We start from the raw sequence: 55,672 nt of genomic DNA, 5'->3' as shown, positions 1-55,672 counted from the left end.
AGAACGTGGCCTGGGCGGAGCAGCTGCGGGCCCGCACCGAGCAGCAGGCCCGTCGGCTGCTCGACGAGTCCCGCGCGGAGGCCGAGCAGGCCCTGGCCGCCGCCCGCGCGGAGGCCGAGCGACTGACGGCCGAGGCCCGGCAGCGGCTGCAGGGCGATGCCGAGGCGGCCCGCGCGGAGGCCGAGCAGATCCTGCGCCGCGCCCGCGCGGACGCCGAGCGGCTGCTGAACGCCGCTTCGACGCAGGCCCAGGAGGCCACCGAGCACGCCGAGCGGCTGCGGACGTCCACGGCCAGCGAGTCGGAGTCCGCGCGCCGCCAGGCCCAGGAGCTCAGCCGGGCCGCCGAGGAGCGGATGTCCCAGGCCGAGTCCGCGCTGCGCGAGGCCCGTGCCGAGGCGGAGAAGGTGCTCGCCGAGGCGAAGGAGTCCGCCGCGAAGGCGCTCGCCTCCGCCGAGTCCGCCAACGAGACCCGTACGCGGACCGCCAAGGAGCAGGTGGCGCGGCTGGTCAGCGAGGCCACCAAGGAGGCGGAGGCCACCAAGGCGGACGCCGAGCAGCTGGTCGCGGACGCCCGCGCGGAGGCCGAGAAGATCGTCACCGAGGCCGCCGAGAAGGCTCGCGCGGTCACCGCGGAGGAGTCCGCGACGCAGCTGTCCAAGGCGGCCAAAACCGCCGAGGACGTGCTCAACAAGGCGTCGGAGGAGGCCAAACGGACCACCAGGGCGGCGGCCGAGGAGGCCGAGCGGATCCGCGGGGAGGCCGAGGCCGAGGCGGACCGGCTGCGCGCCGAGGCGCACGACATCGCCGAGCAGCTCAAGGGCGCGGCGAAGGACGACACCAAGGAGTACCGCGCCAAGACGGTCGAGCTGCAGGAGGAGGCCCGCCGGCTGCGCGGCGAGGCCGAGCAGCTGCGCGCCGACGCGGCCGCCGAGGGCGAGAAGATCCGCGCGGAGGCCCGCAAGGAGGCCGTGGCGCAGATCGAGGAGGCGGCGAAGTCCGCCGAGGAGCTGCTCGCCAAGGCGAAGGCGGACGCCGACGAGCTGCGCTCCACCGCGCAGGCGGACAGCGAGAAGGTCCGCACCGAGGCCATCGAGCGCACCACGGTGCTGCGCCGGCAGGCCGAGGAGACGCTGGAGCGCACCCGCCAGGAGGCCGAACGGCACCGCGCGGAGGTCGTCGAGCAGGCCGACGCGCTCAAGGAGGAGGCCGAGCGGGCCGCGCGCGAGCTGCGCGAGGAGACCGAGCGGGCCGTCGAGACCCGCCGCGCGGAGGCCGCCGAGGAGCTGACGCGGCTGCACGCGGAGGCCGCCGAGCGGCTCGCCGCGGCCGAGCAGGCACTGAGCGACGCCCGGGAGGAGGCCGCCCGGATCCGCCGGGAGGCGTCCGAGGAGACCGAGCGGCTGCGCACGGAGGCCGCCGAGCGGATCCGTACGCTGCGACAGCAGGCGGAGACGGAGGCCGAGCGGCTGCGGGACGAGGCCGCCGCGGACGCGTCGGCGTCCCGCGCGGAGGGCGAGGCCGTCGCCGTACGGCTGCGGTCGGAGGCCGCGGCCGAGGCGGAGCGGCTGAAGTCGGAGGCGCAGGACAGCGCCGACCGGATGCGCGCGGAGGCGCAGGCCGCCGCCGAGCGGATCGGCACGGAGGCGTCCGAGACGCTGGCCGCCGCGCAGGAGGAGGCCACCCGGCGGCGTCGCGAGGCCGAGCAACTCCTCGGCGCGGCCCGGCAGGAGGCCGACCAGGAGCGCGAACGGGCCCGCGAGCAGAGCGAGGAGCTGCTGGCGTCGGCGCGCACCCGCGTGGAGGAGGCGCAGGCCGAGGCCGTACGGCTGGTCGAGGAGGCGGACCGGCGCGCCACGGAGATGGTGTCCGCGGCCGAGCAGCACGCGCAGCAGGTGCGGGACTCCGTCGCAGGACTGCACGAGCAGGCGCAGGAGGAGATCGCCGGGCTGCGCAGCGCCGCCGAGCACGTGGCGGAGCGCACCCGCCGCGAGGCCGAGGAGGAGGCGGGCCGGGTCCGCGCCGACGCCTACGCGGAGCGGGAGCGGGCGAGTGAGGACGCGGGCCGGCTGCGGCGCGAGGCGCAGGAGGAGACGGAGGCCGCGAAGGCGCTGGCCGAGCGGACGGTGTCCGACGCCATCACGGAGGCCGAGCGGATCCGGGCGGACGTGTCCGAGCACGCCCAGCGGGTGCGCACGGAGGCGTCGGACGCGATCGCCGAGGCGGAGCAGGCCGCGGCGCGCACCCGGGCGGACGCCCGCGAGGACGCCAACCGGATCCGTTCGGACGCGGCGACGCAGGCGGACACCCTCATCACCGAGGCCCGCAGCGAGGCGGAGCGGCTCACCGAAGAGACGATCGCGGAGACCGACCGGCTGCGCACGGAGACGGTCGCCGAAGCCGAACGGGTACGCACGGAGGCGGTGTCCAAGGCGGAGAAGCTGATCGCGGACGCCACCGGGGACGCGGAGCGGCTGCGGGCCGAGGCCGCGGAGGCGGTCGGGTCGGCGCAGGCGCGGGCGGAGCGGATCCGCCGGGAGTCCGAGCAGGTCAGGGCCGACGCGGAGTCGGCGGCCGAGCGGATGGTGTCCACCGCGCGCGGGGAGGCGGAGCGGACGCTGGACGAGGCCCGCAGGGACGCCAACAAGCGGCGCTCCGAGGCGGCCGAGCAGGTGGACAAGCTCATCACGGAGACCACCGCCGAGGCGGACAAGCTGCTCGCCGAGGCGCAGCAGCAGGCGCTGAAGACGACGGCGGACGCCGAGTCGCAGGCGGACACGATGGTCGGCGCGGCCCGGCAGGAGGCCGAGCGGATCGTCTCCGAGGCGACCGTCCAGGGCAACTCCCGGGTGGAGAAGGCCCGGGCGGACGCGGACGAGCTGCTGGTCGGCGCGCGCCGGGACGCCACGCAGATCAGGGAGCGCGCCGAGGAGCTGCGCGACCGCATCACGAGTGAGATCGAGGAGCTGCACGAGCGGGCCCGCCGTGAGGCGGCGGAGACGATGAAGTCGACGGGCGACCGCTGCGACGCCCTCGTCAAGGCCGCCGAGGAGCAGCTCGCCAAGGCGGAGGCGAAGGCGAAGGAGATCGTCTCCGAGGCCAACTCCGAGGCCGGCAAGGTGCGCATCGCCGCCGTGAAGAAGGCCGAGGGCCTGCTGAAGGAGGCCGAGCAGAAGAAGGCCCGCCTGGTGAAGGAGGCCGAGGAGCTGAAGGCCGAGGCGGTCCGGGAGGCGCGGCGCACGGTCGAGGAGGGCAAGCGCGAGCTGGAGGTGCTGGTGCGGCGCCGTGAGGACATCAACGCCGAGATCTCCCGTGTGCAGGACGTGCTGGAGGCGCTGGAGTCCTTCGAGGCGCCCGGGGGCGCCAAGGACAACGGAGTCAAGGCGGGGGCCGCGGCGGGTACTACCCGTGCGGGTGGCAAATCGACGGAATAGCTGGCGAAGTGGGTGAAATCCCTAGTACGGTGAGGGCTTTGATCATGGCTTTGGCAAGTCTTCCGGCGGCACGCCACTCAAAAGGGGTGTCATTCTCCGTATCAAACGTGCATCCGCTCGATGACACAGCGCTTCGACCCCTAGGATTCCACCTATCACCTCACCGGTCTCATTCGACAGGAACCCCATGAGCGACACTTCCCCCTACGGCTTCGAGCTTGTGCGGCGTGGGTACGACCGCGCTCAGGTGGACGAACGTATCTCCAAGCTCGTCTCCGACCGTGACAGCGCTCTCGCCCGCATCACCGCTCTGGAAAAGCGCATCGAGGAGCTCCATCTCGAGACGCAGAACGCCCAGGCCCAGGTCAACGACGCCGAGCCGTCGTACGCGGGTCTCGGCGCACGCGTGGAGAAGATCCTCCGCCTCGCCGAGGAGGAGGCGAAGGACCTGCGCGAGGAGGCCCGGCGCGCGGCGGAGCAGCACCGCGAGCTCGCCGAGTCGGCCGCCCAGCAGGTGCGCAACGACGCCGAGTCGTACGCCGCCGAGCGCAAGTCGAAGGCCGAGGACGAGGGCGCGCGGATCGTCGAGAAGGCCCAGGGCGACGCCGCCCAGCTGCGTTCCGAGGCGCAGAAGGACGCGCAGTCCAAGCGGGAGGAGGCGGACGCCCTCTTCGAGGAGACCCGCGCCAAGGCCGCGCAGGCCGCCGCCGACTTCGAGACGAACCTCGCCAAGCGCCGTGAGCAGTCCGAGCGCGACCTGGCCTCGCGTCAGCAGAAGGCCGAGAAGCGCCTCGCGGAGATCGAGCACCGCGCGGAGCAGCTGCGGCTGGAGGCCGAGAAGCTGCGCACCGACGCCGAGCGCCGGGCCCGCCAGACGGTGGAGACGGCCCAGCGTCAGGCGGAGGACATCGTGGCCGATGCCAACGCCAAGGCCGACCGGATCCGTTCGGAATCCGAGCGCGAGCTGGCGGCGCTGACCAACCGCCGCGACTCGATCAACGCCCAGCTGACGAACGTCCGCGAGATGCTCGCCACGCTCACGGGTGCCGCGGTGGCCGCGACCGGCGCGCCCTCCACCGAGGACGAGCCGATCTCCCGCGGGGTCCCGGCCCAGCAGTCCCGGTAACACCGGCCGAAGGATCGGCGAAGCCCTCTGCCACTGAGGTGGCAGAGGGCTTCGCCCCGTTCTAGCGTGGCCGCATGATCGAGCTCGAGGGGCTGACCAAGCGGTACGGCGAGAAGGTGGCGGTCGACGGCCTGACCTTCACCGTCCGGCCGGGCATCGTCACGGGCTTCCTCGGCCCGAACGGCGCCGGAAAGTCGACCACCATGCGGATGATCCTGGGACTGGACCATCCGACCGCCGGAAACGTGCGGATCGACGGCACGCGCTACGACCGGCTCGAGGACCCGCTGACGCGCATCGGCGCCCTGCTGGAGGCCAAGGGCGTGCACCCGGGCCGCAGCGCCTACCACCACCTGCTGTGCCTCGCGCAGAGCAACGGCATCCCGCGGCAGCGGGTGCACGAGGCGCTGGACACGGTCGGGCTGACGGCGGTGGCGCGGAAGAAGGCCAAGGGGTTCTCGCTCGGCATGGGCCAGCGGCTCGGCATCGCGGCGGCGCTGCTCGGCGATCCGCGGATCCTGATGTTCGACGAACCGGTCAACGGCCTCGACCCCGAGGGCATCCACTGGATCCGCACGCTGATGAAATCGCTCGCCGCCCAGGGCCGTACGGTCTTCGTCTCCTCCCACCTGATGAGCGAGATGGCGCTGACCGCCGACCACCTCGTCGTCATCGGTCAGGGCCGGCTGCTCGCCGACACCTCCATGGCCGAGTTCATCGAGCGCAACTCCCGCTCGTACGTCCGCGTCCGCAGCCCGCAGCGCGAGCGGCTGCTCGACGTGCTGCACCAGGCCGGGACCACCGCCGTGGAGCGCGGCGACGGGGCGCTGGAGGTGGACGGCTCCAGGGCCGAGTACATCGGGGAGCTGGCGGCCCGCCACCGGCTGGTGCTGCACGAGCTGAGCCCGCAGCAGGCCTCCCTGGAGGAGGCGTTCATGCGGCTGACCGCGGGAGCGGTGGAGTACCACGCGCACACCGGCGGCTCCGCGCCCCCGCAGCGGTGGGGCGACGACCGGAGGAGGGGCTGAGCATGGCGGCGACGCAGGTCGTCCGGTCGGAGTGGACCAAGATCCGGTCGGTGGCGTCCACCGTGTGGACGCTCTCCCTGGCGGTGGTCGTCACCCTCGCGCTCGGCATGCTGATCTCGGCGCTGTCGAAGAACGAGTACGAGACCATGGGCGCGCGGGACCGGCTCTCCTTCGACCCGACGTTCACCAGCTTCGCCGGGATGAGCCTCGGCCAGCTCGCGATGATCGTGTTCGGGGTGCTGGTGGTGTCGAACGAGTACAGCACCGGCATGATCCGCGCCTCACTGGCGGCCGTCCCCCGGCGCGGCACGTTCCTGCTGAGCAAGCTGGCGGTGGCCACCGCCCTCGCCTTCGTCGTCTCCATGGCCACCGGCTTCGCCGCCTTCTTCCTGGGCCAGGCGATGCTCGGCGAGCACAAGGCGTCGATCGGGGACGACGGGGTGCTGCGGGCGGTCACCGGCGGGGGCCTCTACATGACGCTGATCGCGCTGTTCTCGATGGGCGTCGCCGCGATGCTGCGCTCCCCCATGCTGTCGCTGGGCATCCTGATGCCGTTCTTCTTCCTCATCTCCACCATCCTCGGCAACGTCGACGCCACGGAGAAGGTCGGCCGGTTCCTGCCGGACCAGGCGGGCAGCAGGATCATGCAGGTGGTGACGCCCCCCGGCGACGACACCCCGTACGGACCCTGGGGCGGTCTGGGGATCATGGCGCTCTGGGTGCTCGCGGCGGTCGTCGGCGGCTACGTCCTGCTGAAGCGGCGCGACGCACAGTGAACGACCGTGCGGGACCGGTTTTCACCTCGGTTTGAGCGGAACCGTCAGCACCTCGATAAGCTCCTAACCCTTACGGGGGGCGTGTGCCCCGCTGTCCTGAACCTTCCGATGGGTGCGGAGCATGATCGAGGCAGTCGGCCTGACCAAGCGGTACGGCGACAAGACCGCTGTGTACAACCTCTCCTTCCAGGTGCGCCCCGGTGCCGTCACCGGGTTCCTGGGCCCCAACGGCTCGGGCAAGTCGACGACGATGCGGATGATCCTCGGCCTGGACAACCCCACCGCGGGACAGGTCACGATCGGCGGCTACCCGTACCGCAGGCTGCCCAACGCCCCCCGTCAGGTCGGCGCGCTGCTGGACGCCAAGGCGGTGCACGGCGGCCGGTCCGCCCGCAGCCACCTGCTGAGCCTCGCCCAGCTGTCGGGCATCCCGGCCCGGCGCGTGGACGAGGTGCTGGGCGTGGTGGGCCTGCACGACGTGGCGCGCAGGCGGTCCAGGGGCTTCTCGCTGGGCATGGGCCAGCGGCTCGGCATCGCCGCCGCGCTGCTCGGCGACCCCCAGGTGCTGCTGTTCGACGAGCCGGTCAACGGCCTCGACCCCGAGGGCATCCTCTGGGTGCGCAACCTGATGAAGGCGCTGGCCGCCGAGGGCCGTACGGTCTTCGTCTCCTCGCACCTGATGAGCGAGATGGCGCTGACCGCCGACCACCTCATCGTCATCGGGCGCGGACAGCTGCTCGCCGACATGAGCGTGACGGACTTCATCTCCGCCAACTCCGCCGACTTCGCGCGCGTGCGCACGCCCGACACCGAGCCGCAGCAGCGCGAGAAGCTCTCCGCCGCGATCACCGAGGCCGGCGGCCACGTGCTGCCCGAGCAGGACGGTGCGCTGCGGGTGACGGGGCTGGCGCTGCCGCGCATCAGCGACATCGCCCACGACTCCGGCGTACGGCTGTGGGAGCTGTCGCCGCACCAGGCCTCGCTGGAGGAGGCGTACATGCGGATGACGCAGGGCGCCGTCGACTACCGCTCGACCACCGACCGGAAGGCCGGGCTCCAGCAGCCGCTGCCGCCCGGCGCGCAGCCGCCGGTGCCGGTTCCGGGTCAGGGCCAGCCCGGCTGGTACGCCCCGCCACCGCCCCAGCAGGGCGGCGGGCAGCCCTTCGCCGCGTCGCAGGGCGGGCCCGCACAGGTCCCCGCAGGCCCCTACGGCGCTCCGGACGTCCCTGGAACGGCCCCGGGTGCCCCCACGCCCAACCCGTACGCGCAGCCCGACCCGCCGGCCCTCCGGACGTCGTCCGGCCCGGCGGTGCCCGCCGCACCCGCCGTGCCCCCGACCGCTCCCGCTCCCGCAGCCGATCCGACCAAGCCCGAGGACGCCCGATGAGCACGCCCCCGCCCCCGATGCCGCAGACCGCCGCACCCGACTGGCAGGCGGCGCCCGGCTCCCCGTACCCCCACTACACCTCGCCGATCCCCGTGGTCCGTACGCACCTCGGGCACGCGCTCGCCTCCGAGTGGACGAAGATCAGGTCCGTGCGCTCGACCATGTGGACGCTGGGCGTGTTCGTGCTGCTCGTGGTCGGCATCGGCCTGCTGACCGGCCTGGTGGTGTCGAGCGCCGACCCCGACATGGGCGGCGAGAGCCCGCTGTCCCTCGGCTTCTTCGGACTGCTGCTCGGCGGCATGTGCGTCATCACGCTGGGCGTGCTGACCACGGCGTCGGAGTACGGCACCGGCATGATCCGCACCACGATGGTCGCCTGCCCCTCGCGCGGACGGGTGCTGCTGGCGAAGGCCCTGGTGTTCTTCCTCATCGCCTTCGTGGTGACCCTGGTGTGCGCGACGCTGGTCGGCTTCCTGCACGTGGCGCTGCTGGAGGGCCACAACGCGAAGGAGCCCACCGGCGCGGAGTGGCTGAAGGGCACGGTCGGCGTCTCGCTGTACGTGGCGCTGCTCGGCACGCTGTCGCTGGCGATCGGCTCGATCGTCCGGCACTCGGCGGGCGCCATCACCATCATGATCGGCGCCGTGCTCGCCCCGCTGGTGATCGCGCTGTTCATGTTCTCGTCCTCGCTGGCGGACGTGCGGGAGGTGCTGTTCGAGTACTCCATCCCGAACCAGATGAGCATCTTCTACGCCAACTCGCTCAGCGAGTCCGGCCCGTCGGGCTGGGACCCGCTGTGGATCATGCTGGCCGTCACGGCCGCCGCGCTCGGCGGCGCCTTCGCCCTGCTGCAGAAGCGGGACGTGTGACGGGGTTCAGAACCTCGGCGCGTTACGGGACCGCTGCACCCGCGTGGTGCGGCGGTCCTTCGCGCTCCAGCAGGCCCTGTGCCAGTGCCGGCGGTCGTCGACGCCCGCGTGCTCGGGCCAGGCCACCACGTGCGGCACCCCGTCCGGGATCAACTGGTCGCAGCCGGGGCACCGGTAGGCCTTGCCCTGGGCGCTGGCGCCCGCCACGTGCCGTACGCTCCACTCCTCGCCCCGCCAGCTCTCCGTGGACTGCCAGCCGCCGTAGCGGCCGGAGCGGCCCTCCTCGGCGCTCCGGCCGGACGAACCGGCTCCCTTGGGTCGGTTGCGACGCGGGGACACGGGACACCTCACGGGGCTCTACGGGATGCTGGGGGCCGCGTCCAGCCTACGCGGCGTGCGCAGGGGTACGCGTAGGGCGCCGATCGTCACAAGTCCCCTCCGTGACGATGCGACGCCCCTCCTGAACGGCCGATTCTGCAGACAATCCGCAAAGTCCCCCGCCCGGCCGTGTCCTCGGCACGTGTCCGGCGGTTGTGCCCTGCGGGGGAGCTCCGCGTCGGAGCCAAGGAAGCAGGAAAGCAATGCGCGTTGGAAGTTTCGTGCTGGCCGCCCGGTTCCCCGGGCAGGGCGACGGGGAGGCGCTGCACCGCGCGGTCCGCTCGGCCGAGGTCGCCGAGGAGGCGGGGCTCGACACGGTCTGGCTGGCCGAGCACCACTTCGTGCCCTACGGCACCTGCCCGTCGGCCGTCACCCTGGCCGCGTTGCTGCTCGGCCGCACCCGCCGGCTGCGGGTCGGCACGGCGGTCAGCGTGCTGCCCACCGTCCATCCGGTCGCCCTCGGCGAACAGGCCGCGCTGCTGCACATCACGAGCGGCGGCCGGTTCTCGCTGGGCCTCGGGCGCGGCGGGCCGTGGGTCGACCTGGAGGTGTTCGGGGCCGGGCTGGAGGCGTACGAGAAGGGGTTCCCGGAATCACTCGATCTGCTGGTGCGCTGGCTGCGCGAACCGTCCGTCGGAGCCGACGGCGAGCGGTACCGCTTCCGTGAGGTGCCCGTCGTCCCCCGCCCGTCGGAGGCCCTGGACGAGGCGGAGGGTCCCGAGGTCGTGGTCGCCTGCACCTCCCCGGCGAGCGTACGGCTGGCCGCCGAGCGCGGACTGCCGATGCTGCTCGGCATGCACATCGGGGACGAGGAGAAGGCCGAGATGGTCGCCCTGTGGCGGCAGCACGCGCGTGCCTGCGGGCGGCCGGCCCGGGAGGTCCACCGCGCGGCCCATGTCTCGGCCGGCGTCTGCCAGATCGCGGACCGGCGCGCGGACGCGGCGGAGACCCTGATGAAGGCGATGCCCGGCTGGCTGCGGCAGGGTCTTGAGGCCCATGTCACGGTGGACGGACGCCGACGGCGGATGCGTGACCCGCTGGCGTACGCCGAACTCCTCTGCGGGCTGCATCCGGTGGGCCCGCCGCGGCTGTGCGCCGACCGGCTCGCCGCGACCAGCGAGCGGACCGGCATCTCCCGCTTCGCCCTGCTCGTCGAGGGCTCCGGCGACCTGGCGGCGACCGAGGAGAACGTGCGGCGGCTCGGCGCCGAGGTGCTCCCCCGGCTCGGCTGAACGAGCGGGGTTCACGCAGGCTTGCCGCCCCGGTACGACTGCATCCCCCCGCGTACGGAGCGGCAAGCGAACGCTGGAGCGCGTCAGCAGTCGCGCAGTTCCGGCGACTGGTTCAGTATCTGACCGCGCACCGAGGTGAAGCGGGCCAGTTTCTCGTCGACCGAGGAGTCAAGCGGGAACACGGCCACCCGGTGGCAGTTCTGGAAGGCCAGCCGTACGCCGAAGTGGCGTTGCAGCGCCCCGCGTATCGCGTCACTCGCGAGCGCACGCAGCAGCTGACCGCGTGCCTGCTCGTCCGGCGGGGGCGTCTGGTTGTCGGCGAAGGCTCCGCCGTCCACCTTCAGCTGGGCCACCAGGGAGCTGATCATCTCCCACGCGAAGGGCAGGGAGGTCCGGACGCAGTCGACGAATTCAGCTTCGTCGACCTCGCCTCGCTCGGCCTGTTCGAGTAGGGCCGGTGAGACGTCGAGCGACATGGGTTCTCCTCTCGCACCCCCAACGATCAGGGGTTGCCTGACAGATAAGGGAGTGCGCGATATCAGACACGCTGCGTACACAGTTCGCGACCTCCCGTTCAACACCGTAAGCAACGGACCGTGACGGCACCAGGCGAACGCCCGGATGCGGAACTTCCTGTGGGCCGGTAATCGGCCACCGCCGAAACACGCGTTTTCCTGGAGATTCAGGACGCGTCGCGTGGGCTCCGAGGGACGTGTGGGACGACGAATCGCGTCGGGGCGGGCCGGTCGAGTAGCGTGGCCGACCATGCGTCTCGTCATTGCCCGCTGCTCCGTGGACTACGCCGGGCGGCTCACCGCGCACCTGCCGTCGGCACCCCGTCTCATCCTGGTCAAGGCGGACGGCAGCGTCTCGATCCACGCCGACGACCGGGCCTACAAGCCCCTGAACTGGATGTCGCCCCCCTGCACGCTGAAGGAGGGGTCCGGCGACGAAGAGGGCGTCTGGACCGTCGTCAACAAGGCGGGTGAGAAGCTCATCATCACGATGCAGGAGATCCTCCACGACTCCTCGCACGAACTGGGCGTCGATCCCGGCCTGATCAAGGACGGCGTGGAAGCGCACCTCCAGGAACTGCTCGCCGACCGCATCGAGACCCTCGGCGAGGGCTACACCCTCATCCGCCGCGAGTACATGACGGCGATCGGCCCGGTCGACATCCTGTGCCGGGACGCCGAGGGGCGGACGGTCGCGGTGGAGATCAAGCGGCGCGGCGAGATCGACGGCGTGGAACAGCTCACGCGCTATCTGGAACTGCTGAACCGCGATCCCCGTCTCGCCCCGGTGCGGGGCGTCTTCGCCGCGCAGGAGATCAAGCCGCAGGCCCGGGTCCTCGCGACCGACCGGGGCATCGGCTGCCAGGTCCTCGACTACGACGCGCTGCGCGGCATCGAGGACGACAAGCTGCGGCTGTTCTGACCGCTCCGTCACAGAGCAGAGGGCCGGGTCCCGTCGGGAACCCGGCCCTCACCCGTGTCCAGGGGTGTCCGCGGGTCAGATCACCTGTTCCGGGCCGCCGGGCGTGCCAGCGCCGCCGCTCTGCGGGGCGCTCGCGCTCGTCTCCACGGGGGTCGACGGCGGGGTGTCGCCCGCCGTGGTCTCCGGTCCTCCCGGAGGCGTCTGCGGCTCTGTCGGCGTCTGCGGCTCCGTCGGCGTCTGCGGCTCCGTCGGCGTCTGCGGCTCCGTCGGCGTCTGCGGCTCCGTCGGCACCTGCGACCCGGACGGCGACTCGGACGGCGACTCGGACGGCGACTTCGTCGGATCGTCCGGTTCCCCCGTGCCGCTCGGCTCGTCCGACGGCTCCTCCGACGCACTGGCCGTGGGCGTCGGGTCGTCGGAGGTGCCCGGGGTGCCGTCCGGGCCCGGGTCGGTCGGTCGGCTGACGGCCTCGCCGGCGTCGCCCTCGTCCCCGGCCACCGGATCGGCGCCGAGGCTGCCGTCGTCGACGCCCTGGCTGGCGGAGGGGTTGACACCGACGTTCTCGGACGGGGTGCCGGCGTCGTTCTCCGACGTGGCGCCCAGGGTGACCACCGTGCCCAGCACGGCGACGAGCAGCGCGCCCGCGCCGGCCGCCACCAGGTTGCGCTTGGCCAGCCCCTTGAGACCGCCGCCCGACCCGGCCGGCGGCGCGGACGGCGGCGGCACCGCGCGGTGGACGACCAGGCCGGTGTCGGTGGGCGGCTGGAGCTCCGGGAAGGCCGTCGGCACCCTGCGCGGCGGTGCGGCCGACTCCTCGTAGCGGGCCTCGGGCACCTCCTCCCCCACGGTCGGCACGATCGGCAGCGGGGTTCCGGAACGGTCGGCGACCAGGGCCAGCGCCCTGCGTCCGGCGACGGTGCCGCGCTTGTCGGCCAGGGCGCCGCGCAGCCCGATGGAGGCCTCCAGTTCGGCGCGGGCCCGGTCGAGCTGTCCGGCGCACAGCGCGTGGATGCCGAGCTCGTGGTGGAAGTAGGCCTGTTCCGCCACGTCCCCCGCGAGCCGGGCGGCCTCCACACCGGCCCGCAGCGTCTTCTCCCAGGCGCTCCAGTGCAGGCCCGAGGCGAACGCGGGCGCGGCGGTACGGGCCAGCCGCACGGCCTCGCTCTGCTCGCCCTCGGTGGTGTCCGCGGCGAGCGGGGACAGCACCGCGAGCGCGGCGAGCACCGCGTCGGCCTCGGCGCAGACCCGCTCCGGGGCGACCGAGGGGTGTCCGGCCCACCAGGCGTAGTGCCGGGCGGCGTCACGGACCCGCTCCTCGGCCTCGTCGGCGTATCCGGCGGCCTCCAGCTGGGCCGGCACCCCGGCGGCGAGCCGGTAGCGGGAGCCGACCGGGGAGACCAGTCCGCAGGCGGCCAGCTCGCCGAGGGCGGCGTCGGCGTGGGTGTCGCCCACCAGGGCGGGCAGGTGCGCCTGGTGGGGCACCTCGCCGCCGAGCGCGACGGCGAACCGCAGGGTGGCGCGGGCGGAGGCGCTGAGCCGGGAGGCGAGCAACGGGGCGGGGGCGGCGGCCTCGCCGAGCGAGGGCAGCGGCACCTCGTCGCCGTCCGCGGGGTCGTAGGCGGCCTCGTCGGGCCGTACGTCCTCGAAGACGCCGAACTCGTCGACGGCGTCGGCGCCGGCCCGCAGCCGGTCACGCTGCCGCAGCAGGGCGGCGGCCTGGACGAAGCGCAGCGGCAGGCCCTCGGACTCGAACCAGAGGTCGCCGGCCCAGTTCGACTCGTCCTCGGTGAGGCTCCGGCCGACGGCGTGCTCGAGGAGGTCGAGGCCGGCCGCGCGGTCGAGACCGGGGAGGACGACCTCCTCGACGCCGGCCCCGGCGGACGGCTCGGGCACGTCCGGGGTGGCGCCGAAGAGGAAGGCGCACTCGGGGGTGGCGTCCAGCAGCTCGTCGAGGGCGGCGCCGCCGAACTCCAGGTCGTCGAGGACGACGACGGCGCCGATCTCACGGACATGGCCGGCGAGTTCGTCCCGGTCCGGGCGGTGCAGCGGGGCGTCGTGGACGGCGTGGAAGAGGTCGTGCAGCAGGTCGTCGGCGGAGCGGCGGTGGCCGTTCAGGCGGACGACGCCGTCGGGGGCGAGGTCCGCGCAGTCCTCGGCGACGGTGTCGAGGAGCCGGGTGCGGCCGGAGCCGGCGGGACCGGTGAGGCGTACGGAACGGCCGCGGGCCAGCAGCCGGACCAGCTTCTCGCGCTCGTCCTCACGGGCCAGCAGCGGCAGCGGGAGCTGCGCGGGCCCCGGCGGGACGGGCGGCCCGGAGGCCCGTCCCGCCTCGTCGCGCTCGGCCTCGGTGAGCTTCGCGGGGCGGGCCGGCCGTTCGACGGGCGGACAGGGCTCGATCTCGCTGCCGTCGACGGGGTTGACGGTCAGCAGGAAGTCGCCGGAGACGAGTTGCGCCGTGCGGGCGGGCCCGGACGCGTGCTGCCCGAAGTCGGAAGAGAGGGACTCCCGGGGCGTACGCTGGCGCGGCGCGGGGCCTCCCCCGGTCTCGAACTCACTCGCCCGGGAGGTACCCCCACCTTCCCGGCCGTACTCCTCGGGTCCCGGGTTGTTCGGGTCCATAGGTCCTAGCCCCCAAAGCGTCGTGTGGTGGAAGCCCCTCCCGACCTCGCCGCACACCGCGCTGTCGCTCCTGGTCCGGGCCCGCCAGAGGGTTGCGAGGCAGCGGGCAGCCGAACCCTAAACCTTCGCTCAGTATCTACGACAGTCCGGGGTACCGGACGGTCCGGGACATCACAGTCTCGTGAGGATTGTGCGCGCGTCGCACGGTTCGCCGAGGCCGGTCCGGGTCGTCGGGGGGGGCGCCCCGTCCCGCACCCGTACGCCCTCATACGCGGGGCAGCGTGTCCACCCCGATGCCTCCCTCGATCGCCAGGATCCGGTGCAGCCGGGTGGCCACCAGCAGGCGCTGCATCTGCGGCGGTACGTCCCGCAGCACCAGCCGCCGGCCGCAGCGGCCGGCCCGTCGGTGGGCCCCCATGATCACACCGAGTCCGGTGGCGTCCCAGGAGTCCAGGTCGGACAGGTCCAGCACCAGGTCGCCGGCTCCGTCGTCGACGGCCGAGTGCAGGACCGTACGGGCGTCCGCCGCGCTGCGGACGTCGAGGCGGCCCCCGACGACCAGCTCGGCGTGGTCGCCCCTGATGTACATATGCGCTCCCCGTGTTACGTCTCGTGCTCCGCGTTTTCCTGCCGGCCGGTGACGCAGCCCCTGCCCGCGTGGCGGTGCCCGAGGTTGCCGGCCGTGAACGAACCGACACCGAATTCGCCCCGGCGTGCGGTACCCGCCGGGGCGAGCGCTCGGTGTCAGTGCGTGTAGAAGCCCTGCCCGCTCTTGCGGCCGATGTCACCGGCGTCAACCATCCGGCGCATCAGCTCGGGAGCGGCGAACTTCTCGTCCTGGGACTCGGTGTAGATGTTGGACGTGGCGTGCAGCAGGATGTCCACGCCGGTCAGGTCGGCGGTGGCCAGCGGTCCCATGGCGTGGCCGAAGCCCAGCCTGCAGGCCAGGTCGATGTCCTCGGCGCTCGCCACGCCCGACTCGTACAGCTTGGCGGCCTCGACGACGAGGGCGCAGATGAGGCGGGTGGTGACGAAGCCGGCGACGTCGCGGTTGACGACGATGCAGGTCTTGCCGACCGACTCGGCGAACTCCCGCGCCTTGGCCAGGGTCTCGTCGCCGGTCTTGTGGCCGCGGACCAGTTCGCACAGCTGCATCATCGGGACCGGCGAGAAGAAGTGGGTGCCGACGACCCGCTCCGGGCGCTCCGTCACGGCCGCGATCTTGGTGATCGGGATGGCGGAGGTGTTGGAGGCGAGGACGGCGTCCGGGTTCACGATCCTGTCGAGCGTGCGGAAGATCTCGTGCTTGACCTCGAGCTTCTCGAACACGGCCTCGACCACGACGTCCGCGTCCGCGCAGGCGTCCAGGTCGGTGGTCGGGGTGATCCGGGCGAGGGCCGCGTCGGCGTCGTGCGCCTCCATCCGGCCCTTGCCCACGAACTTGTCGTACGACGCCTTGATCCCGTCGGTGCCGCGCGTGAGCGCCTCGTCGGTGACGTCCCGCAGGACGACGTCCCAGCCCGCCTGGGCGGAGACCTGGGCGATGCCGGACCCCATGAGACCGGCCCCGATGACGGCGAGCTTGCGTGCCACTGTGCGACTCCCCTGATACGCGCTGTCTTGTTCTCCAGGAGCGGACACTAGCGGGCGCGAGGGGCCGTGCGAGCGACTTAGTAACGCGTTTCACGTCTCACCCTGTGAGACCCCCGTCACGTCTCCCCCCGGCGGCCCCGGCGGCCGGGCGGAGAGGCGGCCACCGCGCGTGCGGGGCCTCTTCCGCCTCCCGGGCACGGTCCCCGCGGCGCGGCCCGGTTCAGCCGCGCACCGCGTAACCGAGCACCCTGTCGCTCAGCAGCTCCTCGATGTCGTCGACCAGTCCGAGGACCTCGCGCGACACCTCGGCCGGTGCGCGGCCCTTCGTCATCTCCCGGCCGATCGCGGCGAACACCGTGCTGTGGACCCAGCAGATCTGACCGGCCACCAGACCCGGCAGCGGGTCGTCGGGGGCCGCGCCCGTCTCCTCGCGGAGCGCCGCCTCGAGGTTGTCCTGGACCTCCTGCTGCAGGCTCCACAGGCGGGAGCGCAGCGGCGGGGAGTCGTGGATGACGCGCATGAAGCGGTCGTACCCCTCCATCAGGCCCACCCGGGGTGACACGCCCTCGATGTCGGCACGCAGTTCGCGCAGTACGGCACGGGCGGCCGACTCCCCCGCGTTCCGGCCCCGGACCCAGCGGGAGAGCTGGTCGACGACGTCCTTGGAGCGGTCGAAGAAGAGGTCCTCCTTGGCGGGGAAGTAGTTGTAGACCGTGTTCACGGAGACGTCGGCGGCCTCCGCCACCTCCGCCATCGTCACGGTCACGAAGCCGTGCTCCAGGAAGAGTCCGGTGGCGATGTCCGAGATCCGCTGCCTGGTCTCGCGCTTCTTCCGCTCCCTGAGCCCCTCTGCCATGCCTCCCATCGTAGGTCGGCCCGACACTCACTGGGTCTTCTTAAAATTTGGTGTCGTTGCAAAAATTCAATGACTCTGTTTCTCTGGGGTCATGGCAATCATCAGTGCGGCCGGACTGGCCCGTACCTTCCCGACCAAGCGCGGTCCGGTGGAAGCCGTGCGCGGTATCGACCTCACCGTCCACGAGGGCGAGATCCTCGGCTTCCTCGGACCCAACGGCGCCGGCAAGACCACCACCCTCCGGATGCTCACCACCCTGCTCGCCCCCACCGGCGGCGCGGCCACCGTCGCCGGCCACGACCTGGCGACCGACCCGGCCGGCGTGCGGCGGGCCTGCGGCCACGTGGCGCAGTCCGGCGGAGTCGATCCGCAGATCACGGTGCGGGAGGAGCTGGTCACCCAGGGCCGCCTGTACCGGCTCGGCAGGGCGCGGGCCGCCGAGCGCGCCGAGGAACTGGCCCGCGACCTGGACCTCACCGAACTGCTCGACCGCAAGTGCGCCGCGCTCTCCGGCGGCCAGCGGCGCCGCCTGGACATCGCGATGGCGCTCACCCACCGCCCGGAGGTGCTGTTCCTGGACGAGCCGACGACCGGTCTCGACCCCGGCAGCCGCGCCGGCCTCTGGGACCTGGTGCGACGGCTGCGCGACGAGCACGGCACCACCGTGTTCCTGACCACCCACTACCTCGACGAGGCGGACGCGCTCGCGGACCGGCTGGTCGTCGTCGACCGGGGCGTGGTCGTCGCCGAGGGCACACCGAGCGCCCTGAAGCTGGAGCACGGCGGCTCGATCGACGCCTCGCTCCAGGACACGCTCCTCGCCGTCACCGGCCGCAGCGCCACGCCGGCCGGCACCGCCCCCGTAGCCGTACAGGACCTCCACGATGCTGCTCCACGACACCGCGCTCATCTACGGGCGCTATCTGCGCCAGTCCCTGCGCTCGCGCTTCGCGCTGCTCTTCGGCGTGCTGATGCCGCTGCTGTACCTGCTGTTCTTCGGCCCCCTGCTGACCGGCCTGCCGCTCGGCGGACCGGGCAGCTCCTGGCAGTTGCTCGTACCGGGGCTGTTACTGCAACTCGGCCTGTTCGGAGCCTCGTTCGCCGGTTTCTCGGTCATCATCGAGAAGGGCCAGGGGGTGGTCGAGCGGATGCGGGTCACGCCGGTCAGCCGTCTCGCCCTGCTGCTGGGCCGGGTCCTGCGGGACGCCACCGTGTTCGTCTTCCAGGCGGTGCTGCTGGTGCTGGCGGCGCTGGTGATGGGGCTGCGGGCGCCCCTGGCCGGCGTGCTGATCGGCTTCGCCTTCGTCGCCCTGCTGACCGTGTCCCTCGCCGCGCTGTCCTACGCGCTCGCCATGAGGATGGAGACCCCGCAGACGTTCGGGCCTGCGGTCAACGCCCTGACCATGCCGTCGATGCTGCTGTCGGGCCTCATGCTCCCGATGACCCTGGGCCCCACTTGGCTGGACGTCCTGTCCCACCTGATGCCGTTCCGCTATCTGGTCGACGCGGTACGGGACGCCTACGTCGGCTCCTACGCGACGGCCCACATGCTGTACGGGGTCGTCGTCGCCGTCGGCTTCGCGGTACTCGCCGTGACGGTGGGCACACGCGTGTTCCGGACGGCCGGAGCGTAACTAGGCTGGCCCCATGGTCAACCTGACGCGTATCTACACGAGGACCGGCGACAAGGGCACCACCGCTCTCGGTGACATGAGCCGGGTCGCCAAGACCGATCTGCGGATCTCCGCCTACGCCGACGCCAACGAGGCGAACGCGGTGATCGGCACGGCGATCGCGCTGGGCGGGCTGGAGGAGGAGGTCGTCGAGGTCCTCACCCGCGTCCAGAACGACCTGTTCGACGTCGGCGCCGACCTGTCGACGCCGGTGACGGAGAACCCCGAGTACCCGCCGCTGCGGGTCGAGCAGTTCTACGTCGACCGGCTGGAGGCGGACTGCGACCGCTTCAACGAGCGGCTGGAGAAGCTGCGCTCCTTCATCCTGCCCGGCGGCACGCCCGGCGCGGCCCTGCTCCATCAGGCCTGCACGGTCGTGCGCCGCGCCGAGCGCTCCACCTGGGCGGCGCTGGAGGTCCACGGCGAGACCATGAACCCCCTCACCGCCACCTACCTCAACCGCCTCTCCGACCTCCTGTTCATCCTGGCCCGCATCGCCAACAAGGAGACCGGGGACGTCCTGTGGGTGCCCGGTGGGGAGCGCTGAGCCCTACCGGGGCTCCGCCGGGCCGCGCGCGGCCCGGTACAGACCCAGCAGGACCTCCGCGCCGCCGACGCACATCATGACCACGCCCGCCTTGACGGGGTCGACCACCGGCAGGTCCGCGCCCCCGGCGAACAGCCACAGCCCCAGGCCGGCCACCAGCGTCGCGGCCCCCGCGAGGAGGTTCCCAGAAGCCCGCTTCATCGGCCGGCACGCTCCTTGCCGAGGTCCGGCTCGGCCGGGGCCCCGCCCGCCGGGGCCTTCTTCGGCCAGACCCAGTAGCTCAGGGCCACCAGGCCGTGGAGGCCGGCCGCCTGCCAGGCCGTGAAGCGCCACCCCTCCAGGGAGGTGGTGCGGCTCGGGTCGTCGACGTACCAGATGGCGAGCTGGAGCAGCGTGGTCGCCACGGCGGCGCCGATCAGCGTGCCCAGCCAGACCTTGGTCTCGTGCCGGGCGCGGGCCAGGCCGTGACGCGGCGGGCCGAGCGGCTTGGGCGCTCCGCCCAGCCGGTGGGCGGCGTGGCCGTCGAGCCACTTCACCGTGCGGTGGCCGTGGCCCACGGTGTAGCCGATGTAGAGCGCGGCCAGGCCGTGGGGCCAGTTCGGCTCGGCGCCGTTCCTCAGGTCCAGCACGGTGGCGACCAGCAGGACGACCTCCAGCAGTGGCTCGCACAGCAGCAGCGCGAGGCCGGCGCGGGGCATCCTCAGCAGGTACCGGCAGGCCAGTCCGGCGGCCAGCAGCACCCAGAAGCCGACCTCGCAGACGGCGATCAAGGCGACGATCATGGTTCGCTCCCTTCGGTCACCTCCTCAGGCTCCCGTGCGGACCGGCCCGTTTCCTCGTCGCCGACGACGAACCCGCGGTACATCGAAGGATGCAGTCCAGGACCGTCCGCGGGGATCAGGCACCGGGTGCGCGCACCGTGTTGGATGGTGCCATGGCCCTGCGACCACCTCGCCCGCCCCGCTTCGACCCGTGGGTCGCGCTCGCCGGACTCGCCGGCGGTCTGCTGCTGTGGGGGTTCGGGCTGAGCATGCGGAGGGCAAACGATCCGCAGGTCCTCCTCGATGGCGGCGGACCGCTCCTCGTGCCGCTCGTGGTGATCGCCGGCTGCGAGCTGCTGCGCCGCACCGCCCCGCGCACCGCGCTGCTGATCGGCACGCTGGCGCTGGCCGCGGACACGGTGACCCAGGGCAGCATCGCCACGATCGTGATGTACACCGACCTGATGTACGCCGCCGTCCTGTACGGAACGCCCGCCACGGCCCGCCGCCTGCCGCGGATCACCGGGATCCTCGCGATCGCCGCGACGCTGGTGCCGTACGCCGTGTGGAGGGTGCCGGAGGCGCTGCTGATCGGTCTCGTCGTCGGCGCCGTGATGTTCACGCCCGCCTCGACCGGTCTCATCGTGCGCAACCACCGCGACGCCGCCGAGGCCGCCCGGCTGCGCGCCGAACAGACAGCGCTGCTCGCGGAGACCGACCGCGTCCAGGCGGTGACGGCGGAACGCGCCCGGATGGCACGGGAGTTGCACGACATGGTCGCCAACCACCTCTCCGCGATCGCCATCCACTCCACGGCCGCGCTCTCCCTGGAGGACGAGAGGACCTCCCGCGAGGCGCTCGCCGTGATCCGGGAGAACAGCGTCCAGGGGCTGTCCGAGATGCGACGGCTCATCGGCATCCTGCGTGACGGGACCGGCGACCGGGAGCCCGCCGTGACCCCCACCCTCGACGGCCTCGGCGCACTGGTCGAGGGCGCCCGCGCCAACGGACTGGACGTCACCCTCGACGCCGCCCACCACCCCGTGCCCGCCCCGGTCGAGCTCGCCGCCTACAGGATCGTGCAGGAGTCGCTGACGAACGCGCTGAAGCACGCCGCGCCGGGGAAGGTCACCGTGCGGCTGCGCCACCTCGACGGCGGCCTCGGCATCCGGGTGAGCAGCCCGTACGGCGGCCGGGACACCCCGCGCGCACCGGGGTCCGGAGCCGGGCTGGTCGGCATGCGGGAGCGGGTGGCCCTGCTGGACGGCACGTTCGAGGCCGGACCGGAGAGCGGTCCGGACGGCGGACTGTGGGTCGTACGCGCCTGCCTTCCCGTCACCGACATCACCCGAGGAGAGCTGGAATGATCCGGGTCCTGGTCGCCGAGGACCAGTCCGCCGTCCGCGCCGGACTGGTGCTGATCCTGCGCAGCGCGCCCGACATCGAGGTGGTCGGCGAGGCGGAGGACGGCGAGCGGGCGGTCGCCCTCGCCCGTGAACTCCGCCCCGACCTGGTGCTGATGGACGTGCAGATGCCGCGCCTGGACGGGGTGTCGGCGACCCGGCAGGTGGTCGGGGAGGGGCTCGCCGACGTGCTGGTGCTGACCACCTTCGACCTCGACGAGTACGTGTTCGGGGCGCTGCGGGCCGGGGCGGCCGGGTTCCTGCTGAAGAACACGGACGCGAAGGACCTCATCGCCTCGGTGCGCACGGTGGCGCGTGGGGAGGGCGTCGTCGCCCCGGCCGTCACCCGGCGGCTGATCGCGGAGTTCGCCGCGAAGCCCGCCCGCCGGGCGACGGCCGATCCGGCGGTGCTGGACGCCCTGACCCGGCGCGAGCGCGAGGTGCTGTCCTGTCTGGGTGAGGGGTTGTCCAACGCCGGCATCGCGGCGCGCCTCGACATGGCGGAGGCGACGGTGAAGACGCACGTCAGCCGTCTGCTGGGCAAGCTGGAGCTGCGCAGCCGGGTGCAGGCGGCGGTGCTGGCCCGGGAGTTGGGGATCTGACGGAAGCCCGCTCGGGTTTCGGGGACAGTGGTCCAGACCTATTGACCCGTGGTCCAGACCTTTCTATTCTCGCGGCACCGCGGGCGTGATGGCTCAGTCACGCCCACCACGGCTTCTCCCCATAAGGAGGCGCAGCATGCGCTTCGGACACAGAGCCGCCGCGGGGTTCGCGACCCTGCTGCTCCCCGTCGCCGGCCTCGTCGGCCTGGCAAGCCCCGCCCAGGCCGCCGCCTCGGCGACCGCCACCTACGCCAAGACCCAGGACTGGGGCTCCGGCTTCGAGGGCAGGTGGACGGTGAAGAACACCGGCACCACGACCCTCAGCTCCTGGACCGTCGAGTGGGACTTCCCCTCCGGCACCAAGGTCACCTCCGCCTGGGACGCCACCGTCACCAACTCCGGTGATCACTGGACCGCCAGGAACGTCGGCTGGAACGGCACCCTCGCCCCCGGGGCGTCGGTCAGTTTCGGCTTCAACGGCAGCGGCTCCGGCGCCCCGACCGGCTGCAAGCTCAACGGCGGCAGCTGCGACGGCGCCTCCGTCCCCGGCGACGCGGCCCCGTCCGCGCCCGGCACCCCCACCGCCTCCGACATCACCGACACCTCGGTGAAGCTGTCCTGGTCGGCGGCGACCGACGACCAGGGCGTCAAGAACTACGACGTGCTGCGCGACGGCACCAGGGTCGCCACCGTGACCGGCACCTCCCACACGGACACCGGCCTCAGCAAGGGCACCGACTACTCCTACACCGTGCGGGCCCGTGACACCGGCGACCAGACCGGCCCGGCCAGCGGCGCGGTGAAGGTCCGCACCACCGGCACCAGCGAGGAGCCGCCGCCCGCCGGCGACGAGATCAAGCTCGGCTACTTCACCGAGTGGGGCGTCTACGGCCGCAACTACCACGTCAAGAACCTGGTGACGTCCGGCTCCGCCGCCAAGATCACCCACATCAACTACGCGTTCGGCAACGTCAAGAACGGTCAGTGCACCGTCGACGACACCTACGCCGCCTACGACAGGGCCTACACCGCCGACCAGTCCGTCAGCGGCACCGCCGACACCTGGGACCAGCCGCTGCGCGGCAACTTCAACCAGCTGCGCCAGCTGAAGGCAAAGTACCCGCACATCAAGGTGCTCTACTCCTTCGGCGGCTGGACCTACTCCGGCGGCTTCGGCCAGGCCGCGCAGAACCCGGCCGCGTTCGCCGAGTCCTGCAAGCAGGTCGTGGAGGACCCGCGCTGGGCCGACGTCTTCGACGGCATCGACATCGACTGGGAGTACCCGAACGCCTGCGGCCTCACCTGTGACACCAGCGGCCCGGCGGCGTTCAAGAACCTCTCGCAGGCCCTGCGCGCCGAATTCGGCGAGGACTACCTGGTCACCGCCGCCATCACCGCCGACGGCTCGAACGGCGGCAAGATCGACGCGGCCGACTACGGCGGCGCCGCGCAGTACCTCGACTGGTACAACGTGATGACGTACGACTACTTCGGCGCCTTCAACGCGCAGGGTCCGACGGCCCCGCACTCGCCGCTCACCTCGTACAACGGCATCCCGCAGGCCGGCTTCAACTCGGCCGACGCGATCACCAGGCTGAAGTCGAAGGGCGTCCCGTCCGCCAAGCTGCTGCTCGGCATCGGCTTCTACGGCCGCGGCTGGACCGGCGTCACCCAGTCCGCCCCCGGCGGCTCGGCGACCGGCGCGGCCCCGGGCACCTACGAGCCGGGCATCGAGGACTACAAGATCCTGAAGAACTCCTGCCCGGTCACCGGCACCGTCGCCGGCACGGCGTACGCCCACTGCGGCACCGACTGGTGGTCCTACGACACCCCGGCCACCATCGGCACGAAGATGTCCTGGGCCAGGAACCAGGGCCTGGGCGGCGCCTTCTTCTGGGAGTTCAGCGGCGACACCGCCAACGGTGAACTGGTGACGGCCATCGACAACGGCCTGAAGTAGCCCTCGAGCGGTACCACGCGACGTCCGCCCTCCCCCGCCTTCGTCTCCGGGGGAGGGTGAGCGCGGTCGCGCCACGTTCACCTCCTCCAGCGGCTCCGCTGCCGGCATCCTCACCCAGCGGGGCCGGACGTCGCTCTACGCGACGTTCACCCGCTGTCCGGGCGGGGCCGCCTCGAGCCACGCGAGGAAACCGGTCAGCGCGTCCTCGCTCATCGCGAGCTCCAGACGCGTGCCCCGGTGCAGACAGGCGAGGACCACCGAGTCCGACAGCAGCGCCAGCTCCTCCTCGCCCTCGGGCAGGCGGCGGCCGGCCACCTCGATCGCGGAACGCTCCAGAACGCGGCGCGGCCGGGGGGCGTAGGAGAACACCCGGAACCACTCGACCCGGTCACCGTTGTAACGTGCCACCCCGTACGCCCAGCCCTTGCCGCCGGAGTCGCCCGACTCGGGCGCGTCCCAGCGCAGGCTGCAGTCGAACGTCCCGCCGGAGCGCTGGATGAGGCGGCGGCGCAGGCCGAAGACGAAGAGCCCCACCAGCACGAGGGCCACCACGATTCCGCACACAGTCAGAGCGAGGACCATCGGCACCGACCTCCTCGTCTCCTAGGTAACGGAACGGAAAAACCACCCGGATCTGCCTCAGCCGCGGCCGGCTCCGGATCGCTCCGGTGCCGGCCGCGGCTGAGTGACGTCATCCCGTCGCGCCGATGTCAGCGTCCCGCCGACGCCGCCCGCAGACGGACATCCGCGCGGCGCTCCGCCTCGGTGTCGTCCTCCGCCTTCGCGCGGGCCAGCTCCTGCTCCGCGCTGTGGACGTCGATCTCGTCCGCCAGCTCGGCGGTCTCGGCCAGCAGCGACAGCTTGTCGTCCGCGAACGAGATGAAACCGCCGTGCACCGCGGCGACGACCGTCCCGCCCTCAGGCGTACGCACGGTCACCGGGCCCGACTCCAGCACACCGAGCAGCGGCTGGTGACCGGGCATGACGCCGATGTCGCCGGACGTGGTGCGCGCGACGACCAGGGTGGCCTCGCCGGACCAGACCTCTCGGTCGGCCGCGACCAGCGCGACGTGCAGCTCAGCAGCCAAGGTGGCTCCTCGGGTCACCACCCGGCGGTTGTGCCGGGTGTTGGTTACAAGTCTAAGGGGCGTGGCTGAGGGGGCGGGACGCACCCGCCCCCTCAGGTGTGAGCCTCAGGGGTTCACGGTGAGCCTGATGCTCAGGAGACGCCCAGCTCCTTCGCGTTCTTCTTCAGGTCCTCGATGCCACCGCACATGAAGAACGCCTGCTCCGGGAAGTGGTCGTACTCACCGTCGCAGATCGCGTTGAACGCGGCGATCGACTCGTCCAGCGGCACGTCCGAACCGTCCACGCCGGTGAACTGCTTGGCGACGTGGGTGTTCTGGGACAGGAAGCGCTCCACGCGACGGGCACGGTGGACGACGAGCTTGTCCTCCTCGCCGAGCTCGTCGATACCGAGGATCGCGATGATGTCCTGCAGGTCCTTGTACTTCTGCAGGATGTTCTTCACACGCATGGCCGCGTTGTAGTGGTCCTGCGCGATGTAGCGCGGGTCCAGGATCCGGGACGTCGAGTCCAGCGGGTCCACGGCCGGGTAGATGCCCTTCTCCGAGATCGGACGGGAGAGGACCGTCGTCGCGTCGAGGTGGGCGAAGGTGGTGGCCGGGGCCGGGTCGGTCAGGTCGTCCGCGGGGACGTAGATCGCCTGCATCGAGGTGATCGAGTGACCACGGGTCGAGGTGATGCGCTCCTGGAGGAGACCCATCTCGTCGGCCAGGTTCGGCTGGTAACCCACCGCGGAGGGCATGCGGCCGAGCAGGGTCGACACCTCGGAGCCGGCCTGGGTGAAGCGGAAGATGTTGTCGATGAAGAACAGCACGTCCTGCTTCTGCACATCGCGGAAGTACTCCGCCATGGTCAGACCGGCGAGGGCCACGCGCAGACGGGTGCCCGGGGGCTCGTCCATCTGGCCGAAGACCAGGGCGGTCTTGTCGATGACGCCCGACTCGCTCATCTCGTCGATGAGGTCGTTGCCCTCACGGGTGCGCTCGCCGACACCGGCGAACACCGACACACCGTCGTGGTTGTTGGCGACGCGGTAGATCATCTCCTGGATGAGCACCGTCTTGCCGACGCCGGCGCCGCCGAACAGACCGATCTTTCCACCCTTGACGTACGGGGTGAGGAGGTCGATGACCTTGACGCCGGTCTCGAACATCTCGGTCTTCGACTCGAGCTCGTCGAAGTTGGGCGCCTTGCGGTGGATCGGCCAGCGCTCGCCCGTGTACTCCTCGTCGCTGTTCAGCACCTCACCGAGGGTGTTGAACACCTTGCCGGTGGTGAAGTCGCCGACCGGCACCGAGATGGCGGAGCCGGTGTCGGTCACCGGGGCCTGGCGGACCAGGCCGTCGGTGGGCTGCATGGAGATGGTGCGGACCAGGCCGTCACCCAGGTGCTGGGCGACCTCGAGGGTCAGCTTCTTGAGCTCGCCCTCCTTGGCCGGGTCGGCGACCTGGACGTGCAGCGCGTTGTAGATCTCCGGCATCGCGTCGACGGGGAACTCCACGTCGACGACCGGGCCGATGACCCGGGCGACGCGGCCCGTGGCCGTCGCGGTCTCAACAGTGGTGGTCATTAGTTGTCACTCCCCGCGTTCGCGTCGGCCAGGGCACTGGCGCCACCGACGATCTCGCTGATTTCCTGGGTGATTTCGGCCTGGCGAGCCGCGTTGGCAAGACGGGAGAGCGTGTTGATCAGCTCGCCCGCGTTGTCGGTGGCCGACTTCATCGCGCGCCGTGTGGCGGCGTGCTTCGAAGCGGCCGACTGGAGCAGCGCGTTGTAGATCCGGCTCTCGACGTACCGCGGCAGCAGGGCGTCGAGGACGTCCTCCGCCGAGGGTTCGAAGTCGTACAGCGGCAGGGGCGCGTCCTTGGCGGACCCCGCGGCGTCAGCCGCTGACGTCCCCGCCTGCGCGGCCTCTTCGAGGCGCAGCGGGAGCATCCGGGAGCCGACCGCCGTCTGCGTCATCATCGACACGAACTCGGTGTAGACGATGTGGAGCTCGTCCACGCCGCCGTCCGCCGTCTCCGTCTGGAGCGCCTCGATCAGCGGGGCCGCGACCTTCTTGGCGTCCGCGTACGAGGGCTCGTCGGTGAAGCCCGTGAACGACTCCGCGATCTTGCGCTCGCGGAAGTTGTAGTGGGCGACACCGCGCCGGCCGACGATGTACGTCTCGACCTGCTTGCCCTCGCGCTCCAGGCGCTCGGTCAGCTGCTCCGCCGCCTTGATGGCGTTGGAGTTGAAGGCGCCTGCCAGACCGCGGTCGCTGGTGATGAGCAGGACCGCGGCACGGGTCGGGTTCTCCGCCTCCGTGGTGAGCGGGTGCTTGGTGTTCGACCCGGTTCCGACCGCCGTGACCGCGCGGGTGAGTTCCCGCGCGTACGGCGTGGAGGCCGCCACCTTGCGCTGCGCCTTGACGACGCGCGAGGCGGCGATCATCTCCATCGCCTTGGTGATCTTCTTGGTCGCGGTGACGGATCGGATGCGACGCTTGTAGACCCGGAGCTGGGCTCCCATGAGTCAGGTCCCTTCCTTACGTCACTTGGCGGTGGACGGGGCGTCCTCGCCGAGCAGCTTGCCGTCGCTCGTCTCGAACTGCTTCTTGAAGGTCGCGATCGCCTCGGCCATGGCCTGCAGGGTGTCGTCGGACATCTTGCCGCCCTCGCGGATGGAGGTCATGAGGCCCTGCTCGCTGCGGTGCAGGTACTCGAGCAGCTCCCTCTCGAAGCGGCGGATGTCGGCGACCGGCACGTCGTCCATCCTGCCGGTGGTGCCGGCCCAGACGGAGACGACCTGGTCCTCGGTGGACATCGGCTGGTACTGGTCCTGCTTCAGCAGCTCGACCATGCGCTGACCGCGCTCCAGCTGCGCCTTGGAGGCGGCGTCCAGGTCGGAACCGAAGGCGGCGAACGCCTCCAGCTCGCGGAACTGGGCGAGGTCCACGCGCAGACGGCCGGAGACCTGCCTCATCGCCTTGTGCTGCGCGGAACCGCCGACTCGGGAGACGGAGATACCGACGTTCAGCGCGGGGCGCTGACCGGCGTTGAACAGGTCCGACTCCAGGAAGCACTGGCCGTCGGTGATGGAGATGACGTTGGTCGGGATGAACGCCGACACGTCGTTGGCCTTGGTCTCGACGATCGGCAGACCGGTCATCGAGCCCGCGCCCATGTCGTCGGAGAGCTTGGCGCAGCGCTCCAGCAGACGGGAGTGCAGGTAGAAGACGTCACCCGGGTAGGCCTCACGGCCCGGCGGGCGGCGCAGCAGCAGGGACACGGCGCGGTAGGCGTCGGCCTGCTTCGACAGGTCGTCGAAGATGATCAGAACGTGCTTGCCCTCGTACATCCACTGCTGGCCGATGGCCGAACCGGTGTACGGCGCCAGGTACTTGAAGCCGGCCGGGTCGGACGCCGGGGCGGCGACGATGGTCGTGTACTCCAGCGCGCCGTTCTCCTCCAGCGCGCGGCGGACCGACGCGATGGTGGAGCCCTTCTGGCCGATGGCGACGTAGATGCAGCGGACCTGCTTCTTCGGGTCGCCCGAGCGCCAGTTGTCGCGCTGGTTGATGATCGTGTCGACGGCCAGGGCGGTCTTGCCGGTCTGGCGGTCGCCGATGACCAGCTGGCGCTGACCACGGCCGATCGGGGTCATGGCGTCGACGGCCTTGTAGCCCGTCTCCATCGGCTCGTGCACCGACTTGCGCTGCATGACCGTGGGGGCCTGCAGTTCGAGGGCGCGACGGCCCTCGGTCTCGATCTCGCCGAGGCCGTCGATCGGGTTGCCGAGCGGGTCGACCACACGGCCGAGGTAGCCCTCGCCGACCGCGACGGACAGGACCTCGCCGGTGCGGGTGACCGGCTGGCCCTCCTCGATGCCGCTGAACTCACCGAGGACGATGGCACCGATCTCGCGCTCCTCGAGGTTGAGGGCGAGACCGAGGGTGCCGTCCTCGAACTTCAGCAGCTCGTTGGCCATGGCCGAGGGCAGGCCCTCGACCTTCGCGATGCCGTCGCCGGCAAGGGTGACCGTACCGACCTCCTCGCGCGAGGCCGCGTCCGGCTTGTACGACTGGACGAAGTTCTCCAGTGCGTCCCGGATCTCCTCCGGCCGGATCGTGAGCTCCGCCATCTGAGTTCCCTGCTCTCCTTGTTGGGCCCGAAGTTTCACTTGGGGGGGTATGGGGACTCCCCCCGATACGAGGTGAATCCTCTGCACGGCCCAACGCGGGCCGTCGTAAATACGTATGGAGTTGCTGCTAGCCCGCCATGCGGCGGGCGACGTCCTCGAGCCGATCCGCGAGCGAGCCGTTGATGATCTCGTCGCCGACCCGCACCCGGATCCCGCCGAGGACCTCGGGGTCCACGTCGAGGTTCAGGTGCATCTCGCGGCCGTAGAGCTTGGCCAGTGCGGCGCCGAGGCGGCGCTTCTGGATGTCGCTCAGCGGGACCGCCGAGGTGACGACGGCGACCGTGCGGTCGCGACGCTCGGCGGCGAGCTTGGACAGGGACTCGAGTCCCGTCTCCAGACTACGTCCCCGCGGCGCGTTGACCAGGCGCGTCACCAGACGCTCGGTGGTGGCCCTGGCACGGCCGCCGAGCAGCTGCCGCAGCAGCTCGCCCTTGGCCGTCCCGCTCGCGGCGCGACTGGTCAGCGCGGCCCGCAGTTCCGTGTCGGACGACACGATCCGGCCGAACCGGAACAGCTCGTCCTCGACCTCGTCAAGAGTGCCGGCCCGCTGGGCCGCCGTGAGGTCGGCCGTGGCGGCCAGCTCCTCCAGCGCGTCCACCAGGTCGCGCGACTGCGACCAGCGGGAGCGCACCGTCCCGGCCACCAGGTCGGCGGTCGGGCCGCCGACCTGGCCGCCGAAGATGCGCCCGGCCAGTTCGGCCTTGGCGTCGGCGGCCTGCGCCGGGTCGGTGAGGACCCGGCGCAAGCTGACCTCGCGGTCGAGCAGCGCGGTGACGGCGGCCAGCTCGTCGGCGAGCTGCGCCGCGTCCACGGACGTGGAGTCCGTCAGCGCGTCGAGACGCTCGCGTGCGGCTGCCAGGGCCTCGCGGCTCGCTCCGTTCATCGCGCGGCCTCGGCCTTCTCCTCGAGCTCGTCGAGGAAGCGGTCGATCACGCGGCTCTGCCGGGCGTGGTCCTCGAGGGACTCGCCGACGAGCTTGCCGGCCAGGTCGGTGGCGAGCTTGCCGACGTCCTGGCGCAGCGCGGACGCGGCGGCCTTGCGGTCCGCCTCGACCTGGGTGTGACCGGCGGCGATGATCTCCTCACGCTGCCGCTGGCCTTCCGCGCGCATCTCGGCGATGAGCGCGGCGCCCTGCTCCTGTGCCTCCTGGCGCAGGCGCGCGGCCTCGTGACGGGCCTCGGCGAGCTGAGCCTTGTACTGCTCCAGCACGCTCTGGGCCTCGGTCTGAGCCGCCTCGGCCTTCTCGATCCCGCCCTCGATCGCCTCGCGGCGCTGCTCCAGAACCTTGTTGATGTTCGGGAGGAGCTTCTTGGCGAGGAAACCGAAGACGATGACGAAGGCGAGCAGGCCGATGACGAGCTCGGGAATCGGCGGGACGAGGGGGTTCTGCGCCTCCTCGGCCGCGATATGAAGCAGTGGGCTCATATCAGAGTGCCTTTCGTCTGGTGACCCGGTCGTGGATCAGGTGATTACAGGCCGTAGACGAACGGCATGACCAGGCCGATCAGGGCGAGCGCCTCACAGAAGGCGAAGCCGAGGATCTGGTTGGCGCGGATCAGGCCGGCGGCCTCGGGCTGGCGGGCGATGGCTTCGGTGCCCTTACCGAAGATGATGCCGACGCCGATGCCGGGGCCGAAGGCGGCGATGCCGTAGCCGATGGAAGCGATCGAGCCGGTGACGGCGGCGAGGGTCTGGGACATGCCAGTTCTTCCTTTTCTTCACGGTTCCGGTGGGGGTGGGCCACCGGACGACTGGGGGCGGGGACGGGACGCTCAGTGGTGCTCGGCGAGCGCGCCCTGGATGTAGGTCACGGTCAGCAGGACGAAGACGTACGCCTGCAGGGCCTGGATGAACAGCTCGAAGGCGGTCATCACGAGGACCATCACGAACGAGACACCGGCGTAGGCGATTCCGATGCCGTTCAGCAGGTACCAGCTGGCGATGGTGAAGAGCACCAGCAGGATGTGGCCCGCGAACATGTTCGCGAAGAGTCGCACGGCGTGGGTGAAGGGCCGCACGAGCAGGTTCGAGAAGGCCTCGATCAGCATGACGACCGGCAGGGCCGCACCGAGCGACTTGTCGTAGCCGGTGAAGTTCTTCAGGGCGCCGACGAAGCCGTGCCTCCTGAAGGTCAGGGAGACCCACACCAGGTACACGATCAGTGCGAGCGCCGCCGGGTACGCGATGATCGACGTCACCGGGAACTGGGCGAGCGGGATGATCGACCAGAGGTTCATCATCCACACGAAGAAGAACAGGGCGACGACGAACGGGACGTACTTCTCGCCCTCGCGCTTGCCCATCGTCTCGTAGACGACACCCCGGCGGACGAAGTCGTAGCCCGCCTCGGCGACCATCTGGAGCTTGCCGGGGACGACCTGGGGCCGGCGGAAGGCCGCCCAGAAGAAGCCGACGATGACGATCGAGCCGAGCAGCGCCAGCAGCATGGGCTTGTTGAAGTACAGGTTGCTGTCGCCGTCGCCCCAGAGGGGCTTGTAGAGGAACGAGTGCAGCCCGGGAGACGGGAAGCCACAGCCGTCGAAGATGTGGCAGTCGGTCTCGAAGGCGAGCACCTGCGTCGGGTCAGCACTCACCGCGGGCTCCTTCGGCGTGGCGCATGGATTCGGCAACCTCGTGGTGTCGGCGCGGAACGGGGCCGCGGATCGGCACGGAACTGGTGTTACGGATGTGGGGGCGGCTGTGGGGCATCTCGCCTCGCGATGTGACAGGCGTCAGCTCGGATGCCCGCGCCCGCGATGCCGCAGTTGGCACCGGACGATAGCAGGGTCTTCCGTACGCCTTTATCCCGGCCCTACGGCTCACGACGAGCGCTCCCGGTCTTCCTGCTCTCGTCCGTCGAGGAATCGGGCTCCACGTAGAGGGTCTTGGCCGTCATGGTGGCGCGCGTCTGCGCTGCGACCCAGGTCAGGGTGCATGCGAGCAGGCTCAGCGCGAACACCTTCGGGTGGAACAGCGTCGTGTCCTTGAAGAGCGCGATGAAGACGAAGATCAGCAGGAGCTGCGTCATGTACATCATCAGCCCCATCGCCTGGAACAGATGGGGCAGCTGCTTGGCGGTCCTCTGGAGCACGTACAGCCCGACCCCCATGAGGAGGAGCACGAGCACGGCTCCGAGCACCGCTCCGATCGCGCCCTTGCCGCCTTCGACGGCAGCACCGATCGCGACTGCGACCGCACCGACGGCAGCGGTGGGCACGGCAGCCTGGATCAGGATCCGGACGTCGTTGGACGGCATGGCGGCAACTCCGCTTTTCGCAAGGGGGCACAACAAGAAAAGGGGGGTGCAAAGGGTGTCGTCATGGACGAGCGTAACCCCCGGGCGGCGTGTGGTTTTCGGGTGCCTGCGGACCGTCGCACCACGGTCCGTCGGCTCCGCCCGGCGGGACTCGTGAACGGTATCACAAACTATTTGATGCAGTCTTTACCTACCTGGTGTGCCACCCATCACGCATGAGAGTGAAATCCCGCAGCTGAGCGCGCCTGGGGGCTTCTTGTCTGGTATTGGGGCGTTTCGTCACCCCAACGACGCCCCATCGGGTCCCCACGACTTGGCAATGCTCTAGTCGGATTCTTACCTTGGCCGCGACCGGTCGACCGGGCGGGCGCGGGATCCGACGGCGGTCGCCCCGTTGACGCCGGAGGCGCCCGCGGCCACCGGGGTGCGGTCCTCGCCGGGAGCCCCGCCGGGAGCCTCCTGGGCGGTCCCGGAGGCGTCCGCGCCGGAAGCGGACGCCGAGGTCCGCCGGCGCCGGTACCGCGGCGGCACGACGGCCTCCGCCCAGCGCGGGGCGCGCGGCCTGAAGCGGGGCAGCAGGAGCAGGACCAGACCGAGCGTGGAGAGGACCACGACGCCCAGCACGATCCACATCGACGCCGAGTGCACGGAGTAGGCCAGCGCGCCGAAGCCGATCAGCGCCGACCAGAAGTACATGATCAGCACCGCCCGGCTGTGCGAGTGGCCGATCTCCAGCAGTCGGTGGTGCAGGTGCCCCCGGTCCGCCGCGAACGGCGACTGGCCCCGCCAGGTGCGCCGCACGATCGCCAGGATCAGGTCTGCGGCCGGGATCGCGATGATCGTCAGCGGCATCACCAGCGGGATGTAGACCGGCACCATCTGGTGCACCGTGCTGCGCTCGGACCCGCCGAACAGGCTGTCCGGGTCCACCTGCCCCGTGATGGAGATCGCGCCCGCCGCCAGGACCAGACCGATCAGCATCGAACCCGAATCGCCCATGAAGATCCGCGCGGGGTGCATGTTGTGCGGCAGGAAGCCCAGGCACATACCCATCAGGATGGCCGCGAACAGCGTCGCGGGGGCGGCGGCCTCGATGCCGTACGAGTACCAGATGCGGTAGGCGTACATGAAGAACGCGGCCGACGCGATGCACACCATGCCGGCGGCGAGGCCGTCGAGGCCGTCCACGAAGTTGACCGCGTTGATGGTGATGACGACCAGTGCCACCGTGAGCAGGGTGCCCTGCCACTGGGTCAGCGCGACCGTGCCGACGCCCGGGACCGGCAGCCACAGGATCGTCAGGCCCTGCATGACCATCACACCGGCGGCGATCATCTGGCCGCCGAGCTTGATCAGCGCGTCGATCTCGAACTTGTCGTCCAGCACACCGATCAGCCAGATCAGCGCAGCCCCGGAGAGCAGCGCCCGCGGTTCGTTGGACCTCTCGAAGAGCTGGCCCAGGTTGGTGAGGTGGTCGGCGGTCAGCAGACCCGCGCACAAACCGAAGAACATGGCGATACCGCCGAGTCGCGGAGTGGGTTCCCGGTGCACGTCACGTGCCCGGATCTCCGGCATCGCCCCGGCCACGATCGCGAACTTCCGCACCGGCCCTGTCAGCAGGTACGTCACCGCGGCCGTGATGCAGAGCGTCAGCAGGTATTCACGCACGGGCTTCCCCACAGGTCTCGCTGGCCATCACAGCCCCACACCCTAGCGAGGCGCACATACGGGTGAGGACTTCCGGGTGGCGACGATGGTTGCACGCGCGACCGCACGACCGCGCCGCCTCCCCCGGAACCGACCCGTTCAGCGGGGGTACGGCGGGAACGCCGCCGCCAGTTCCCGCACGTCCCTCCGGGCCCTCGCGGGCTCGGTGCCGCCCCGCAGGACGCTCGCCAGCAGCCCCGCGACGAACGTCATCTCCCTGGCCCCCATGCCCTGTGTGGTCACCGCCGCCGTGCCCAGGCGCAGCCCCCGGTCGTCGTCGTGCGGGAGCGCGCAGCAGTCCAGGACGATTCCGGCCGCCGCGAGCCGGCCGCGCGCGGTGCGTCCGTCGACGCCGAGCGGCGCCGGGTCGGCGACGATCAGGTGGGTGTCCGTGCCGCCGGTGGTGACGACCAGCCCCTCGGCGGCCAGCGCCGCGGCCAGCGTCCGCGCGTTGGCGACCACCTGGCGCGCGTACGCGGCGAACGCCGGTGTCGCCGCCTCCCCGAACGCGACGGCCTTGGCCGCGACGGCGTTCATCTGGGCGCCGCCCTGGGTGAAGGGGAAGACGGCGCGGTCGACCCGCTCGGCCAGTTCGCCGCCGCACAGGATCATCCCGCCGCGCGGCCCCCGCAGCACCTTGTGCGTCGTCGCGCACACGATGTCCGCGTACGGCACCGGACTGGGCGCCGCTCCCCCGGCGACCAGGCCGATGGGGTGGGCGGCGTCCGCGATGAGGTGGGCGCCGACCTCGTCGGCGACCTCACGGAAGAAGGCGTAGTCGAGGTGGCGCGGATAGGCGATGGAGCCGCAGACGATCGCCTTGGGGCGGTGGCTGCGGGCCAGGGCGCGGACCTGGTCGTGGTCGATGAGCCCGCTCTCCGCGTCCACGCCGTAGCCGACGAAGTCGAACCAGCGGCCGGAGAAGTTGACGGGCGAACCGTGGGTGAGATGACCGCCGTGCGGCAGGCCGAGGGCGAGCACGGTGTCGCCGGGGCGCAGCAGGACGGCGTACGCGGCGAGCACGGCGGACGAGCCGGAGTGCGCCTGCACGTTGGCGTGCTCGGCGCCGAACAGCGCCGTGGCCCGCTCCACGGCGAGGCGCTCGGCGACGTCGACGACCTCGCAGCCGCCGTGGTGCCGGCTGCCGGGGTACCCCTCGGCGTACTTGTTGGCCAGCGGTGAGCCGAGGGCGGCCAGCACGGCCGGCGACATGAAGTTCTCGGCGGCGACCAGCTGGAGCGTGCCCGACTGCCGCTCCCGTTCCGCGAGCAGCACATCGGCCAGCTCGGGATCCTGCCGCCGCACCACATCGCCCTCGAGGACGTGCCCGACCGTCATAAGGCCCAATGTAGGCCGTACACCCCGAAAACGCCCCCGTTGCCGCGCCCCTCGTCGCCGTGGGCGATCGTTCCGCAGGGCGGTGGGCGCCTCCCACGCCCTGGGGCGATGGGGAGGACGGGGGCACAGCGGCACCACGCCGGAGGCCCGGTGACCCGCCCCGGCAGCGGCGCCTAGGCCGTGTCGTCAAATGTTATAGGTGGTGGATCATGGTGTCGTGATACGTCGTCATGAACTGTCGGATGCTGAGTGGGAGTTCGTCCGGCCGCTGCTGCCCGTGTCGTTGCGGGGGCGGAAGCGGCTGGATGACCGCAGGGTTCCGAACGGGATCGTGTGGAAGTTCCGGACCGGGACGGCCTGGCGGGATGTGCCCGACCGCTACGGTTCGTGGGCCACGCTGCATACGCGTTTTCGCAGGTGGGTGGCGGACGGGACGTTCGACCGGATGCTGCGGGCCGCGCAGGCGAAGGCGGATGCGGCGGGCGACATCGAGTGGCTGGTGTCGGTCGATTCCACGATCGTCCGGGCCCACCAGCATGCGGCGGGGGCCCGAAAAGGGGGCTCCGCGACCCGGCCCTCGGCCGGTCCAGAGGTGGTCTGACCAGCAAGATTCACCTGGCGTGTGACGGTCGGGGCCGGCCTCTCGCTTTCGTCGTCACGGGCGGCAACACCAACGACTGCACCCGGTTCACCACCGTGATGGAAAGGGTCCGGGTGCCCCGGATCGGACCGGGACGGCCCCGCACCCGGCCCGATCACGTCCTGGGCGACAAGGGCTACAGCTCAAGGGCAATCCGCGCCTGGCTCCGCCGCCGGGGCATCCCACACACGATTCCCGAGCGGGCTGACCAGGTCAGCAACCGGGCCCGGCGAGGTCGCCACGGTGGCCGCCTGCCGACCTTCGACCGTGAGGCCTACAAGCACCGCAACGTCGTGGAACGGTGCTTCAACCGCCTAAAGCAGTGGCGCGGCATCGCCACCCGCTACGACAAGACCGCCCAGTCCTACGAAGCGGCCGTCACCCTCGCCTCACTCCTGACGTGGGCCTGATATTGCATGACAAGCCTAGTGGCCGTCGCTGACAGCCGTGCCCCTACCCGGCGGGCCCACTCAGCCGGACACCGCGTCCAGGAGGCCATAGAGGATCTGATAGGTGACGAAGGACGCGGGGATCGCCGCAGCGAGGCTCAGACCGCGTTCCTTCCAGGTCCGCCCCAACAGCAGCGGAAGACCGCAGGCGAGAGCACCGCAGACCACCGCCTGCGGTAGGTACCCCAGGCCGAGCCAGTAGTGGAGGCCTTCGCTGCCGAAAAGGCCGCCGAGTGCGCCGAGCGCCATGTAGCGCAGCCAGGGCCGAGTACCGCGTCTCGACCACGCGCCCGCGACGCCGAACAGCGGTCCCGCGACGCACGCCATCGCGAGCCAGAGCAGTGGAAATGTGAGCGAGCCCATTCCGTCCCGCCCGAACTCGGCGTACCCGTAGTAGCCGACGACGAGGCCGATCTCCGCCAGGGCTCCGGCTGCCGCCGGAAGGCGATGGCCGTCGGTGCGGTGTGCGAGGGAGGCGCCCGCGGCAAACGCGAACATCGTCCACACCGCACCGGAGTTCGCCAGGTTGTTCCACGCCCCGGGCAGCCAGCCCTGCGCCAGGTTCGTCAGGATGCCCCCGACAAGCCCTGCGCCGAGGCATAGAACAGCCGCGCCCGGGGCGCTCTTCAAGCGCAGGCGGGGTGAAACGGTCGAATCGGTAGCAGCCATGCCCCGACTATACACAGGGTATATACACCTGGTTTATAGACGCGGTTTACAGCTGGACGGCGGTTTACAGCTGGACGTAGGTCATCGCTCGGGCGATTGACACCACTCACCGAGATCCGGTCAGGCGGGGGCGCAACCAGCCAGCTGGCGACGAGGCCGAGGATTTCAGGGACGACGGGCTTGCACAGCAGGCGACGATAGGCGAGGAGCGAGGCATTGGCGGAGGTGCGGCCCAGAAGGAGAGTGAGACCGCGGGCCGGTGGATCTCGACTCCGCCCCCGGCAAGGCCCTCTCGCTTTCGTCGTCACGGGCGGCAACTCCAACGACTGCACCCGGTTCACCACCGTGATGGAAAGGGTCCGGGTGCCCCGGACCGGACCGGGACGGCCCCTCACCCGGCCTGATCACATCCTGAGCGGCAAGGGCTACCACTCAAAGGCGATCCGCGCCTGGCTCCGCCGTCGGGCATACCGCACACAATCCCCGAGCGTTCCGACGAAGCGGCCGTCACCCTCGCCTCACTCCTGATGCGGGCGTGACATTTGACGACAGGCCCTAGGCCCGGGCAGGCACCCCGGTCAACGCCGTCACCACCGGATCCAGCGCCTCGAATATCTCGTCCCCGATGGACCGGAAGAACGTCAGCGGCGCCCCGTACGGGTCGTACACCTCGTCCGCCTCGGCCGTCGGTGCCAGAAGCCACCCGCGGAGAGCCGCGGCAGCCCGCACCAACGCCCGGGCGCGCATGACCAGCCCTTCGTCCAGGGGCGGCAGGGTCGCCGGGTCGATGGCGTCGACCAGCCGTGTGAACTCCTTGAGCGTGAACGTCCGCAGCCCCGCCGAGTGCCCCATCGAAATGACCTGCGCCCGGTGGTCCCGCGTGGCCGTCAGCACCAGATCCGCCCGGATCACGTGCTCGTCCAGCAGCTCGCGCCCCACGAACCCCGACGCGTCCGCCCCGAAGTCCGCCAGCACGGTCTCCGCGTGGGCCTCCATGGGCGCGCCCTCGTGCCCCCAGGTGCCCGCGCTCTCCACGATCAGCCCGCCCCCCAGGATCCCCAGCCGCTGGCTCACGAAATGCCGGGTCAGCCGTTCGGTGATGGGCGAGCGGCACACGTTTCCGGTACTGACGTGGAGGATGCGGAAGGTGTCGCGCGGAAACCCGAAGGTCGTCGTGATCTCCGCGCTGGATTCCCCGTTGCCTATGCCACGCCCCGACTCGGGGGCCGTCAATTCGCCACCTCGAGGTCGGGTACCACCTTGCGCAGTTCCTCCGGCGAGAGCGCCCCCTCGCGCAGCAGCACCGGCACGGGGCGGGTGACGTCGACGATCGAGGAGGGCACGTTGCCGGGCGTCGGACCGCCGTCCAGGTACACGGAGACGGAGTCGCCGAGCATCTCCTGCGCGGCGTCGCAGTTCTCCGGCGCCGGGTGACCGGTGAGATTGGCGGACGAGACGGCCATGGGCCCGACCTCGGTGAGCAGCTCGATGGCGACCGGGTGCAGCGGCATCCGCACGGCGACCGTGCCGCGGGTGTCCCCGAGGTCCCACTGGAGCGACGGCTGGTGCTTGGCGACCAGCGTCAGCGCGCCCGGCCAGAACGCGTCGACCAGTTCCCAGGCCATCTCGGAGAAGTCCGTGACCAGGCCGTGCAGGGTGTTCGGGGAGCCGATGAGGACGGGTGTGGGCATGTTGCGGCCCCGGCCCTTGGCCTCCAGCAGGTCGGCGACGGCCTCCGAGGTGAACGCGTCGGCGCCGATCCCGTACACGGTGTCCGTCGGCAGCACCACGAGCTCGCCCCGGCGGACGGCGGACGCGGCCTCGCGCAGACCGGTCGTGCGGTCGGTCGCGTCGTTGGTGTCGTATCGCCGAGCCATTTAGCGGGCCTCCTCGTACGGGTGCTGCTGGGGGGATGGGGTGTGCGGGACGGTCACGGCAGCGCCTTGCGGGCGGTGGCGAACCGGGGGCGGTTGTTCAGGTCGGGGTGGTCGGCCGCGTCGGTCCAGCCGCGGTCCTCGGCGAAGATCCACGGCACCTGTCCGCCCTGGGTGTCGGCGTGCTCGACGACGACCACCCCGCCGGGCCGCAGCAGCCGGTGCGCGGTGCGCTCCAGGCCGCGGATCAGGTCGAGCCCGTCCTCTCCGGAGAACAGGGCCAGGTCGGGATCGTAGTCGCGGGCCTCCGGCGCGACGTACTCCCACTCGGTGAGCGGGATGTACGGCGGATTGGAGACGACCAGGTCGACCTGGCCGTCGAGGTCCGGGAAGGCCGTCAGGGCGTCCCCCTGGCGCAGCTCGACCCTTGACCCCTCCGTGTTCCTGCGGGTCCACCGGAGGGCGTCCTCGGACAGCTCCACGGCGTACACGCGCGAGCGCGGCACCTCCTGGGCCAGGGCCAGCGCGATGGCGCCCGAACCGGTGCACAGGTCGACGATGCACGGCTCGACGACGTCCATGGCGCGGACGGCGTCTATCGCCCAGCCGACCACCGACTCGGTCTCGGGGCGCGGCACGAACACCCCCGGCCCGACCTGGAGCTCCAGATAGCGGAAGTACGCGCGCCCGGTGATGTGCTGGAGCGGCTCGCGCGCCTCGCGGCGCGCGATGACCTCCCAGTACCGGGCGTCGAAGTCGGAGTCCTTCACCCTGTGCAGCTCACCGCGCTTGACCCCGTGCACGAACGCGGCGAGCTCCTCCGCGTCGGTGCGCGGCGAGGGCACGCCGGCGTCGGCGAGCCGCTGGGTGGCCTGGGCCACCTCGGCGAGCAGCAGGTTCACGACGGTCCTCCGGGCTGTCTACGGGATTTACGCGGCGGCGAGCTTGGCGGCCGAGTCCGCGTCGACGCAGGCCTGGATCACCGCGGCGAGGTCGCCGTCCAGGACCTGGTCCAGGTTGTACGCCTTGAAGCCGACGCGGTGGTCCGAGATGCGGTTCTCCGGGAAGTTGTACGTACGGATCTTCTCGGAGCGGTCGACGGTGCGGACCTGGCTGCGGCGGGCGTCGGCGGCCTCCCGCTCCGCCTCCTCCTGCGCCGCCGCGAGGAGCCTGGAGCGCAGGATACGCAGTGCCTGCTCCTTGTTCTGCAGCTGGCTCTTCTCGTTCTGGCAGGAGGCGACGACCCCGGTCGGGATGTGCGTGATGCGCACCGCGGAGTCGGTGGTGTTGACGGACTGGCCGCCGGGTCCCGAGGAGCGGTAGACGTCGATGCGCAGGTCGTTCGGGTTGATCTCGACGTCGACCTCCTCCGCCTCGGGGGTCACCAGGACACCCGCCGCGGAGGTGTGGATGCGGCCCTGCGACTCGGTGGCCGGCACCCGCTGCACGCGGTGCACGCCGCCCTCGTACTTCAGCCGGGCCCACACGCCCTGGCCGGGCTCGGTCTGCCCGCGGGCCTTCACGGCCACCTGGACGTCCTTGTAGCCGCCCAGCTCGGACTCGGTGGCGTCGATGATCTCGGTCTTCCAGCCGACGCGCTCGGCGTAGCGCAGGTACATGCGCAGCAGGTCGCCGGCGAACAGGGCGGACTCGTCGCCGCCCGCGCCCGCCTTGATCTCGAGGATGACGTCCTTGTCGTCGCTGGGGTCGCGCGGGACCAGCAGCAGCCGGAGCTTCTCGGTGAGCTCCTCGCGCTGTCGCTCCAGGTCCTTGACCTCGGCGGCGAAGTCGGGGTCGTCGGCGGCCAGTTCGCGCGCGGTCTCGACGTCGTCGCCCGTCTGCTTCCAGGAGCGGTACGTGGCGACGATCGGGGTGAGCTCGGCGTAGCGCTTGTTCAGCTTGCGCGCGTTGGCCTGGTCGGCGTGGACCGACGGGTCGGCGAGCTTCTTCTCCAGGTCGGCGTGCTCGGCGACGAGTTCCTCGACGGCCTCGAACATCTTGGGCTCCTGCTGGTACGTGGGTGAAGGGCGGGCGACCAAAAACGCCGGTCCCGGCCCGTCCCCGGGCGGGGGACGCGGCCGTGGACCGGCGCTAGGGCCTGCCCGGCGGATCAGGTCGGAGGTGATCCGCCGTACCTCTCCGTGCCGGTGGGCGGGCCTGGTGCGTGCAGCTGCGAGGCGGAGGAGGGAGTCGACGCGATGGAATCCCTCCTGCGTGAGCACAGCCGAGCGTGGGGGAGCCGGCGACTGACGACAACGCCGCAGAGGTGCGTGCCAGGCCCCGCGTCCCCGACAGGATCCGCCGGACAGGCCCTAGAGGGCTCGCTACTTCTTGGAGCCGGCGGCCTTGCCGAAGCGGGCCTCGAAGCGGGCCACACGGCCACCGGTGTCGAGGATCTTCTGCTTGCCCGTGTAGAACGGGTGGCACTCGGAGCAGACCTCGGCGCGGATGGTGCCGCTGTCGATCGTGCTGCGGGTGGTGAACGACGCGCCGCAGGTGCAGCTGACCTGCGTCTCGACGTACTCGGGGTGGATGTCGCGCTTCAAGGTGTCTCCTAGGTTCGGGAGGGCGCCGGGTCGCATCCGCGGGCTGCGGGAGCGTGAACCGGGGCCGACTCACCAGTTTGCCAGCACTGGGGTCATCACCCAAAACCGGGGGCGGGGGCCGGGTATTCCCCGAAGGCCCGCGGAGGCCCCCGGCCCGGGCGGCGGAGCCGCACACCGGTACGGCCCCGCGCGCCCCTAGCCGGGGTCCACGACGTCCTCCGCCTCGCCCCCGGCCGTGTTCCCGGTGGCGCTCACGGGGACGGGGACGTCGTTCCTCAGGGCGTCCCAGACCTGTTCGGCCTCGGCCTCCCGCACCAGGACCCGGTTGCCGTCCGCCGGGTCGTACCGGACCGGCAGGGTGATCATGTGCAGGTCGGCGGGGGTGATGTCCTTCAGGCCGCCGGCGAAGGACATCAGGGAGTTCACCGAGCCCAGGCCGGAGTCGGTGGTGACGGCCCGGGTGGCGGTGTCGGCGAGGTCGTACAGCTTCTTGGGGTGGGTGAGGACGCCGACCTCCCCGATCTGCCGTACCAGGGCCTTGACGAAGGCCTGCTGGAGCCGGATGCGGCCGAGGTCGGAGCCGTCGCCGACGCCGTGCCGGGTGCGCACCAGGCCGAGGGCCTGCTCGCCGTCGAGCCGGTGGGTGCCGGCCTCGAGTTCCAGACGGCTGTCGGGGTCGTCGATGTCCCTGCCGGTGGTGACCTCGACGCCGCCGAGTTCGTCGACGAGCTTCTGGAAGCCGGTGAAGTCGACCTCCAGGTAGTGGTCGAGGCGCAGGCCGGTGATCGACTCGACGGTCCTCACCGCGCAGGCCGCCCCGCCCGTGGCGTAGGCGGAGTTGAACATCACGCCGCTCGCCGCGGGATGGGTGCCGCCGTCGGCGTCGGTGCACTCGGGGCGGTCGACGACGGTGTCGCGCGGGAGGGAGACCACGCTCGCCTTCTCGCGGCCCCCGTGGACGTGCACGATCATCGCGGTGTCCGAGCGGGCGCCACCCCCGTCGGCGCCGCCGCCGAGCTTCCCGTTGTCGCCGGAGCGGGTGTCGGAGCCGAGGACGAGTATGTTCTCGGAGCCGTTGCCGGCCTTCTCGGGCCGGTCGGCGCCGAGGGCCCGGTCGATGTCGAGGCTCTCGATGTTGCCGTCGAGCCTGACGTACAGGTATCCGGCGCCGGCGCCGCCGAGGGCGACGATGCCGGCGGCGGTCCAGGCCGCGGCCTTCAGGCCCCGGCGCCGCCTGTCCCGGCGACCCGGTGTGCTCTCGGCGGACATGTGCTCCTCGACTCGTCCTCGGTCGGTCGTTCCCGCACCCGGCACCGGACCCGGCCCTGCACCCGGGAGCGGACCTGCCTCCGCACCCGGTGCCGGACCTGGCACCGCACCCGGTACCGGACCTGGCCTGCGCCCGGTACCGGACCCGGCCTTCACAGCCGTACAACACCCATCGTCCCGCCATCGGAGTGAACGGGAAAACGCGGGACGGGGTCGCACGGCGGGCCGTGCCGGGCCGGTGCGCCTCCGGGGGCGCGGAGTTCCGCACGGGACCGGCGCGACACCCGGCCGGCCCGCGGGCCGGCCGGAGGGGGCGTACGTCCCCGCCTCGGTCCCGACGGACCTCGCCGTGGCCGCGGAGCCCTCACCGCATCTCCCACCGCACGCGAAAGGGCCGCTCCCCGGCGGGAGCGGCCCTTTCGGCGGAAGGCCCGACGTCAGTCGCCGTTGCCCGGCGTCGGCGTCGTCTTCTGGATCTGCATCAGGAACTCGACGTTCGACTTGGTCTGCTTCATCTTGTCGAGGAGCAGCTCGATCGCCTGCTGCTGGTCGAGCGCGTGCAGCACCCGGCGCAGCTTCCAGACGACGGCCAGTTCCTCGTTGCCGAGCAGGATCTCTTCCTTACGGGTACCGGACGCGTCGACGTCCACCGCGGGGAAGATGCGCTTGTCGGCGAGCTTCCGGTCGAGCTTGAGCTCCATGTTGCCGGTGCCCTTGAACTCCTCGAAGATCACCTCGTCCATGCGGGACCCGGTGTCCACCAGGGCGGTGGCGAGGATGGTCAGCGAGCCGCCGTCCTCGATGTTGCGGGCCGCACCGAAGAAGCGCTTCGGCGGGTACAGGGCGGTCGAGTCGACACCACCGGACAGGATGCGGCCGGAGGCCGGGGCGGCGAGGTTGTACGCACGGCCCAGACGCGTGATCGAGTCGAGCAGCACGACGACGTCGTGGCCCAGCTCCACCAGGCGCTTGGCGCGCTCGATGGCGAGCTCGGCGACCGTGGTGTGGTCCTCGGCCGGGCGGTCGAAGGTCGAGGAGATGACCTCGCCCTTGACCGACCGCTGCATGTCGGTGACCTCTTCCGGACGCTCGTCGACGAGGACGACCATCAGGTGGCACTCGGGGTTGTTGTGGGTGATCGCGTTGGCGACCGCCTGCATGATCATGGTCTTGCCGGTCTTCGGCGGGGCCACGATCAGACCGCGCTGGCCCTTGCCGATCGGCGACACGAGGTCGATGATCCGGGTGGTCAGCACGCCCGGGTCCGTCTCCAGGCGGAGGCGGTCCTGCGGGTAGAGCGGGGTGAGCTTGTTGAACTCCGGGCGGCCGCGGCCGTGTTCGGGCGCCATGCCGTTGACGGAGTCGAGGCGGACCAGCGCGTTGAACTTCTCGCGGCGCTCGCCCTCCTTGGGCTGGCGCACGGCGCCGGTGACGTGGTCGCCCTTGCGCAGGCCGTTCTTGCGGACCTGGGCGAGGGAGACGTACACGTCGTTCGGACCGGGCAGGTAGCCGGAGGTCCGGATGAACGCGTAGTTGTCGAGGATGTCGAGGATGCCGGCGACCGGGATCAGGACGTCGTCGTCGGTGAGCTGCGGCTCGGAGGTCATCTCGTCGCGGCCACGACGGCCACGGCGGTCGCGGTAGCGCCCGCGACGGCCGCGACGGCCGCCCTCGAGGTCGTCGTCGTCGTGCTGACGGTCCTGTCGGCCGCCGCCCTGCTGGTTCTGCTGACGGCCCTGGCCCTGCTGCTGGTCGTCGCCCTTGCCGCGACGGTCACCGCGGTCGCCGCGCTCACCACGCTCGCCGCGGTCACGGTCGCGGCCGCGCTCACGGCGGTCGCGGCGGCGGCCCTCGCCGCCGTCGTGGTCGGCCCTGGCGTCGCCCTGCTGCTGCGACTGCTGCTGGGCCGGGGTCTCGGCCCGGGGCTCGGCCTTCGCCTCGGCGGTGACCGTCTCGGTCGCGGCGGCGACCGGGGCGCCCGCCTCGGCGGTGGCGCGACGGCGGCGGCGCTCGGCGGGGGCGGCCTCCTCGGCCGGCTCGGCCGGGGCCTTCGGGGAGGGCTGGCCCGGGATGTCGATCTGCTGCTGGGCCGCGGCCTTTTCGGCGGGGGCCTGCTCGGCCTCGGCGGCGGCCTTCTTCTCGGCGGCCTCCCCCGTACGGGTCCGGGAGGTGGCGCGGCGCTTGGGCTTGGTCTCGGCGGCGGCCTCGGCCTTGGCCGGGGCGGCGCCTCCGGCGGCCTGCGCCTCCTTGATGACCTCGATCAGCTGGCTCTTGCGCATGCGCGCGGTGCCCCTGATCCCGAGGCCGGACGCGACCTGCTGCAACTCGGCCAGCACCATGCCCTCGAGGCCGGTACCGCGGCGCCGCCGGGAGCCGGCACCGCTGGCAGGCGCGGAGGCGTCCGTGGCGGGCGCGGCAGCGGTCTCCTCGACACGTGCGCCCATCAGATCGGTGGTGTCGCTCACGAAGGGTCCTTCCCTGGAGCGGACGTCGGCCTGTCTGGCTCGGCGACCGGTTGTGCTGTCCGGCATCGGTCCTTGCTGTGTGAACCGTGCCGGGGCGGTTGTCCGCCTGAACGGCGGAAGAAATATCTGGTGATGGTGCTCCCCCGAGCCGTGGCACCCAGTGTCACGTGGCGTGGTCGCACCGGTTCCGAAGCCCGCCCCGCGGGCCGTTCAGCGTCCGCGTACGACGTACTGCCCGCGTACGTAGCAGAGAACACAGTGCGGCTTGGGGGGCTCCCGGAAGAATGTCTGTCCCGGACGGGGACACGAGGCACCTCGCCATGGTGGGGTCGGGTGCAGACTTGAGATTAACACTACCGGATCCAACAAACATTCCCCCTCTCGAAATCCGGCGACCGTGTGTCAGGTGGCGAGCGGAAGCACGCTCGCGCCCTGCACGTCGAGACCGAGCCGATTGGCGGCCCAGCCGGTGCCGGCCAGTGCTTCGACCTTGTCGGCCGTGCCCGCGTCCGCCAGCGCCATGACCGTGGGACCGGCGCCGGAGATCACCGCGGGGATGCCGTCCCCGCGCAGCCGCTCCACCAGGGCGGCGCTCTCCGGCATGGCCGGGGCGCGGTACTCCTGGTGCAGTCGGTCCTCGGTGGCGGGCAGCAGCAGCTCGGGGCGCCTGGTCAGGGCCTCGACGAGCAGGGCCGCACGGCCCGCGTTGGCGGCGGCGTCGACGTGCGGCACGGTGCGCGGGAGCAGCCCGCGCGCGGTCTCGGTGAGGACCGGCTTCCCGGGCACGAAAACCACCGGAACGATGGAATCGGCGGGCTCCATCCTGATCGCCCGGGCCGCGCCGCCCTCCATCCAGGACAGGGTGAAACCGCCCAGCAGGCAGGCCGCGACGTTGTCCGGGTGGCCCTCGATCTCGGTGGCGAGTTCGAGGAGCGCGGTGTCGTCGAGCCTGGCCTCGGCGCCTATGGTCACGGCGCGGGCGGCGACGATCCCGGCGCAGATGGCGGCGGAGGAGGAGCCCAGGCCGCGGCCGTGCGGGATGCGGTTGGCACAGACGATCTCCAGGCCGCGCGGCTGTCCGCCGAGCAGGTCGAAGGCGGTGCGCAGGGAGCGCACGAGCAGATGGCTCTCGTCGCGCGGGAGGGTCTCGCTGCCCTCACCGGCGATGTCGATGTGCAGCCCGGAGTCGGCCACCCGGACGACCACGTCGTCGTAGAGACCCAGCGCGAGGCCGAGGGCGTCGAAGCCCGGGCCGAGGTTGGCGCTGGTGGCGGGGACGCGCACCCGGACGGCGGCGGCGCGGAACGCGGGACCGGCCATCGCTCGAAGACTCTCCTTGAGCTGCGTGACTGTCGAACGGAATTCGACGACATCCGATGGACATGCGAGGGCGTACGAAACCCTCTGGGATCGCCGTCGACCGGGGTGGCCGACCGCTCTCCGGACCCTCCGGGCCGCTTCCGGGACCACGGAGGCACCGCGGCACCGCGGCATATGCGGTGGGCGGATTCAGTACAGCCTATCGAAGGAAGGTTCAGTGGCGACATAGGGCGCACAGGAGGCGCACGATGCGTGTCGCGAGCCCCCTGTGCACCCCCTGTGAAGAACTTTCCCGGGCGGGCGCGTTCCTACGCCCGTTCCGCGGACCGTGCCCCGGGCCGCTCGCCCTGGACGAGGCCGAGCCGCTCGGCGGCGGTCGCGGCGTCCACCGGGACGGTGACCGGCTGTGGGGCGCCGGCGACGGCCCAGTCCGGGTCCTTCAGACCGTTGCCGGTGACGGTGCACACGATCTTCTGCCCCGGGTCGACCTTGCCCTGCTCGGCGGCCTTCAGCAGACCGGCCACCGAAGCGGCGGACGCGGGCTCGACGAAGACGCCCTCCTGCGAGGCCAACAGCCGGTAGGCGCGCAGGATCTCACGGTCCGTCACCTCGTCGATGGCGCCGCCCGACTCGTCCCGCGCGGCGAGCGCGAAGTCCCAGGAGGCGGGGTTGCCGATGCGGATGGCGGTGGCGATGGTCGACGGCTCCTTGACGACCTCGCCGCGCACGATCGGCGCGCTGCCGGAGGCCTGGAAGCCCCACATGCGCGGCGCCCTCGTGCTGACCCCGTCGGCGGCGTACTCCTTGTAACCCTTCCAGTACGCGGTGATGTTGCCCGCGTTGCCCACCGGCAGGACGTGGATGTCGGGCGCGTCGCCCAGCATGTCCACGATCTCGAAGGCGGCGGTCTTCTGCCCCTCGATACGCACCGGGTTGACCGAATTGACCAGCGCCACGGGGTAGTTGTCGCTCAGCGCGCGGGCCAGCGTGAGGCAGTCGTCGAAGTTTCCGTCGACCTGGAGGATCTTCGCGCCGTGGACCAGCGCCTGGCCCATCTTGCCGAGCGCGATCTTGCCCTGGGGCACGAGCACGGCGGAGACCATGCCCGCGCGCACGCCGTACGCGGCGGCGGAGGCGGAGGTGTTGCCGGTGGAGGCGCAGATGACGGCCTGTGCGCCCTCCTCCTTGGCCTTGGAGATGGCCATGGTCATCCCGCGGTCCTTGAAGGACCCGGTCGGGTTCGCGCCCTCGACCTTGAGGTGCACCTCGCAGCCCGTGCGCTCGGAGAGCACCTGCGCGGGCACGAGCGGCGTGCCGCCCTCACGGAGCGTCACGACCGGCGTGGTGTCGGATACCGGCAGCCGGTCCCGGTACTCCTCGATGATTCCGCGCCACTGGTGGGTCATTGCTGGTTACTCTCCTTCAACCCGCATGATGCTGGCGACACCGCGCACGGTGTCGAGCTTGCGCAACGTCTCGACGGTCCCTCCGAGGGCCGCGTCGGACGCACGGTGGGTGACGACGACGAGGGAGGCCTCACCGTCCTTGCCCTGCTGGCGGACCGTGTCGATCGAGACGCCGTGCTCGGCGAACACGGTCGCGACCTGGGCCAGGACACCCGGCTTGTCGGCCACGTCGAGGCTGATGTGGTAGCGCGTGACGACCTCGCCCATCGACGAGACGGGCAGCGCGGCGTACGCCGACTCCCCCGGCCCGGTTGTCCCGCCGACCCGGTTGCGCCCCACGGCGACCAGGTCACCGAGCACGGCGGAGGCGGTCGGCGCACCGCCCGCGCCCGGCCCGTAGAACATCAGCTGCCCGGAGGCGTCCGACTCGACGAACACGGCGTTGTAGGCGCCGCGCACGGAGGCGAGCGGGTGGCCGAGCGGGATCATCGCCGGATGCACCCGCGCGGTGACCGACGCACCGTCCCCGGCCCGCTCGCAGATGGCGAGCAGCTTGATGGTGCAGCCCATCTCCTTCGCGGAGGCGAAGTCGGCGGCGGTGACCTCGGTCATGCCCTCGCGGTGGACGTCGTCGAGGCGCACCCGGGTGTGGAAGGCGATCCCGGCCAGGATGGCGGCCTTGGCGGCGGCGTCGAAGCCCTCCACGTCGGCGGTGGGGTCGGCCTCGGCGTACCCGAGCGCGGTGGCCTCGTCGAGGGCCTCCTGGTAGCCGGCGCCGGTGGTGTCCATCTTGTCGAGGATGAAGTTGGTCGTCCCGTTGACGATGCCGAGCACCCGGTTGACCTTGTCCCCGGCGAGCGACTCGCGCAGCGGGCGGATCAGCGGGATGGCGCCGGCGACGGCGGCCTCGTAGTAGAGGTCCTTGCCGTGCTCCTCGGCGGCGGCGTGCAGCGCGGCGCCGTCCTGGGCGAGCAGCGCCTTGTTCGCGGAGACGACGGACGCGCCGTGCTCGAAGGCGGTGGTGATGAGCGTACGGGCGGGCTCGATCCCGCCGATGACCTCCACGACGATGTCGAGGTCGCCCCGTTTGACGAGCGCGGTGGCGTCGGTGGTGACCAGGGCGGGGTCGATCCCCTCGCGCACCCTGTCCGGCCGCCGCACGGCCACGCCCGCCAGCTCCACCGGAGCCCCGATGCGGGCGGCGAGGTCGTCGGCGTGCGTCGTCATGATGCGCGCCACCTCTGAGCCGACCACTCCACAGCCCAGCAGCGCCACCTTCAGCGGACGCGTACGCATCATCCGACCTCGATTCCTGATTACCGTCTCGGTTGCACCAGTCTCACTCACCGGACGGGGGTTTCTTTCCCTGGTCCGGATCGTGAGACGTCTATTTCATTTTCATGACCGGAAAGACAGAAGATCTTCCGCCGCCCGATCACGGTCCCCCCTGTCCTCACTCATCCGGCTGTCGTCACTCATCCGACGTCGCTGCTCGTCCGGCATCGCTGCTTCTCCGACGTCGCCGTTCGTCCGGCATCGCGGCTCGTCCGGCATCGCCGCTCATCCGACGTCGAGACGGAGGAGGTCCTCCTCCGTCTCCCGCCGCACGATCGCGCGCGCCTCGCCGTCCCGGACGGCGACGACGGGCGGACGCAGGACGTGGTTGTAGTTGCTGGCCATGGACCGGCAGTACGCCCCGGTCGCCGGCACGGCGATGAGGTCGCCCGGCGCCAGGTCCCCCGGCAGGAAGGCGTCCTTCACCACGATGTCACCACTCTCGCAGTGCTTGCCGACGACCCGGCACAGCACCGGCTCGGCGTCGGACACCCGGGAGGCCAGGACCACGCTGTACTCGGCGTCGTACAGCGCGGTCCGGATGTTGTCCGACATCCCGCCGTCCACGGACACGTAGGTCCGCAGCCCCTCCAGCGGCTTGACGGTGCCGACCTCGTAGAGCGTGAAGGCGGTGGGCCCGACGACGGCGCGCCCCGGCTCCACGGAGATCCGGGGGGTCGTCAGCCGCGCGGCCGCGCACTCCCGCGTGACGATCTCGGTCAGCGCCTTGGCGATCTCGTGCGGCTCGCGCGGGTCGTCGTCGCTGGTGTACGCGATCCCGAGCCCGCCCCCGAGGTCGATCTCGGGCAGCTCGACCCCGTGCTCGTCGCGGATGTCCTCGAGCAGCCCCACCACCCGGTGCGCGGCCACCTCGAACCCGGACATGTCGAAGATCTGCGACCCGATGTGGGAGTGGATCCCGATGAGCTCGATCCCGTCGAGCCCCAGGGCCCGCCGCACGGCTTCCGCCGCCTGCCCCCCGGCCAGCGGGATGCCGAACTTCTGGTCCTCGTGGGCGGTGGCGATGAACTCGTGCGTGTGCGCCTCGACGCCCACGGTGATGCGGATCTGCACCCGCTGCCGCCTGCCCAGCTCCTGCGCGACGTGCGCGACGCGGACGATCTCCTGGAACGAGTCGAGCACGATCCGCCCGACCCCGGCCTCGACGGCCCGCCGGATCTCCGCGACGGACTTGTTGTTGCCGTGGAAGGCGATCCGCTCGGCGGGCATCCCGGCGGACAGCGCGGTGGCCAGCTCGCCGCCGGAGCACACGTCGAGGTTCAGCCCCTCCTCGTCCAGCCACCGCACGACGGCCCGGGAGAGGAACGCCTTGCCGGCGTAGAAGACGTCGGCGTCGCCGCCGAAGGCGGTGCGCCAGGCCCGCGCCCGGGCCCGGAAGTCCTGCTCGTCGAGGAAGTAGGCAGGGGTGCCGAACTCCTCGGCGAGCCGCTTGACGTCGATCCCGCCGACAGTGAGCACACCGTGCTCGTCACGCGTGACGGTCTCGGCCCACACCTTGGGGTCGAGGGCGTTGAGGTCGGCGGGCGGTGCGGAGTAGTGCCCCTCGGGGAGGACGTCGGCGTGACGGGGCCCGGCGGGGTGTGCGGAACGGCTCATGGTCTTCTCTCTGGGCTCTCTCAGAGGTGGTCGGGTGCGTCGATGCCGAGCAGGGACAGGCCGCCGGCCAGCACCGTCCCGGCGGCGTCGGCGAGCGCGAGCCGGGCGCGGTGGGCGGCCGAGGGTTTCTCCTCACCGAGGGGCAGCACGGCGGGAAGCAGCGGCATCACGGCATCGGCGACGGCGACGAGCTGCCGGGCGAGCCGGTCGGGCGCACGGTGGGCGGCGGCGGCCGCGAGGATCCGGGGGTGGTCGGCGAGGACCTGGACCAACGACCGGTCCTCCGCCACGGGACCGGGCTCGGGCCCGAACCCGAGATCGGCGGCGTTGCGCAGGAGCGCCCGGGTGCGGGCGTGGGCGTACCGGACGCGGAAGAGGGGGTTGCTCTCCCGCTGCACCAGGTGCTCACCGCCGATCCGGGGCCGGTCGTGCGGGGCGGGGTACAGCAGGGCCCAGTGGGCGGCGTCGGGGCCGAGGCGGAAGGGATCGGCGGGCGCGGGAACGGGCCGCACGACGGTGGCGCGCTCGTCGTCCTCGTCGTCCGGGTGCACGACGGCACCGTGCTCGTCGTCGAGGCGCACGACGGCGCCCTGGGACCGGAGGATCCGGCCGAGCGCCTCGGCCTGGACGACGGCCCGCACCTCGGGTACCGCACGGAGCCGGACGGTGTGACCGCTCAGGGCGTCACCGTGCCCGTACCGGGAACCGCACCGCAGGACCTCGCGGACGAGACCGGCGCTCCCGGCGCGGGCGAGGCTGATGTTGAGGAACCCGGGCCCGGTGACGACGACGTCGCTGATGCCGGGGGCCCCCAGGAGGCGGGGCTGGAGAATCTCGGCGACACGCTGAGCGGGCTGCCCCGCCGGCCGCGCGAGCTGAAGGGCGACACTGGTCGCGTAGTCCCCGCACCCCCCGGGCCCCGGAGGCGTCACGCGCACCCGCTCGGGCAGGGCCGACACCCTCAGCTCCCCCTCGTCGACGGCACGGCGCACCGCGTGCAGCACGGTGCGGGAGAGCTCGACGGGGGTCACGGGACAAGCGTAGGGGAGGAGGGGGGTGGGTAGCCGAATGAGTTGGACCACGGTCCCGAGATGTGGACGGCCGCCGGTCTCATCCTCCCGCGTGCCCGGCGGCAGGCTCGGCGTCCCCGGACCCGCGCACACGTCCGAGGGGACCGAGGACCAGCCGCCGGACGGTCCGGACGAGCTCCGCGGGATCGAAGGGCTTGGCGAGGAAGGCGTCCACCCCCACGTCGAGCCCGCTCTCGATCTCGTACCGGGTGCAGGCGCTGACCATGACGAGCGGAAGGTGAGCGGTCCGGGGATCGGTGCGCAGCCGGGCGGCCGTCCGGAGCCCGTCGAGCCGCGGCATGGCGACATCCAGGGTGACGAGGTCGGGCCGCACCCGATGGACGACTTCCAGACACTCGACACCATCGGCCGCGGTCACGACCTCGATGCCCTCCAGCTCGAGGTTGACCCTGATCAACTGCCGGATGACCTTGTTGTCGTCCACGACAAGGACCCGGCCCGGCGTGCCTGGCACAACTCGAGAGTAGGTCGCCCCCGGCCACCGCGTCCGGCGTTTCCCCCATTCCACCCCGCACGGGCGAGCCACCGCGCTCCGGACCGACCCCGCCTCGCTGACGCCTCCTGCGGAAACGGGTTCATGACCACCTCCGGGGAGCTGGTAGTGTTCTACCCGTCGCCGCGATCACCGCGCGGAGGACACGCCCCCGTAGCTCAGGGGATAGAGCAACGGCCTCCGGAGCCGTGTGCGCAGGTTCGAATCCTGCCGGGGGCACCCAGCATGAGGTGCCCGAAGACCCCGTCATCAGCGGAAACGCTGAGGCCGGGGTCTTCGCGTATGTGCAGGCGTACACCGCTTGGAGCAGCCTTGTGCCGGGGCCGAGGGCCAAGTGCGGACGGATTCTTGGGCCTTGCCACAGGTGAGACGGCTGGTCGGCCGGTCGGTGAAGAGGGCTTGTCGCACAGCTGGTCTCAGTTCCGCCGTCTTGTGTTGAGGTCTCCGCCTCCAGTCGCGCAGAGCCCGGAGGACAAGGCCGAGGCGGTGTCCACTTGAGACGAGTTCGTGGCGCACTCTCGGTGGCCGGCCTGGTCGATGGTCGCGTTCGACGACTCCGGTTCCATCGAGTTGGGCCAGCCGGTCGGACAGCACGGGTAGGGCCGTGCTGTCCGACCGGCGCGGCCGACCGTTCCGCTGGGTCAGCCGCCTTGGCGGAAGGAGAGGCCCGCGACCACGGATGTTCCGCGTGTGGGGCGGGGACGGACGGTCCAGGCGGCGGCGAGGCGGTCGACGAGGAGCAGGCCCCGGCCGTTCTCGGAGTCCGTGTCCGGGTGGGCCAGTGCGGGTTTGCCGGTGCCGGGGTCGGAGACGGCGAGCCAGTAGTGTCCGTCGGCGGGCCACAGCACGAGTTCGATGAGGTCCTCGTCCTCCCGGCAAGCCCCGTGACGGATGGCGTTGGTGACCAGTTCGGAGGTCAACAGGCCCAGGTCGTCGCCCAGGTGCGGGCGGAGGACGTGCGGCAGCGATTCGGCGACGGCGTGGCGGGCCCTTCGTACGGAGGCGGGATGGGCGGGGAAGCGCCAGTGGACAGGCACCAGGGGGATCTCGGGCATGACGAACTCCATTGCTGTGCAAGGGTTTTAAGGTCGCCGGTGGCCTACCGCCCTGGTCGCGGGCACACCCGTCCCAGGGCAGGCGGGCATGCTCGCGCGGTGCACTTCCGGCATTGCGGTGCGTAGCTTGCGCGATACTGACAGTAGAGCAGCCGGTGGTAAATTTCCCACGCACTCAAGAGAATTCACCACGGAGAGGTAGGGCGGTCTCCGAGTGCCGCCGAGCGGCCCCTGCCCCGGATGGAAGGAATCCCGATGCCCCCGAGGACGACCCCCACAGAACGACAGAAGCGGCTGGGAAGCGAGCTGCGGCGCATCCGTACCGCCTCAGGGATGTCCGCAGAGTTCGCGGCGGGCCTACTGGGTGTGGACCGAGGCAAAATCTCCAACATCGAGTCCGGAGTCCGGGGTATCAGCGCCGACCGCCTGCGCACATTGGCCTGCAACTGCGATGTGACCGATGAGACGTACATCGAGGCGCTCGTCGAGATGGCTCAGGCGAGTACGGGTTGGTGGGAGCGCTACCGAGGCATCCTGCCTCAGGGCTTGCTGGACATCGCGGAGGCGGAAAGCCACGCGGTGCGCATGCGCGGCGCCAACACCGTGCACGTACCCGGCCTGCTCCAGACCTCGGAACAGGCGATGGCCATCTTCCGGGCTGCGGTTCCTGCCTTGCCCGAGCACGAGGTTGCTCTGCGACTTGCGCTGCGTGCCGAACGCCAACAGGTGATCACCGGCGACAGGGCGGTCCCGTACGTCGCGGTCATCCACGAGGCGGCACTCCGGATGCAGTTCGGCGGCGCCGACGTGGCCCGCGCCCAGTTGGAGTACCTTCTGGAAGTCTCTGAGCGGGACAATGTCACCGTGCTCGTTCTGCCCTTCGCCCACGGCGCCTTCCCTGGTGCCGGGCAGACGGTCGTCCACATCGAAGGGCCCGTTCCGCAGCTCGATACGGTGCAGGTGGACAGCTCCCACGGACCCACCTTCCTCCACGCCGAAGGCCAGTTGGCGAAATACCGGGCGCAACTCGATCTGTTGGAAAGTCTGGCTCTGCCGCCAGAGCAGTCCAGAGACTTCGTTCGTGACATCTCACGCCAACTATGAGGAGTACCGATGCCCGACATCGTCTGGGAAGCCCCGTTCTGCGCCGAGGGCAGTTCCTGCTTCCGTCTCGGTACCGACGCCGACGGCAACGGGTACATAGCTGTCGCCGGTCAGGAGGAGAACCCTCTCACCGACTCCCTCGAAGCCCTGCGCACCCTCATCACCGACATCAAGGCCGGTAAGGCCGACCACCTGCTGTAGGGCCCGCAGCGCGCCGTCGCCGAGGGACACGGTTCCCGCGCGTTCGGTGACCTCGGGCGGCTGTCCGGCCTCGTCCCTGGGCCAAGTCAGCCGACGGCAGGCTTGCGAGCGTTGAGGTTGCACAGACTGCGGTGATAGGCGATGTGCGCCTCGTCCAGCGGATGTCCGGGGTCGCGGCGGAGCGGGCGGGGTTCTCTGCCGCCTCTCGTGTCCCTGACCAGGCCGTCGGGATCGACGTAGATCTCCAGGCCGTCGAAGAGGACGTGGCAGTTGGCGCACAGGCACAGGAGGTTCCGCAGTTCGTCGGGGCCGTGGTGGGGCCTGCCCAGGCCTCTTATGTGCGCCGCCTGGCTGTACGGGCGGTTCAGGTAGCGGAGCGCCGTGTCGCAGATCTGGCACCGGTCGCCCTCGAGCTCCTTGACCTTCCTGGCCAGGGAGCCGTCGCGGACGATGACGGAGCGGGTCGTGTCACGGCGCGGTGCGGGGCCGGTCGCCCGCCCGTACCGGTCCATGGCGGCACCGCCGCTCCCGTCCTCCGACGGGTTCACCAGGCTGCCGGCTGTGGTGTATCCGTCCAGGCCTGTTCGCTCGAGGAGGGCCTGGTGGTCGACGTCCTGGAGATACGTCTCGCAGATCGCGGCGATGGCGTCGAGGCGGGTCACCGGGTCCCGGAGGAGGCCGACGACCTCCTCCTTGAAGCCCGCCTGCGGGTGGTGCGCGTCGAGGACGCTCACCTTCGGCATCTCCTCGGCCGCCTCGGTGGGTATGCCCTGAACCTCCCACAGTCCGCTGCCCCGGAGGTGCCAGAACGGGTACTCCGGCGTGGCCTTCGCGTTGGGGAGGCCGAACTCGACCAGGAGCGGGCCGACCTCGTCCCGGAACCGTGGCCAC

At 71.5% G+C, this 55,672-nt stretch carries 53 protein-coding genes, 1 tRNA gene and 2 pseudogenes (2 of these 56 only partly in view); 19 read left to right on the top strand and 37 right to left on the bottom strand.

What is annotated here, in order from left to right; genetic code table 11:
* From scy to KYY02_RS03835, 6 genes are all read left to right on the top strand, one after another.
* Positions 1-3,431, top strand: the 3' portion of a protein-coding gene (scy, locus tag KYY02_RS03860) for a polarized growth protein Scy (RefSeq protein ID WP_371235963.1). Its footprint begins 448 nt before the window's first position; only the last 3,431 of its 3,879 coding nucleotides appear in the window; its start codon lies beyond the left edge, outside the window; the stop codon is at positions 3,429-3,431.
* A gap of 187 nt (positions 3,432-3,618) precedes the next feature.
* Complete coding sequence (locus tag KYY02_RS03855; RefSeq protein ID WP_371235962.1) at positions 3,619-4,557, top strand: coiled-coil domain-containing protein; 939 nt, start codon at positions 3,619-3,621, stop codon at positions 4,555-4,557.
* A gap of 74 nt (positions 4,558-4,631) precedes the next feature.
* Positions 4,632-5,585, top strand: coding sequence for an ABC transporter ATP-binding protein (locus KYY02_RS03850; RefSeq protein WP_371235961.1), 954 nt, complete (start codon positions 4,632-4,634; stop codon positions 5,583-5,585).
* 2 nt (positions 5,586-5,587) lie between these two features.
* The gene (locus KYY02_RS03845) at positions 5,588-6,361 is read left to right on the top strand and encodes an ABC transporter permease (protein WP_371235960.1); all 774 of its coding nucleotides are present in this window, start codon (positions 5,588-5,590) and stop codon (positions 6,359-6,361) included.
* Between the two features lie 121 nt (positions 6,362-6,482).
* The gene (locus tag KYY02_RS03840) at positions 6,483-7,748 is read left to right on the top strand and encodes an ABC transporter ATP-binding protein (RefSeq protein WP_371235959.1); all 1,266 of its coding nucleotides are present in this window, start codon (positions 6,483-6,485) and stop codon (positions 7,746-7,748) included.
* Positions 7,745-8,617, top strand: coding sequence for an ABC-2 transporter permease (locus KYY02_RS03835; protein ID WP_371235958.1), 873 nt, complete (start codon positions 7,745-7,747; stop codon positions 8,615-8,617). Before KYY02_RS03840 ends, KYY02_RS03835 begins: the two co-directional genes overlap by 4 nt.
* Before the next feature lie 6 nt (positions 8,618-8,623).
* Here the strand turns inward: KYY02_RS03835 and KYY02_RS03830 are convergent, their stop codons facing one another.
* Positions 8,624-8,956, bottom strand: coding sequence for an Rv1322 family protein (locus KYY02_RS03830; RefSeq protein ID WP_371235957.1), 333 nt, complete (start codon positions 8,954-8,956; stop codon positions 8,624-8,626).
* A gap of 242 nt (positions 8,957-9,198) precedes the next feature.
* On the opposite strand from KYY02_RS03830, the gene KYY02_RS03825 reads away from it, so the two are divergent.
* Entirely contained in the window at positions 9,199-10,227 is a 1,029-nt protein-coding gene (locus KYY02_RS03825) for an LLM class flavin-dependent oxidoreductase (RefSeq protein WP_371235956.1), read from the top strand.
* Between the two features lie 83 nt (positions 10,228-10,310).
* Here KYY02_RS03825 and KYY02_RS03820 read toward each other — a convergent pair whose 3' ends face one another.
* Positions 10,311-10,703 carry an SCO5389 family protein gene (locus KYY02_RS03820; RefSeq protein WP_371235955.1) on the bottom strand — a complete coding sequence of 131 codons (393 nt, stop codon included), beginning with the start codon at positions 10,701-10,703 and terminating at the stop codon, positions 10,311-10,313.
* Between the two features lie 289 nt (positions 10,704-10,992).
* Here KYY02_RS03820 and nucS point away from each other — a divergent pair, with 289 nt between their 5' ends.
* Positions 10,993-11,664 (top strand): endonuclease NucS, encoded by a 672-nt coding sequence (gene nucS, locus KYY02_RS03815; protein WP_371235954.1) that lies wholly within the window; start codon positions 10,993-10,995, stop codon positions 11,662-11,664.
* Between the two features lie 75 nt (positions 11,665-11,739).
* Here nucS and KYY02_RS03810 read toward each other — a convergent pair whose 3' ends face one another.
* The 4 genes from KYY02_RS03810 to KYY02_RS03795 form a co-directional block, all read right to left on the bottom strand.
* Complete coding sequence (locus KYY02_RS03810) at positions 11,740-14,283, bottom strand: ATP-binding protein (protein ID WP_371235953.1); 2,544 nt, start codon at positions 14,281-14,283, stop codon at positions 11,740-11,742.
* Positions 14,284-14,548: 265 nt separating this feature from the next.
* On the bottom strand, positions 14,549-14,872 hold the full coding sequence (locus tag KYY02_RS03805) for an STAS domain-containing protein (RefSeq protein ID WP_030223853.1): 324 nt from the start codon (positions 14,870-14,872) through the stop codon (positions 14,549-14,551).
* A 155-nt stretch (positions 14,873-15,027) separates the two neighbouring features.
* Positions 15,028-15,876, bottom strand: coding sequence for a 3-hydroxyacyl-CoA dehydrogenase family protein (locus KYY02_RS03800; protein ID WP_371235951.1), 849 nt, complete (start codon positions 15,874-15,876; stop codon positions 15,028-15,030).
* Between the two features lie 220 nt (positions 15,877-16,096).
* On the bottom strand, positions 16,097-16,732 hold the full coding sequence (locus tag KYY02_RS03795) for a TetR/AcrR family transcriptional regulator (protein ID WP_371235950.1): 636 nt from the start codon (positions 16,730-16,732) through the stop codon (positions 16,097-16,099).
* Between the two features lie 91 nt (positions 16,733-16,823).
* Between KYY02_RS03795 and KYY02_RS03790 the strand changes: the two are divergent.
* From KYY02_RS03790 to KYY02_RS03780, 3 genes and pseudogenes are all read left to right on the top strand, one after another.
* Positions 16,824-17,603: pseudogene (locus KYY02_RS03790) on the top strand (ATP-binding cassette domain-containing protein); the annotation flags it as partial.
* Between the two features lie 13 nt (positions 17,604-17,616).
* Complete coding sequence (locus tag KYY02_RS03785; RefSeq protein WP_371235949.1) at positions 17,617-18,366, top strand: ABC transporter permease; 750 nt, start codon at positions 17,617-17,619, stop codon at positions 18,364-18,366.
* Between the two features lie 13 nt (positions 18,367-18,379).
* On the top strand, positions 18,380-18,952 hold the full coding sequence (locus KYY02_RS03780) for a cob(I)yrinic acid a,c-diamide adenosyltransferase (RefSeq protein ID WP_371235948.1): 573 nt from the start codon (positions 18,380-18,382) through the stop codon (positions 18,950-18,952).
* A gap of 3 nt (positions 18,953-18,955) precedes the next feature.
* Here the strand turns inward: KYY02_RS03780 and KYY02_RS03775 are convergent, their stop codons facing one another.
* Both KYY02_RS03775 and KYY02_RS03770 read right to left on the bottom strand, forming a co-directional pair.
* Positions 18,956-19,153 (bottom strand): DUF5708 family protein, encoded by a 198-nt coding sequence (locus KYY02_RS03775; RefSeq protein WP_371235947.1) that lies wholly within the window; start codon positions 19,151-19,153, stop codon positions 18,956-18,958.
* A complete protein-coding gene (locus KYY02_RS03770; protein ID WP_371235946.1) occupies positions 19,150-19,734 on the bottom strand; it encodes a hypothetical protein in 585 nt (194 codons plus the stop codon). The genes KYY02_RS03775 and KYY02_RS03770 overlap by 4 nt, the downstream gene beginning before the upstream one ends.
* Positions 19,735-19,886: 152 nt before the next feature.
* Here KYY02_RS03770 and KYY02_RS03765 point away from each other — a divergent pair, with 152 nt between their 5' ends.
* The 3 genes from KYY02_RS03765 (at position 19,887) to KYY02_RS03755 (ending at position 23,678) form a co-directional block, all read left to right on the top strand.
* The gene (locus KYY02_RS03765) at positions 19,887-21,080 is read left to right on the top strand and encodes a sensor histidine kinase (protein ID WP_371235945.1); all 1,194 of its coding nucleotides are present in this window, start codon (positions 19,887-19,889) and stop codon (positions 21,078-21,080) included.
* Positions 21,077-21,718 carry a response regulator gene (locus tag KYY02_RS03760; RefSeq protein WP_371235944.1) on the top strand — a complete coding sequence of 214 codons (642 nt, stop codon included), beginning with the start codon at positions 21,077-21,079 and terminating at the stop codon, positions 21,716-21,718. The genes KYY02_RS03765 and KYY02_RS03760 overlap by 4 nt, the downstream gene beginning before the upstream one ends.
* A gap of 136 nt (positions 21,719-21,854) precedes the next feature.
* A complete protein-coding gene (locus tag KYY02_RS03755) occupies positions 21,855-23,678 on the top strand; it encodes a glycoside hydrolase family 18 chitinase (RefSeq protein WP_371235943.1) in 1,824 nt (607 codons plus the stop codon).
* Positions 23,679-23,813: 135 nt separating this feature from the next.
* Here KYY02_RS03755 and KYY02_RS03750 read toward each other — a convergent pair whose 3' ends face one another.
* From KYY02_RS03750 to glyA, 12 genes are all read right to left on the bottom strand, one after another.
* Complete coding sequence (locus KYY02_RS03750) at positions 23,814-24,260, bottom strand: DUF2550 domain-containing protein (RefSeq protein WP_371235942.1); 447 nt, start codon at positions 24,258-24,260, stop codon at positions 23,814-23,816.
* Between the two features lie 128 nt (positions 24,261-24,388).
* On the bottom strand, positions 24,389-24,766 hold the full coding sequence (locus tag KYY02_RS03745) for a F0F1 ATP synthase subunit epsilon (RefSeq protein WP_371235941.1): 378 nt from the start codon (positions 24,764-24,766) through the stop codon (positions 24,389-24,391).
* Positions 24,767-24,897: 131 nt separating this feature from the next.
* Positions 24,898-26,334: a F0F1 ATP synthase subunit beta gene (gene atpD, locus KYY02_RS03740; protein ID WP_371235940.1), complete on the bottom strand. Its 1,437-nt coding sequence runs from the start codon at positions 26,332-26,334 to the stop codon at positions 24,898-24,900.
* Entirely contained in the window at positions 26,334-27,275 is a 942-nt protein-coding gene (locus KYY02_RS03735; protein WP_371235939.1) for a F0F1 ATP synthase subunit gamma, read from the bottom strand. Before KYY02_RS03735 ends, atpD begins: the two co-directional genes overlap by 1 nt.
* Positions 27,276-27,296: 21 nt before the next feature.
* On the bottom strand, positions 27,297-28,886 hold the full coding sequence (gene atpA, locus KYY02_RS03730) for a F0F1 ATP synthase subunit alpha (protein ID WP_371235938.1): 1,590 nt from the start codon (positions 28,884-28,886) through the stop codon (positions 27,297-27,299).
* Between the two features lie 127 nt (positions 28,887-29,013).
* Positions 29,014-29,829 (bottom strand): F0F1 ATP synthase subunit delta, encoded by an 816-nt coding sequence (locus KYY02_RS03725; RefSeq protein WP_371235937.1) that lies wholly within the window; start codon positions 29,827-29,829, stop codon positions 29,014-29,016.
* Positions 29,826-30,371: a F0F1 ATP synthase subunit B gene (locus KYY02_RS03720; protein ID WP_371235936.1), complete on the bottom strand. Its 546-nt coding sequence runs from the start codon at positions 30,369-30,371 to the stop codon at positions 29,826-29,828. The genes KYY02_RS03725 and KYY02_RS03720 overlap by 4 nt, the downstream gene beginning before the upstream one ends.
* A 44-nt stretch (positions 30,372-30,415) precedes the next feature.
* Complete coding sequence (atpE, locus tag KYY02_RS03715; protein WP_106412420.1) at positions 30,416-30,646, bottom strand: ATP synthase F0 subunit C; 231 nt, start codon at positions 30,644-30,646, stop codon at positions 30,416-30,418.
* Between the two features lie 72 nt (positions 30,647-30,718).
* Positions 30,719-31,540 carry a F0F1 ATP synthase subunit A gene (gene atpB / locus KYY02_RS03710; protein ID WP_371235935.1) on the bottom strand — a complete coding sequence of 274 codons (822 nt, stop codon included), beginning with the start codon at positions 31,538-31,540 and terminating at the stop codon, positions 30,719-30,721.
* 218 nt (positions 31,541-31,758) lie between these two features.
* Positions 31,759-32,202, bottom strand: a complete 444-nt coding sequence (locus tag KYY02_RS03705; protein WP_371235934.1) for a Cg1360 family ATP-synthase-associated protein — start codon at positions 32,200-32,202, stop codon at positions 31,759-31,761.
* Between the two features lie 336 nt (positions 32,203-32,538).
* Positions 32,539-33,870 carry an MraY family glycosyltransferase gene (locus KYY02_RS03700; protein WP_371235932.1) on the bottom strand — a complete coding sequence of 444 codons (1,332 nt, stop codon included), beginning with the start codon at positions 33,868-33,870 and terminating at the stop codon, positions 32,539-32,541.
* 138 nt (positions 33,871-34,008) lie between these two features.
* On the bottom strand, positions 34,009-35,247 hold the full coding sequence (glyA, locus tag KYY02_RS03695; protein ID WP_371235931.1) for a serine hydroxymethyltransferase: 1,239 nt from the start codon (positions 35,245-35,247) through the stop codon (positions 34,009-34,011).
* A 220-nt stretch (positions 35,248-35,467) separates the two neighbouring features.
* Here glyA and KYY02_RS03690 point away from each other — a divergent pair.
* A pseudogene (locus tag KYY02_RS03690) lies at positions 35,468-36,297 on the top strand (IS5 family transposase).
* Between the two features lie 60 nt (positions 36,298-36,357).
* On the opposite strand, the gene KYY02_RS03685 reads toward KYY02_RS03690, so the two are convergent.
* On the bottom strand, positions 36,358-37,005 hold the full coding sequence (locus KYY02_RS03685; protein ID WP_371235930.1) for a DUF6518 family protein: 648 nt from the start codon (positions 37,003-37,005) through the stop codon (positions 36,358-36,360).
* Positions 37,006-37,230: 225 nt separating this feature from the next.
* Here KYY02_RS03685 and KYY02_RS03680 point away from each other — a divergent pair, with 225 nt between their 5' ends.
* A complete protein-coding gene (locus KYY02_RS03680) occupies positions 37,231-37,533 on the top strand; it encodes a transposase (protein ID WP_371236014.1) in 303 nt (100 codons plus the stop codon).
* 27 nt (positions 37,534-37,560) lie between these two features.
* Here KYY02_RS03680 and KYY02_RS03675 read toward each other — a convergent pair whose 3' ends face one another.
* The 13 genes from KYY02_RS03675 to KYY02_RS03615 form a co-directional block, all read right to left on the bottom strand.
* Positions 37,561-38,238, bottom strand: a complete 678-nt coding sequence (locus KYY02_RS03675) for an arsenate reductase/protein-tyrosine-phosphatase family protein (RefSeq protein ID WP_371235929.1) — start codon at positions 38,236-38,238, stop codon at positions 37,561-37,563.
* Positions 38,235-38,882, bottom strand: coding sequence for an L-threonylcarbamoyladenylate synthase (locus KYY02_RS03670; protein ID WP_371235928.1), 648 nt, complete (start codon positions 38,880-38,882; stop codon positions 38,235-38,237). The genes KYY02_RS03675 and KYY02_RS03670 overlap by 4 nt, the downstream gene beginning before the upstream one ends.
* Before the next feature lie 53 nt (positions 38,883-38,935).
* Positions 38,936-39,781 carry a peptide chain release factor N(5)-glutamine methyltransferase gene (gene prmC, locus KYY02_RS03665; RefSeq protein WP_371235926.1) on the bottom strand — a complete coding sequence of 282 codons (846 nt, stop codon included), beginning with the start codon at positions 39,779-39,781 and terminating at the stop codon, positions 38,936-38,938.
* 27 nt (positions 39,782-39,808) lie between these two features.
* The gene (gene prfA / locus KYY02_RS03660; protein WP_371235925.1) at positions 39,809-40,876 is read right to left on the bottom strand and encodes a peptide chain release factor 1; all 1,068 of its coding nucleotides are present in this window, start codon (positions 40,874-40,876) and stop codon (positions 39,809-39,811) included.
* 327 nt (positions 40,877-41,203) lie between these two features.
* Complete coding sequence (gene rpmE / locus KYY02_RS03655; protein ID WP_030042685.1) at positions 41,204-41,425, bottom strand: 50S ribosomal protein L31; 222 nt, start codon at positions 41,423-41,425, stop codon at positions 41,204-41,206.
* 195 nt (positions 41,426-41,620) lie between these two features.
* The gene (locus KYY02_RS03650; protein WP_371235924.1) at positions 41,621-42,694 is read right to left on the bottom strand and encodes an LCP family protein; all 1,074 of its coding nucleotides are present in this window, start codon (positions 42,692-42,694) and stop codon (positions 41,621-41,623) included.
* A gap of 437 nt (positions 42,695-43,131) precedes the next feature.
* Positions 43,132-45,159, bottom strand: coding sequence for a transcription termination factor Rho (rho, locus tag KYY02_RS03645; protein ID WP_371235923.1), 2,028 nt, complete (start codon positions 45,157-45,159; stop codon positions 43,132-43,134).
* Positions 45,160-45,561: 402 nt separating this feature from the next.
* A complete protein-coding gene (gene thrB, locus KYY02_RS03640; protein WP_371235922.1) occupies positions 45,562-46,479 on the bottom strand; it encodes a homoserine kinase in 918 nt (305 codons plus the stop codon).
* A 308-nt stretch (positions 46,480-46,787) separates the two neighbouring features.
* Complete coding sequence (gene thrC, locus KYY02_RS03635) at positions 46,788-47,885, bottom strand: threonine synthase (RefSeq protein WP_371235921.1); 1,098 nt, start codon at positions 47,883-47,885, stop codon at positions 46,788-46,790.
* Positions 47,886-47,891: 6 nt separating this feature from the next.
* Positions 47,892-49,184, bottom strand: a complete 1,293-nt coding sequence (locus KYY02_RS03630) for a homoserine dehydrogenase (protein ID WP_371235919.1) — start codon at positions 49,182-49,184, stop codon at positions 47,892-47,894.
* 261 nt (positions 49,185-49,445) lie between these two features.
* Positions 49,446-50,837, bottom strand: a complete 1,392-nt coding sequence (gene lysA, locus KYY02_RS03625; protein ID WP_371235918.1) for a diaminopimelate decarboxylase — start codon at positions 50,835-50,837, stop codon at positions 49,446-49,448.
* 20 nt (positions 50,838-50,857) lie between these two features.
* Positions 50,858-51,868, bottom strand: coding sequence for an ArgS-related anticodon-binding protein NrtL (nrtL, locus tag KYY02_RS03620; RefSeq protein ID WP_371235917.1), 1,011 nt, complete (start codon positions 51,866-51,868; stop codon positions 50,858-50,860).
* Positions 51,869-51,947: 79 nt separating this feature from the next.
* Positions 51,948-52,454, bottom strand: a complete 507-nt coding sequence (locus KYY02_RS03615) for a response regulator (RefSeq protein WP_371235916.1) — start codon at positions 52,452-52,454, stop codon at positions 51,948-51,950.
* A 114-nt stretch (positions 52,455-52,568) separates the two neighbouring features.
* Here KYY02_RS03615 and KYY02_RS03610 point away from each other — a divergent pair.
* Positions 52,569-52,640, top strand: a tRNA-Arg gene (locus tag KYY02_RS03610).
* Positions 52,641-52,670: 30 nt separating this feature from the next.
* On the opposite strand, the gene KYY02_RS03605 is transcribed toward KYY02_RS03610, so the two are convergent.
* Positions 52,671-53,015 (bottom strand): winged helix-turn-helix transcriptional regulator, encoded by a 345-nt coding sequence (locus tag KYY02_RS03605; protein WP_371235915.1) that lies wholly within the window; start codon positions 53,013-53,015, stop codon positions 52,671-52,673.
* Positions 53,016-53,062: 47 nt separating this feature from the next.
* Positions 53,063-53,476 carry an ATP-binding protein gene (locus tag KYY02_RS03600; RefSeq protein WP_371235914.1) on the bottom strand — a complete coding sequence of 138 codons (414 nt, stop codon included), beginning with the start codon at positions 53,474-53,476 and terminating at the stop codon, positions 53,063-53,065.
* A gap of 255 nt (positions 53,477-53,731) precedes the next feature.
* Here KYY02_RS03600 and KYY02_RS03595 point away from each other — a divergent pair, with 255 nt between their 5' ends.
* Together KYY02_RS03595 and KYY02_RS03590 are read left to right on the top strand one after the other, a co-directional pair.
* Positions 53,732-54,580 carry a helix-turn-helix domain-containing protein gene (locus KYY02_RS03595; protein ID WP_371235913.1) on the top strand — a complete coding sequence of 283 codons (849 nt, stop codon included), beginning with the start codon at positions 53,732-53,734 and terminating at the stop codon, positions 54,578-54,580.
* A 9-nt stretch (positions 54,581-54,589) separates the two neighbouring features.
* Positions 54,590-54,781 carry a hypothetical protein gene (locus tag KYY02_RS03590; protein ID WP_371235912.1) on the top strand — a complete coding sequence of 64 codons (192 nt, stop codon included), beginning with the start codon at positions 54,590-54,592 and terminating at the stop codon, positions 54,779-54,781.
* Between the two features lie 86 nt (positions 54,782-54,867).
* Here the strand turns inward: KYY02_RS03590 and KYY02_RS03585 are convergent, their stop codons facing one another.
* A protein-coding gene (locus KYY02_RS03585) for an HNH endonuclease (RefSeq protein WP_371235911.1) crosses the window boundary here: on the bottom strand, positions 54,868-55,672 show its 3' portion. The gene runs 425 nt beyond the window's last position; only the last 805 of its 1,230 coding nucleotides appear in the window; its start codon lies off the right edge, out of view — the gene reads right to left on this strand; the stop codon is at positions 54,868-54,870.

Origin of the sequence: Streptomyces pimonensis (genome assembly GCF_041380215.1) — a bacterium.
GTDB lineage: Bacteria > Actinomycetota > Actinomycetes > Streptomycetales > Streptomycetaceae > Streptomyces > Streptomyces pimonensis.
Note: the sequence above shows the minus strand (reverse complement) of the source record. Positions and strands in the feature narration are given on the sequence as shown.

Bases quoted from the DNA above. Each gene is read 5' to 3' on its own strand.
- KYY02_RS03760 (WP_371235944.1), top strand. From the start codon at position 21,077: ATGATCCGGGTCCTGGTCGCCGAGGACCAGTCCGCCGTCCGCGCCGGA.
- KYY02_RS03650 (WP_371235924.1), bottom strand. From the start codon at position 42,694: ATGTCCGCCGAGAGCACACCGGGTCGCCGGGACAGGCGGCGCCGGGGC.
- KYY02_RS03825 (WP_371235956.1), top strand. From the start codon at position 9,199: ATGCGCGTTGGAAGTTTCGTGCTGGCCGCCCGGTTCCCCGGGCAGGGC.
- KYY02_RS03590 (WP_371235912.1), top strand. From the start codon at position 54,590: ATGCCCGACATCGTCTGGGAAGCCCCGTTCTGCGCCGAGGGCAGTTCC.
- KYY02_RS03840 (WP_371235959.1), top strand. From the start codon at position 6,483: ATGATCGAGGCAGTCGGCCTGACCAAGCGGTACGGCGACAAGACCGCT.
- KYY02_RS03705 (WP_371235934.1), bottom strand. From the start codon at position 32,202: ATGCCGTCCAACGACGTCCGGATCCTGATCCAGGCTGCCGTGCCCACC.
- KYY02_RS03735 (WP_371235939.1), bottom strand. From the start codon at position 27,275: ATGGGAGCCCAGCTCCGGGTCTACAAGCGTCGCATCCGATCCGTCACC.
- KYY02_RS03770 (WP_371235946.1), bottom strand. From the start codon at position 19,734: ATGATCGTCGCCTTGATCGCCGTCTGCGAGGTCGGCTTCTGGGTGCTG.
- KYY02_RS03795 (WP_371235950.1), bottom strand. From the start codon at position 16,732: ATGGCAGAGGGGCTCAGGGAGCGGAAGAAGCGCGAGACCAGGCAGCGG.
- KYY02_RS03630 (WP_371235919.1), bottom strand. From the start codon at position 49,184: ATGATGCGTACGCGTCCGCTGAAGGTGGCGCTGCTGGGCTGTGGAGTG.
- KYY02_RS03600 (WP_371235914.1), bottom strand. From the start codon at position 53,476: ATGCCCGAGATCCCCCTGGTGCCTGTCCACTGGCGCTTCCCCGCCCAT.
- thrC (WP_371235921.1), bottom strand. From the start codon at position 47,885: ATGACCCACCAGTGGCGCGGAATCATCGAGGAGTACCGGGACCGGCTG.
- KYY02_RS03805 (WP_030223853.1), bottom strand. From the start codon at position 14,872: ATGTACATCAGGGGCGACCACGCCGAGCTGGTCGTCGGGGGCCGCCTC.
- KYY02_RS03780 (WP_371235948.1), top strand. From the start codon at position 18,380: ATGGTCAACCTGACGCGTATCTACACGAGGACCGGCGACAAGGGCACC.
- glyA (WP_371235931.1), bottom strand. From the start codon at position 35,247: ATGACGGTCGGGCACGTCCTCGAGGGCGATGTGGTGCGGCGGCAGGAT.
- KYY02_RS03775 (WP_371235947.1), bottom strand. From the start codon at position 19,153: ATGAAGCGGGCTTCTGGGAACCTCCTCGCGGGGGCCGCGACGCTGGTG.
- KYY02_RS03595 (WP_371235913.1), top strand. From the start codon at position 53,732: ATGCCCCCGAGGACGACCCCCACAGAACGACAGAAGCGGCTGGGAAGC.
- prfA (WP_371235925.1), bottom strand. From the start codon at position 40,876: ATGTTCGAGGCCGTCGAGGAACTCGTCGCCGAGCACGCCGACCTGGAG.
- KYY02_RS03670 (WP_371235928.1), bottom strand. From the start codon at position 38,882: ATGGCTCGGCGATACGACACCAACGACGCGACCGACCGCACGACCGGT.
- atpE (WP_106412420.1), bottom strand. From the start codon at position 30,646: ATGTCCCAGACCCTCGCCGCCGTCACCGGCTCGATCGCTTCCATCGGC.
- KYY02_RS03755 (WP_371235943.1), top strand. From the start codon at position 21,855: ATGCGCTTCGGACACAGAGCCGCCGCGGGGTTCGCGACCCTGCTGCTC.
- KYY02_RS03845 (WP_371235960.1), top strand. From the start codon at position 5,588: ATGGCGGCGACGCAGGTCGTCCGGTCGGAGTGGACCAAGATCCGGTCG.
- KYY02_RS03685 (WP_371235930.1), bottom strand. From the start codon at position 37,005: ATGGCTGCTACCGATTCGACCGTTTCACCCCGCCTGCGCTTGAAGAGC.
- KYY02_RS03785 (WP_371235949.1), top strand. From the start codon at position 17,617: ATGCTGCTCCACGACACCGCGCTCATCTACGGGCGCTATCTGCGCCAG.
- lysA (WP_371235918.1), bottom strand. From the start codon at position 50,837: ATGAGCCGTTCCGCACACCCCGCCGGGCCCCGTCACGCCGACGTCCTC.
- KYY02_RS03835 (WP_371235958.1), top strand. From the start codon at position 7,745: ATGAGCACGCCCCCGCCCCCGATGCCGCAGACCGCCGCACCCGACTGG.
- KYY02_RS03725 (WP_371235937.1), bottom strand. From the start codon at position 29,829: ATGAACGGAGCGAGCCGCGAGGCCCTGGCAGCCGCACGCGAGCGTCTC.
- KYY02_RS03820 (WP_371235955.1), bottom strand. From the start codon at position 10,703: ATGTCGCTCGACGTCTCACCGGCCCTACTCGAACAGGCCGAGCGAGGC.
- KYY02_RS03750 (WP_371235942.1), bottom strand. From the start codon at position 24,260: ATGGTCCTCGCTCTGACTGTGTGCGGAATCGTGGTGGCCCTCGTGCTG.
- KYY02_RS03855 (WP_371235962.1), top strand. From the start codon at position 3,619: ATGAGCGACACTTCCCCCTACGGCTTCGAGCTTGTGCGGCGTGGGTAC.
- KYY02_RS03850 (WP_371235961.1), top strand. From the start codon at position 4,632: ATGATCGAGCTCGAGGGGCTGACCAAGCGGTACGGCGAGAAGGTGGCG.
- atpD (WP_371235940.1), bottom strand. From the start codon at position 26,334: ATGACCACCACTGTTGAGACCGCGACGGCCACGGGCCGCGTCGCCCGG.
- KYY02_RS03765 (WP_371235945.1), top strand. From the start codon at position 19,887: ATGGCCCTGCGACCACCTCGCCCGCCCCGCTTCGACCCGTGGGTCGCG.
- nucS (WP_371235954.1), top strand. From the start codon at position 10,993: ATGCGTCTCGTCATTGCCCGCTGCTCCGTGGACTACGCCGGGCGGCTC.
- KYY02_RS03810 (WP_371235953.1), bottom strand. From the start codon at position 14,283: ATGGACCCGAACAACCCGGGACCCGAGGAGTACGGCCGGGAAGGTGGG.
- thrB (WP_371235922.1), bottom strand. From the start codon at position 46,479: ATGGCCGGTCCCGCGTTCCGCGCCGCCGCCGTCCGGGTGCGCGTCCCC.
- atpA (WP_371235938.1), bottom strand. From the start codon at position 28,886: ATGGCGGAGCTCACGATCCGGCCGGAGGAGATCCGGGACGCACTGGAG.
- KYY02_RS03720 (WP_371235936.1), bottom strand. From the start codon at position 30,371: ATGAGCCCACTGCTTCATATCGCGGCCGAGGAGGCGCAGAACCCCCTC.